The following is a 57,671-nucleotide window of genomic DNA, read 5'->3' on the forward strand; positions in this document are numbered from 1 at the left end:
CCCTCCCGGTAAAGGGCGGGCCTGGGAGGAGTTCGGATTGCGAACCCCCTCGGATGTCCCCCCGGACTCCAGCCCGCGCGAGCATTTGGAAGAAACACCCGGGGCTGCATGCGGGAAGAAACCCAAGTCCTGTTCCCCTCCCGGTAAAGGGCGGGCCTGGGAGGAGTTCGGATTGCGAACCCCCTCGGATTTACCACCGGGCCCTAGCCCGCACGATGATATGGAAATAAATGGAAGCCAAATTTGCCCTCCTACCCGTCGCGGATTATCGGCATTTAGGCAATCGCCATCTACCGCCCGTGGCAGGTAACGGGCCGGCTCATGAACCTTCCCCCCGCTCCGAGCTTTCCCGTAGCGGAAGCTCCAGGTAGCTGAGGCCGTCCCCGTAGACCACCCGCAGGCCCTTACCCGTCACGGGGAGGACGAAAGTGGGGTTGCTCCCGGACAGGGTGAGCCGGAAGCGGTGGCCGCGGGGCAGGAGGTAGTCGGCGGCCACCAGCTCGATGACCTTCTCCGTCTCCCTTCCCGGTTCCACGTCCTCCAGGGTCAACGTCCCGTAGGTGATGAGGCGGGGCAGCCCTCCGTCCTCCGGGGGGACGTCGTAGAGCAGGGCGTTCACCTGCGCCTTGCGATCCCGGGGCACCAACCGGAGGCGCAGCCTGGGAATCCCCAGGAGCTCGAAGTCCCGCTTGGCCGGCGAGGTGGTGAAGGAGAAGAAGCCGTCACCCGCCTCCCTCCGCGGACCGGGCACGGGCAGGCCCATGGCCTGGGGCCGGATGATGGAGGGACCGGAGTTGGCGGGAGTGAGGAGGCGAGGCCGCAACACGGCCTCCTCTCGCCTGCCCTTGGGCTTGGAGGTCAGCTTGAACTGCCCCTCGTCCCGGCCCAGGTATATGGTGTGGGTGCGAATCCCGCGGGGGGGCCATTCCTCCTCCGCCTCCACCCGCTTCTTCCAGGGACGGTAGAGCCGCACGGGGGGCTCGTCGAGTATGCCGTTCTCCTCTTCCTTGAGCCAGTAATCGAACCACCGGCGGGTGAGCTCCCAGATCTCCTTCCCCGCCCAGCGGGGACCCACTGCCGAATCCAGACCGTGAATCCCATTGGAGATGTAGAGCATCTTGGGGGCCTTGAGCCGGAGGTAGAAATCCATCATCTGATTGGGCTCGAAGAGGTCGTCGTTCCAGGAGCCCACGATGAGCATGGGCTTCTCGCACTCCTCGGCAAGGTGCAGGCAGGACCTCCTGCGCATGTTCTCCTCGAATTCCCGGCGGTCCCCACGGCCCAGGAGAAGGGTGGTCGTCCAGCGGTAAAGGGGGTTCCGGGGATTGAGCCTTGTGGCCCAGGTGGCGGTGAGGACCAGGAAAAATCCCCAGAAGAACTTCACCGAACCCCCGGGGGCGAGGCTCGCGGACAGGTCCGTCCATCCGGCCATGGGGACCACGGTTCTCACCCGCGGGTCCCGCAGGGCTATGAGGAAGGAATGCCCTCCGCCGTAGGATATCCCGGTAACGCCTAGCGCTCCCTCCTTGAGGGGCAAGCCGCTCCTCTCTGTGAGCCAGTTTATGGCGTCCTCCAGATCGTTGAGCTCGTGGTCGGGGTCCGCGCAATAAACCTCGCCTCCCGACGAGCCCCATCCCCGGCAGTCATAGGCTAGGACCACGTATCCGGAGGAGGCGAAATAGGGCGCGTAGAGGTGGCACTGCCAGCGGTTGAGCATCCAGGAATGCACCATGACCAGCGCGGGGAAAGGCCCCTCGCCCCGGGGCACGTAGAGGGCCGCGGAGAGCTTGGTACCGTCCCTGGCGGTCAACTTGAACTGTTCCACCCGGAATCCCTTGCGTTCCCCTTCCGCCTGGGCCATTCGCTGCATCAGGGCGGGTAGGGCGGGAAGGGAGGCGATGATGGAGGCGCGCAGCATCCACCTCACCCTCCCTTTAGCCGCCAGGCTGGATTTTCCGCTATCCCTTTTCCTTTCCTTCTCCCCGCGGTACTTTAACCTCGACTGTTTCTCGGCCATGAGGAAGACCCCCTATCGTCCGATCAACGCCCGTTTCCCGCAACATGATACCAGATACCCTTACCCGGTTTGCACGGTTCCGGAAATCCGCGCATTCCTCGCCCCGCACGGCAACCGACCACGGGCGGCTTCAGGGCTTGGCGCCGTTCGGGATCAGCGCGGAAGGCCTCCTTTCGGCCGGCATGACGGCGAAGGCACGATGTGAGATGTGGCGCGATTTTTTCTTGTGCCGCAAGCAGGGAAACCGAGATGTGGCCATTTCCCGTGGGGGTTCTCTCGAGCCTATCTCATCACGTCCGATCCGGGTCGGTTCCACCGGCGGAGGTGCTCCGGTTCAGGCGGCGGTTTTCCGTGGTTCCGCCCGTTTCCGACGGCCCGGGGAAATTGGGTGATGTTATGCTTTGAGAAAGAGGGCCTTTCGACGGGCACAGCTAGCGGCCGGCTGCGGAAACGGGAGGACGGGAGATGGACGGATGGATGGGCCGGATGCTGGAAGTGGACCTGGAAAAGGGTTCCTTCCGGGAGAGGGAGCTGGACCCGGAGCTCCTCACCCGGTGGCTGGGCGGTAGGGGACTGGGGGTGAAGCTGCTCTACGACCGGGCCCTGGGCGTGGAGCCCCTTCATCCCTCCAACCCGCTGATATTCGCCGTGGGGCCACTCACGGGCACACCGGTGCCTACGGCAGGGAGGTTCTCCTTGGTTTCCAGGTCGCCCCTCACCGGCACGGTGTTCGACTGCAACTCCGGCGGGCGCTGGGGAGTGGGCTTGAAGAGATGCGGCCTGGACGTCCTCCTGGTGACGGGCCGGTCCCCGGAGCCGGTGTACCTCGAGGTCAGCGAGGCGGGAGCTCGCCTTCATCCCGCGGACGACCTCTGGGGAAGGACGGTTTCCGAGGTCATGACCCGCCTGGGCGCCGCGCACCCGGGGGCCGGGGTGGCGGCCATTGGCCCGGCGGGCGAGAACGGTTGCCTCCTGGCCTCCATAATGAACGACGGCTCCCGGGCGCTGGGGCGGGGAGGTCTGGGGGCGGTCATGGGCTCCAAGAATCTCAAGGCCGTGGTGGTCCAGGGCCGGAGCCGGGTGAGCGTGAGCCGGCCCGGGAAGCTGTCCTTCGTCCTCGGCGAGTCCCGGAGGTGGATCAAGGGAAACCCGGTGACCGCGGTAGGCCTTCCCCGTTTCGGCACCGCCGTCCTGGTGAACCTGATGAACGAGCTGGGGGTATTTCCTTCCAATAATTTCCAGCATTCCCGCTTCCCGGGGGCGGAGTCCATCTCCGGGGAGGTGCTGGAGGAGAGGCACCTGGAGAAAAGGCGGGCCTGCTGGGGATGTCCCATAGGCTGCGGCAGGGTCACCCGAGCGGGGGGCCTAAGGGGCGAGGGGCCGGAGTACGAAACCCTCTGGTCCCTGGGGGCGCAGTGCGGGGTGGACGACCTGGAGAAGGTGGTGCTGGCCAATTACCTGTGCAACGACCTGGGCCTGGACACCATCTCCGCGGGTTCGGTAATCGGGTGCTGCATGGAGCTGTCCGAGAGGGGCCTGGTGGAAGGGGGACCGCGCTTCGGGGACGCGGACGCGGTGCTCGGGCTGCTCGAGGACATGGCCCTGGGACGGGGCCTGGGACGGGAGCTGGCCCGGGGATCCCGCCGCTTCGCCGAGGCACGGGGAGCGGTTGAATACGCCATGCAGGTGAAGGGGCTGGAGCTTCCGGCCTACGATCCCCGGGGCCTGCAGGGCCAGGGGCTCTCCTTCGCCACCTCCAACCGGGGAGGATGTCACCTGAGGGCCTACCTGGTAGGTCCGGAGGTGTTGGGCATACCCAAGATGGTGGACCGGAAATCCACCACGGACAAGCCCGGCCTGACCATTTTCGCCCAGAACCTCAACGCGGGCGTGGATTCCCTGGTACTATGCCGTTTCCTTCAGTTCGCCCTGAGCGACGAGTACTTCGCCCGCATGCTCGAGGCGGTGACCGGCATTCCCTACAAGGCCATGGACTTGCACCGCATAGGGGAGCGCATATGGAACCTGGAGAGGTTGTACAACCTGCGGTGCGGGATGGACCCGGCGGAGGACACCCTGCCGCCGCGCCTTCTCCGCGAACCGGTGGCCGAGGGACCGGCGGCCGGGAGGGTGGTGCTCCTCAGGGAGATGCTCCCCCTCTATTACCGCGCCCGCGGCTGGGACGAGAGGGGTATCCCTGACCCGCGGAAGCTGGCCGCCCTCGGCCTTCCGGAGTAGCCCGAATGCGGCCCGCATTTTCGCTCTTCCGCTTCCCGCGGATGCTATTATGAAAAAGCGAGATGGCGTTCCGGTTTGCGTGAGAGGGCTTACCATGCTGGAGCAGTTCAGTTTCTTCGGGCGCGAATTGTTCCTGCAGGGGGTGAATTCCTCGCACAGCGGGAACATGAGCGTCCGCGTGGGGGACAGGATTTTCATCACCCGGCGCGGTTCCATGCTCTCCCACCTCAGGGAGGGAGACCTGGTGGAAACCGGTATGCACGACGACGACTGCCACATCACCCTGGCCTCCACGGAGATCAAGATACATAGGGCCATATACCGGGAAACCTCGGCCCTGGCCGTGGTGCATGCTCACCCTCCCTGCGCCATCGCCCTGTCGCTCCTGGAGGACGAAATACACCCGGTGGACACGGAGGGCATTTATTATTTCAAGGCCGTTCCCGTGGTGGGAGCGGACCTTACCGTGGGCTCGGACGAGGTAGCCGAGAAGCTCCCTCCCCTGCTCCAGAACTACAAGATCGTCATGGTCAGGGGACACGGCAGCTTCGCCGTGGGGCAGATGCTGGAAGAAGCGTTCCAGTGGACTTCCAGCCTGGAGGCTTCGTGCCGGGCTCTTCTGTTCTACCGCCTGCTGTCTCCGCAGGCGAGGCGGGAAGGGGAAAGCCGATGGTGACCGGTACCCGGCTTTCCGCCCTCCGCAACCTCCTGCGTACCAAGGGGGATTCGGCCAGCAATATTAAGAAACACGCCGCTGCCAGGGCGGCCAGGATGATGGCCGAGACCCCGCGACTTTCCGCCGCGGAGCTCAGGAGTAACCCGAGGACCAGGAGAAACGCCTTTCCAGAACCCATCCACGCCTTCCTTTCCATGTTCGCCTGCCTCTCCGTCATCGCCTGCCACGAGCCGATGTTAGCACCGGCCGGTGACAGGTCCCTTCCCGGGCAAGGCGGGGAAAAGCGGGAGGGGGGAAGGTCGGGCGTGAGCAAGCTGGAAAGGCTGATGAACCTCATCGCCATGCTCCTCGAAGCCCGCCGCCCCGTCACCCTGGAACAGATCCGCAACAGCATACCGGGTTACCAGCAGGAGAGCGCGGCGTCCTTCAAGCGCATGTTCGAGAGGGACAAGAGCGAGCTCCGGGAGATGGGCATCCCCATAAGAGTGGAACCGCTGGACGCCTTCGGGGAGGAGACGGGTTACCGCATCCCCAAGGAGGAGTATTACCTGCCCGAGGTGAATTTCACGCCCGAGGAGAAAGTGGCCCTGCTCCTGGTACACCGTTTCGCCTCCGGCGGGCTGATACCCCTCTCCCGCGAGGCCTCGTCCGCCCTCCTAAAGCTGAGCCCGGACCTTGGAGGCGCGGGGCCTCTGCGGGAGGCGCGCCCGGCTCCCGTCCGTTTCGACCACCCGGCGGAATCGGTGGAGAAGCTGAGCGCGCTGTGGGAGGCCTCGGTGAGGAGGAAGACGGTGCGCTTCGCCTACCGCTCCCTGGGCTCCTCGAAGCCCCGGGAGCGGCGCCTGGATCCCTACGGGATGTACTTCGACCGCGGGGCCTGGTACGTGGTGGGTTACTGCCACCTGCGGGGCGAGAGGAGGTCCTTCCGCGTTTCGCGGGTGGAGTCCGAGGTGGTGCTGGAACACCCCGATCATCCCGGGCCGGATTTCGAGAAACCGCCGGATTTCAAGCTGAGCGATTATTCACGGGTGCTCCCCTGGGAGTTCGAGGAGGGATCGCCGCAGGAGGCGGAGGTGCGCCTGTCGCCCCGCATCGCCTGGTGGGTGGAGCGCGACCTGGGCGACATCTATCCCTTCCGCTACCTTGAGGACGGCAGCGGGGTCATCAGGGTCACGGTGCGCAACGAGGATGCCTTCTGCAACTGGGTCCTCTCCTTCGCCGAGGACGCCGAGGTGATCTCACCCCGTAACCTGCGTGAGAGGATACGGAACCGGCTGCTGGACATGTTGCGCGGGCTGGAAGGAGGGCAGGATGGCCGGTCCTGAAGCCAGGCTGCGCCGCATGCTGGCCCTCATCCCCTACGTCCTGAAGCACCAGGGCGCCACCTTCCGGGAGCTCTGCGAGGTCTTCGGGGTGACTCGGGAACAGCTCATAAGGGACCTCGAGCTCATCTTCATGTGCGGGCAGCCCGACTACACCCCCGCGGACCTCATCGAGGTGAGCATGGACGGGGACCGCGTGTACATCGGCATGGCCGATTACTTCGCCCGTCCGGTGCGCTTCACGCCCTCGGAGCTGGCCGGGCTTTACCTGGCCTGCAGCGCCCTGGCCAGGCTGGCCGGACCCTCGGCCACCTCGGCCCTGCATTCCGCCATGCGCAGGATACAGCAGGCCATGGGGATGGAGGGGCTTTCCCCCGAGGATGTGGAGCGGAGCCTTGAGGTGGCATCGCCGGATTCCCGGGAGGAGGTGCTGTCCCAGCTCCTCGAGGCCTGTGACGAGCGGCGGGTGGTGGAGATGGAATATTATTCCTACGGCAGGGGGGAGCTCACCCGCCGCCAGGTGCACCCCCTGTCCATGGAGTTCGGAATGGGGCACTGGTACCTCCACGCCTGGGACGGCATGAGCGGGGAGATGCGCGTCTTCCGGGTGGATCGGATAAAGGACCTCCGGGTAACGGAGGAGAGGTTTGCTCCTTACCGGGAGACGGAGCTGGACAGAAGGGGTTCTTCCGCCGCCCCGGATTCGGGAGAGATCACCGTGAGGCTGCGCTTTTCACCCGCTCTGGCTCCCTGGGCCAGGGAACAGGCGCTTTTCAGTGAATTCCAGGAGGACGGGGAGGCCGTGGTGTGCACGCTGAGGACGGGCAGCCTCTCCTGGCTGGAGAGGGAGCTCCTGCGCTGGGGGACGGAAGTGGAAGTGCTCCATCCGCCGGAACTCCGGGAGGGGCTGCGCCGCCGGGTGGAAAAGATGCTGGCCCTCTACGGCAGGCACGGCCGTAATAAGGGAAAAGCTGGAAACCGCTCCTCCCGCAAGAGATAAGCCATCCTCCAGGGGCGGACCTTGCTTTCCGCCGGCGGAAAACGAGTGGGTTCAGCGGGCGTGGCGGGAGAGATAGGCCTGGCGGAAGCGGTCGAGGCTCATGTTGTCCAGATCGTTCTTGATCTCGTTCAGGCGGCGCCGGGCCCTGTCCAGCTCCTTGTACCGCTCTCCGTAGACCAGCCTCTGGCGCCGGAAGTCCCAGACCTCGACCAGGAAGCCCTCCCCGAAGGCGGCGTCTATAAAGCCCTTGCTTATGCGGACCTTAAGGGAGCTATTGGCCGCCTCGCTGCCATTGCCCCTGAACGGCGGTTCGCGCCTGTGCAACCTTCACCTTCCTTTCATCTCGAGTCCCGGAGGTTTCTCGAGACCACAAAGGATATTTTAACACCTGGCGCAAGCCTAAGTGAACAGAGAATCTGAATATGTACGATATCGACCAAAGGCCTGGAGGCCTTCGCACGGGGATTAGTTTATAATGTTTGGGTCGATATCCCCGTTTTTCAGGATGTGGAGCAGGAGACGGAGAAAGGTATGCGCCGCGACGAAGCAGGGGTGATGCACGGGCTCGACCGCCGCCGGTATTTTTATCCCCTTGTGCCCATAGCGGCCCTTTGCCTCATGGCCGCCGTCCTCGCCGCGGGATGCGGGAGAAGGGGCGAGAGCTTAAGCGCCTCCGAATACAAGAAACGCATTTCCGAGATCCACGACGGGGTGGCCTGGGACCTCAGCTACGTCCTCGAATCCCTGGTCGAGGTTTCCGGTGACGAATATTACCAGCTCCAGGAGGTCGGGGATCTCTTCGAGCGGGCCAAGGAAATATTTTCCGGCGCCTACCGGGCCCTGGATTCCCTGGATCCCCCGGAGGAAGCCCTCGAGCTCCACCTGGACCTGATGCATTTCTACGCCGACGGGGAGCGGGAGACCAGCACGGTTGTCAATTCCCTGGGCCTCTTTCAGATCGTGCTTCCCATGCTGGTGGATGTGGATAACCTCGCCCTTCCCTCCCTGCCGGAACAGCCGCAGCCCGAGGAGATAAGGGGGGCGGCCGAGGAGGACGCCAGGACCATGCACATGTACCTGGGCGAACTGGAGGGCATCACCCCCCCGGAGGAGATGCGCGAATACCTGGACAAGTTACGTGCGTTATTCCGCGGGATAAGGGACATGGTTTCCGGGGTGCTGCAGGCCGCCCCCTCCAAGGAGATGGAGTCCCTGGCGGATTTCCGCCAGCGGTTCGCTCCGTTGGCTGGAGAAGCGGTTGCTTTGCAGGGCACCGTCCAGGCCTACCTGGCGGGAGTGGGAGGGCGGATAGACGGGCTCATCGAACGCGGCGGGGAACTGGCCGCCCGGATCAAAATTCTGTGAGGACGTGGAGAGCAGGGATGCTCGCGGCAGAAAGGAGAGGTAGGAGAGGAGAGGGAGGAGAGATGAAGCCCGGTGATGCAGTGGAAGTGCTTTTCAACCCCAGGAGCATGGCGGTGGTGGGAGCCTCGAGCAACCCCGCCAAGTGGGGGCATATCATCCCCTCCAACATCCTCCGCGATGCCTATCGCGGCAAACTCTACCTGGTCAATCCCAGGGGAGGGCAGATCCACGGCCTGCCGGTCCACCGCAGCCTTTCCGAGATAGGCGAACCGGTCGACCTGGCCATGATCACCATACCGGCGGAGAGCGTGCGTGAAGTACTGGACGACTGCGCCTCGGCGGGGGTAAAGGCGGCCATCGTCATCTCCGGGGGCTTCAGTGAGTCCTCCCCGGAGGGGAGGCGCATGGAAAGGGAACTGGTAGAGGCGGCGAACTCCCGCGGCATCCGCATCGTGGGCCCCAACACCATGGGCATCTACTCCGCCCCCTGGAGCCTCACCGCCCTCATGCCCCCGGTGCGTCCGCGCCCGGGCCACATCGCCTTCGCCGCCCAGAGCGGTAACCTGGGCACCCAGATGCTGGGCTGGGGGTCCTACCGGGGGATCGGATTCTCGCGTTTCGTGTGCGTGGGTAACGAGTGCGACCTGGATTTCGCCGATTATCTGGAATATTTTGCCAAGGATGACCTGACCCGCGTCATCCTCCTCTACGTGGAGGGCTTCAAGCGCCCGCGGCGCATACTCGAGCTGGCCCGGGAGATAACCCCCCACAAGCCCATCGTCATCTACAAGGCGGGGGGCACGGAGGCGGGCAGGAGGGCGGCGGCCTCCCACAGCGCGGCTATGGCCGGTTCCCGGGAGATCTACGAGGGAATGATAAGGCAAGCGGGCATGATCCGGGCGGAGACCACGGAGGAGATGCTGGATTTCTCGGACGCCCTGGTGAAGCTGCCCGTCCCCCGGGGAAGACGGCTGGCCATCCTCTCCTGGGGAGGGGGATGGGGGGTGGTGGAGGCCGATCTCTGCGAGCGCCAGGGACTGCGGGTGGTCCCCCTGCCCCCCGAGGTGAAGGAGGAGCTTTCCGGCATCCTCCCCTCCTATTGGAGCAAGGGGAACCCGGTGGACCTGGTGGGTATCGTCAACCTGGAGGACCACGCCCGCTGCCTGGAGATCCTGGCCTCCCATCCCGCCTTCGACCTCCTCATCTCCCTGGGCACGGTGAACGCCGCCGCCGCCTTCGGGATGGCGGAGAGGCCGGAGGAGGTGCCCCCCGAGGAGAGGGAGGTGTTCGCCGTCCGGCGCCGGTACGTGCGCGAGGGCAGCAACCGCTTCGCGGAGAAGGTGGTGGAGCTCATGGAACGGCACGGCAAGCCCATCGTCACCGTGGGCATGCCCCAGAGGGACGCCGAGACGGCGGAGGTGGCCGATCTTCCACGGGACCGCCTGTGCGTCTACACCAACCCGGAGCGCGCCGCCCGGGTGGCGGCCATGCTGGCGGAGCGGGGCGAGTTCCTGAGGGCCAGGGGATGAAACCGACCTGCCGGGAGCGGGGATGAACATGAGTATCGGGCCGGCGGTGGTCCTGGGGCTGGCGCAGGGGGTCACCGAGTTCTGGCCCATATCCAGTTCCGCGCACCTCGCCCTCCTCATCCACCTCTTCGGGTGGGGCGAGCCGGACCTCTCCTTCATGGTGGCCCTGCACCTGGGGACCTGGCTGGCGGTGGTGTGGTATTACCGCCGTCGCCTCGCGTCCATCGCCTCCGCCTGCTGGAGGGAGGCCCGCGGAAGGGAGCACGGCGGCCAGGAAGCCCGACTGGGCCGGCTTCTCCTGCTGGCCACCCTGCCCGGCCTGGTCCTGGGGGCGGTGTTCGCCGAGTCATCCAAGATCATGGAGGGTATGCCCCTGCTCATGGCGGTCGCCCTGGCCGTTTTCGGTCTCGTGCTCTGGGGAGCGGACAGGTGGGGAGGGGAGAAGAAGGACTGGCGGTCCGCGGGATGGAGGGAGTCCCTGGCCGTGGGTGTGGCCCAGGGGCTGGCACTGATGCCCGGGGTATCGCGCTCGGGCATCACTATTTCCACGGCCCGCGCCGTGGGTATCGACAGGAGGGAGGCGGCGGACTTCGCCTTTCTCCTTTCCATCCCCATCATCGGGGCGGCGGCGGTCTACGAGGGGTTCAAGCTGGTGAAGGAGGGCATCCCGGCCGGCTCCGTATGGTCCATGGCGGCGGGCTGTGCCGCGGCGGCCGTCTCGGGATATATGGCCATGGGCCTTCTGCTATCGCGCCTGAAGACCCACACCTTCAAGGCCTACGCCATCTACCGCCTCGCCCTGGCGGCGGTCCTGGTAGTGGCGCTGGTCATCCTCGGGTAGCACTCCGCGGGGATAACGCTGATTACCGGTTGCCCTCCGCAGGTGTCCGACGATCGGTGTTTACATGAAGCCCGGGAATGGAGGGGTTCTCCTCAGGGGTTGCCTTCCTTCCCGCTTTCCCTGACCCTTCGCTTCAACCAATCCGCCCAGGCCTGAAGCCCCTCCCCGGTACGGCAACTGACCTCGAATATCTCCATGGCGGGGTTCATGCGGCGGATGGTCTCCCGGAGCTCCCCGGTGTCGAAGTCGCTCAGTCCCAGGAGGTCTATCTTGTTGACCAGGAGGACGTGGGACTGGCTGAACATGAGCGGATACTTGAGGGGCTTGTCGTGCCCCTCGGCCACGGAGAGGATCATCGCCCGCAGCCCCTCCCCCAGGTTGAACTCCGCCGGACACACCAGGTTGCCCACGTTCTCGATGATCAGAAGGTCCAGGGAAAAGAGGTCCAGGTGGCCGAGGGCTTCCCGTATCATGGCCGCGTCCAGGTGACAGGCCCCCCCGGTGTTGATCTGGACCACGGGGACGCCGTAGGACTTTATCTTCTCCGCGTCCACGCTGGAGGCTATGTCTCCCTCGATGACCCCGATGCTCAATTCCCCGGAGAGGAGCTCGAGGGTCCTGGAGACCAGGGAGGTCTTCCCGGCTCCCGGGGAAGCCATGAGGTTCACGGCCAGCACGCCGTGCTCCCGGAAAAGGGCCTCGTTCTCGCGGGCTATCCTCTCGTTGGCGTCGAAGACGCCCTCAAGGATCTGGATATCCATTGACCGTCCTTTCCATTTCCCGTTCCTCTGTTGCCGGAAAGCCCAGGTCCTTTCCGGTCCGTGCGGACTGCGGCCTCATCCACGCTTTCCGGCGCCTATTCTATCTCTATGGACTCCACCATGAACTCCCTGCCCGAGATTATATCCGAGGCCAGCTCACCGCAGCGCGGGCAGGTCAGGTCGTACTCCTGGATGCGGAACTCCTCCCGGCATTTATTGCAGTAGGCCACCACCGGCACCTTGGTGAAGTTCAACTCCGCTCCCTGGGCGATGGTGTCCCTGGTGACCAGGTCCCAGTAGAAGCTGACGTAATGGTCCACTATGCCCGTCAGTTCCCCCAGCTTGATGTTCACCTTGATTACCCGCCGGGCGCCGTTCATCTCCGCGTGGCGGAGAACGATGCCGGCGATGCTCTCCGTGACCCCCAGCTCGTGCATGAATCCAGCTCCTTCCCTCCGCCCTTTCGCCGCTGCGCCGCCGGCAGGCCGCGGCCTCCAGGCAACCCATGTCCGGGCGCCTCCGCCCGTGCCCTTTCATGTTACACCTTCGACGTGGGCACCATGTTGAGCCCGGTCAGCGGGGAGGAGAGACCGCATTCACTTCCCGCTTCGCCCGCGGGGCCGGGCACCGGCAGGTTAGGGCTTTCGATTGCGCCCTTACCCTTTTGATGGTAAAAATATTAAGGTTATCGTACGACTACAGAGTCACATTAGGATTCGCAGTCCGGACGAGGAAGCAGATGGAACAGGGTAAGGAGCAGGCCTGGCGGTTCCGCCCGTTGCGGGAACCGCTGCACCCCCTGGGCTTGGAGACCTCCGATTCCCCCCATCCATCTCTTGGATCAAACCGGGAGGTACGAGGATGAGCCACGCCAACGACCGACTCTTCGACCACAAGCTGGCCCGGGAATGGAAGCTGAAGAAATCCCGCGCCGAGAAGGACAAGCGCATGACCCTCCAGGAGGCCATCGCCACCCTGGTGGAGGACGGCGACTCCATCGTGGAGACCGGCTTCGCCTACGTGCGGGGGCCCATGGCCGCCTATTGGGAGATCGGGCGCCAGCGGAAGAAGAACCTGGTGGGCATCTTCACCCCGGGCGGCATGAACACCGCCTGGCACGAGTTCGGCGGCCTGGAGGGGGCCCACGTGGCCTACGTGGGGGTGGAGATGCGAGGGTTGATATCCCCCTTCCGCCGCGGCGTGGAGGCGGGGACCCTCAAGGTCTACTCCGAGTGGAGCCACGGCGCCCTTTCCCTGGCCCTGCGCGCCGCCGAGCAGGGGGTCAACTACGTGGCCTGCAAGTCCATGCTGGGCACGGACCTCATGCGCACCAACCCCTACGTGAAGGAGGCCAGGGACCCCTGGACCGGCGAGCCGGTGTGCCTGGTTCCGGCCATGTACCCCGACGTGGCCATCTTCCACGTCCACCACGCGGATAAGTACGGGAACAGCCGCATCTGGGGTCCATCGGTCAACGACACGGCCATCGCCATCGCCGCCCGCAAGGTCATCGTGACCTGCGAGCGCATCGTGTCCACCGAGGACATACGTTCCAATCCTTACCAGGTGATCATCCCCCACTACTGCGTGGACGCCGTGTGCGAGGTTCCCTACGGGGCCTACCCGGGAGACATGCCCGGCATGTACTACTTCGACCGCCGCCTGCAGGAGCGGGTGGTGCGCGTGGAGTGGAAGACCAGGGAATCCACCAAGGAGTGGTACGAGAAGTACATCCTGGGGACCAAGGACCATTACGAGATGATCCAGCTCATCGCCGAGGAGGAGGGCATGAACGTCCTCGAGTACATGAAGCGCCTGGAGCAGCTCTCCTGCGACGCCAGCTACTTCGGCCTGGGATACTGGGGAGTCGGCGGCGAGAGGGACTGGAGGTACGAGGAAGTGGCCAAGCGGGCCATCTAAGGAGGGTTGGAAGATGAGCGACATTCAGTATACTCCCAGGGAACTGCTGGCCTGCGTGGCGGCCAGGCTTATCAAAGACGGGGAGAGCGTCTTCGTGGGCACCGGCCTCCCCCTGGTGGGGGCGCTGCTGGCCAAGAAGATGCACGCCCCCAACATGATGGCCATCTACGAGTGTGGGGCGGTTGACCCCGAGCCCCGGGTGCTCCCCTGGTCGGTGTCCTGCTCCTGGACCACCTACAAGGCGCCTATCATCCTCTCCATGTCCTCGGTCTTCGGGCACAGCCGGGCGGGATACGCCGACGTGGGCTTTCTGGGCGGGGCCCAGATCGACATGTACGGGAACATCAACGCCACCTGCATCGGCGACTACTATCATCCCAAGGTGCGTCTCACCGGCTCGGGAGGTGCCAACGACATCGCTTCCCTCTGCGAGAGGGTCATCTTCATGGGCTTGCACCTCCCGGAACGCCTCCCGGAGAGGGTGGACTACATCACCACGCCGGGCTACCTTGACGGTCCGGGGGCGCGGGAACGCGCCGGCCTGGTGGGCGGGGGACCCTGGAGGGTCATCACCCACCTGGGGGTCATGGGCTTCGACGAGGAGACCTGCCGCATGAAGCTCATCTCCTACCACCCGGGGGTCACGCCGGAGGTCATCCAGCAGTTCACCGGCTTCGAGCTCATCATCCCCGATGACGTGACCGAGACTCCCAAGCCCACGGAGGAGGAGCTGCGCATCCTGCGCGAGGAAGTGGATCCCAACCAGCTGTTCTGCTTCTGATGCGGGAAAGCTTTTCCGGGTGAAGGTTGGTTTCCCCGGAAGGGTACTGGAATCAAGACCTGCTGGCCGGGCGCACAAGGTGTGCCCGGCCTTTTATTTCCGGTCATGGGACGCTTTCCACAGCACCTGGCCGGTGGCTCGGTCCACGGCGACCAGGCGGCGCGGGGGAAGGAGGAAGTCGCTGAGGTCCACTCCCCTGGAGGCCAAGGTCGCCCAGTCTCCCTGCAGGAGCAGGAGCAGCTGCTCGTAGTTCAGTTCCTGCAGGGCGGCCACCGCCTCCGCTGGGTTCCCCTGGGCGGCCATCTCCCTCAGGAAGGCCTGGAATTCCTCCTCGGAAGCGGCCCTGGGCCGCGCTTCCCCGGCTTCCGCCGACTCCCGGGCCTCCGTTTCCACTCCCCCGGAGACCTCCGCCTCCCGGGCCGCGCCCTCCGTGCCGGGTACCGGAGCCCTTACTTCCCTGCCCTGGGGGATGAGGTAGGCATACAGCTCCTGGAGAAGTGACTGGCTCAGCTTGAGGCTCTCCTGGCCGCCCCGGGCAGCCAGGTGGAGGGCGGCGGGGACCTGGGGGTCGGGGAAGAGCAGGTAGTCCTCGGGTCCGCTCAGGGAGAACAGCCAGGCTTCCCTTCCCTGCACCCTGGCCAATTCCGCCCGGCAGGGAAGGAGCGACCTTCCCACCTCTCCCAGGATGGCGGCGAGGGCTCGCCGGAGCTCTTCGGGATCCAGCCCGGCCTGTTCCGCCTGGCGGGCAAGGTCGGCGACCAGCTGTTCCTGGAGGCGCGGCAGGTAGGGTGACTGCGTGTCCCCTTGGATGGGATACCAGTAGGCGGAGTAGAAGGCCATGCGCGGCCCGATGTCCTCACCGTAGGCCTGGAGCTCCCCAGAGGTATATTCCCGCCCCGACAGGACCAGCGCGGGTCGCACCACCAGGTCCTCCACGCTGCTCGGGTATATATCCTGCAGGGACAGGGACGAGGTTTCCATGCCCACTTCGGATACCAGGCCACGCGACGGCTCCCCTCCCCCCGTGGATTCCACCACCGTGGTCGCTGCTTCCCTCCGGGAGAGGAGAGTCCAGGTAAACGAGGCGCCGATGACCGCCACCAGGCCCGCGGCAACAGCGGCCCAACGCAGAACGGGCCTCGAGGGCCGGGCGGCGGATGAGGCGGACATCGCCTCCCTCAGGCGGACGTGAAGCCGGATAGTTTCCACCCGGGTAGGCTTCACCTGCGGCATCCGGGAGAGTTCCCGCACCACTTCGCCGAGGATGCGGAACCTGCGGGTGCAGGCCGGACATTCTCTCAGGTGGTTCCGCACCCCGGCGGCCGCCTCATCCCCCAATTCCCCTTCCAGGAGGGGGCTCATCAGTTTCCTGGCCTGCCTGCATCTCATGTCCCCGAAACCTCTCCTTTCGCCAACTGTTAGATGGCCTCAATTCCGGCCCTGTTCCCGGCGTTTTCCAATCCCCTCACCCTTTATTCGTCCCTGTACACGGCGTTGGAAAACGGATCAGCGGCTCTGCTCCCAGTAGTCCTCGAGTTCCGCGGCCAGCCGGTTCCGGGCCCGGTTGAGACGCGATTTGACGGTTCCCAGGTTGATGCCCAGTATCTCGGCCACCTCCTTGTAATCGTACCCACTGATATCGTGCAGGTAGAGGACCTCGCGGAATTTGAAGGGCAGCCGGGCGATGGCCTCCTGCACCCGCCGCCGTATCTCCTCCCTTTCCATGCTGGACTCCGGTGAGTCCGCACCGTCGTCGGGGAGGCGCTGCTCCATCTCCGGCATCTCGTCGTCCTGGGAATCCGCCAGGGAGACGTGGCGGCGGCTGCGGCGGGCGTGGTCGTGGCAGGCGTTCATGGCCACCCGGTAGAGCCAGGTGGAGAACTTTGCCTCCCCTCGGAAGGAGTGCAGCTTGCGAAGAAGGAGGAGGAAGACCTCCTGGCACACGTCGGCGGCGTCGGCGCGGTTGCCCAGCATGCGGTAGGCGAGGTTCATGACCGTGGACTGGTAGCGGTTGACGAGTTCCTCGAAGGCCGACTGATCGCCGTCCAGGAAGGAACTGACCAGCTCCTCGTCGGAGCGACGGTCCCGCTGTCCTTCCTCTTCCCCGCGTCCGGTCATGACGGCGATCCTCTTTTCCGCGCCTTATCCGGCGCCAAATTCGGTGTAATTTTAGCATAGGGGAGGCGCGGGACCTTCGTGTTATAATGCCCTACAATCGACGCCAGAAGCGGGAGGGAGAGGGGATGGGAGGCCCTCTTCCGTGAGATTGGGAACGCGGTGGACGCCGCCTGAAGGAGGTCCTGGTGGGGTTCGGGCACAAGAGAGAACTTCTTTCGGGAAACGAGGCCGTGGCCCGGGGGGCTTACGCCGCCGGGGTCCGCGTGGCCTGCGCCTACCCCGGGACGCCCAGCACGGAGATCCTGGAGGAGTTGTCCCGCTTTCCGGAGGTCTACTGCGAGTGGTCCCCGAACGAGAAGGTGGCCCTGGAGGTGGGCATCGGCGCCTGCCTGGGCGGCGCGCGCACCCTGGTGGCCATGAAACACGTGGGCCTCAACGTGGCTGCCGACCCCTGGATGACCCTGCCCTACATCGGGGTCAATGCCGGGCTGGTGCTGGTGGTGGCCGACGACCCGGGAATGCATTCCTCCCAGAACGAGCAGGACAGCCGCTACTATGCCCGCATGGCGGGGGTCCCGCTCCTCGAGCCCTCGGACAGCATGGAGGCCTACCACATGGTGGGAGCGGCCTTCGAGCTCTCGGAGCGCCACGACACGCCGGTCCTTTTACGCCTGGAGACCCGCGTCAGCCACTCGCGGACGGTGGTGGAATACGACGGGGAGAGGCTGGAGGTGGACCTGCCCTACCGAAAGGACGCTGCCAAGAGAGTGATGATACCCGGCCACGCCCGCCTGCGACACCCGGTGCTCCTGCGCCGCCTGGAGGAGCTGGCGAGGGAAGCGGAAACCTTCCCCTTCAACCGGGTGGAGATGCGGTCCGACCGGGTGGGAATAGTTACCTCGGGCGTGTGCTACCAGTACGTCCGGGAGGCCTTCCCCGAGGCCTCCGTGCTCAAGCTGGGGTTCGTCTACCCTCTGCCGGAGAGGACGGTGCGCGACTTCGCCTCCCATTTCCGCCGCCTTTACGTGGTAGAGGAGCTGGAGCCCTTCCTGGAGGACTCCCTCAAGGCCATGGGCCTGGACGTGATGGGCAAGGCCAGGATTCCCCGGGAGGGCGAACTGGATCCTGACCGGGTGGGGAGAAGCCTGGCCGAGATCATAGAGGTGGACACGGGCCTCAAGGACGGGGGTTGGGACCGCGCGGAGCTGATCTCCGCGCCTCTTCCCTCCGGGCTTCCCGCGCGACCACCGGTGATGTGCCCCGGTTGCCCTCACCGCGGTCTCTTCTACGTCCTCTCCCGCCTGAAGCTGGTGGTCTCCAGCGACATAGGCTGTTACACCCTGAGCGTGCTTCCTCCCATCGAGGGCATTGACTGCCAGGTGTGCATGGGCGCCGGGGTGGGCATGGCCCTGGGACTGGAGAAAGCTTTCGCCGGGAGCCGGGTCAACGCGGATTTACGTGGCAAGGTGGTGGGTGCCCTGGGCGATTCCACCTTCATTCACGGGGGCATCACCGGCCTCATCGACATGGTCTACAACCGCACCCCGTGCACCATAATCATCCTGGACAACCGGACCACGGCCATGACCGGTTTCCAGGATCACCCAGGCACGGGCAGGACCCTCATGGGGGAACGGACCCACGCCTTGGACCTGGAGGCCCTCTGCCACGCGGTGGGAGTGGACTCGGTGCGCGTGGTGGACCCCTGGGACCTGGAGGTCACGGAAAAGACCCTGCGCGAGGAGGTGGGCTCCGGACGCACCTCGGTGATCATCTCCCGCCGCGCCTGCACCCTAATGGACCGCTCCCCGCACGCCGTTTTCAGGGTGGTGGACGAGGAATGCACCGGCTGCCGCCGCTGCCTCCGGCTGGGATGCCCGGCCCTGGTAATGCGGGGGGACAAGGCCTGGGTGGAAGAGGGCCTTTGCGCCGGCTGCTCCATGTGCGCGCAGCTTTGCCGCCCCGGGGCCCTGCGGGAGGTGAAGGGCGGTGACTGACGTGGTACTGGCCGGGGTGGGGGGCCAGGGAAACGTGCTCTCAGCGCGCATTCTGGCCGAGACGGCCATGCGCGCGGGATACCGGGTGAAGACCTCCGAGGTGCACGGGATGGCCCAGAGGGGCGGAAGCGTCATCTGCATGGTGCGCTGGGGGGAAAAGGTATATTCCCCCCTCATCCCCAGGGGCCGGGCGGATTTCCTGCTGGCCTTCGAGCTCCTCGAGGGGCTGCGCTTCCTCGAGTACCTGCGTCCTGAGGGGACGGCGGTGGTCAACGATTACCGCCTCGACCCCCTTCCCGTGTTGAGGGGAGATGCCACGTATCCCGACGAGGCCCTGGACCTCATCCGGGAGGCGGCCGGAAAGTGCCTGGTGCTGCGGGCTCGCGACCTGGCCGTGGAGGCGGGAAGCGCCCGGGCGGTGGGCGCGGTGATGCTGGGGGCGCTCTCCACGTTCCTTGAGTTTCCGGTGCGGGCCTGGGAGCATTCCCTGAGGGAAAGGGTCCCCCCCAAGGCCCTGGAGGTTAACCTGCGGGCTTTCGACCTGGGAAGGAGGGTGGCCGAGGGAAGGTCCTGGAAATGAGGTGGCCGGCGGTGGGAGGCGGGCGGGAGTTGGGCAAGGGAAGCCGCAGGAGTAGGAGGGTCATGATCGAGGATGGCGGCAGGCCCACTCGCCCGGAGGCCTCCCGCGAGGACGGAAGGGAGTAGGGGCATGGGAAGGAGGCTGGAGACCTGCGCCTGGTCGGAGGGGAACACCTTCCACCACTGCCAGTTCGAGGACCTGGACAGGCTCGTGGAATTCAAGCGCCGGGCGGGGAAGACGGTAAGCGTGTGCCTGCCCAGCCTGAACGAGGCCTCCACCATCGGGCCCATACTGGAGACCATCGTGGAGGAGCTCATGACCCGCGTCCCGCTGGTGGACCAGCTCTGCGTGGTGGACGGAGGAAGCAGGGACGGCACCCCGGAGCTGGCCCGGGAGGCGGGGGCGGAGGTCTATCGGCAGGAAGAGATACTCCCCGGCATGTACGCCCCCCAGGGGAAGGGAGATGCCCTCTGGAGAAGCCTGTACTGTATGCGGGGGGACATCATCATCTGGATGGACTCCGACATACGCAACTTTCATCCCCGCTTCGTCTACGGCATCCTTGGACCCCTGCTGACCAGGCCGGACATACGTTTTGTCAAGGGGTTCTACCAGCGGCCCTTCCGGGCGGAGCACCGGCTGTTGCCCACCGGCGGAGGGAGGGTGACCGAGCTGGTGGCCCGCCCGCTCCTGAGCCTCTTCTACCCGGAGCTCACCGCCCTTATCCAACCCCTTTCCGGTGAATACGGAGGAGACAGGTCCCTCCTGGAGAGCATCCCCTTCTTCTCCGGTTACGGGGTGGAGATAGGCATGCTCATCGACATCTATTCCCGCTACGGCATGGAGGTCATCGGGCAGGTGGACCTGGAGGAGAGACATCACCGCAACCAGACCCTCCCCGCCCTGGGGAGGATGGCCTTCCAGGTCATGCAGGCGGTTCTGGTGCGCCTCCAGGAGGAGGGGAGGCTCTCCTTTTCGGAGGGTTTCCGCGCGGAGATCACCCAGGTGGATTACCGGGACGGCGAATACATTCTGGACACCAGGCGGCTGCCGGTGGAGGAGAGGCCCCCCATCTCCCAGCTCCAGGAATACCGGGCCCTGTTCGGAGGTTGAGGGCAGGTGGAGGAAGGCGGAACCCGGGGAGAAGGCTTCCTGGAGCGCGCCCTCAGGGAGTACGGGCCGGAGGCGCGGTGGCCGGCCATCAAGGAAAAGCTGGGGCGGATACGGGTGGTTTACACCGACCTGGACGGGACCATGATGGGGCCGGGAGGGTGTTTCTTCCGAAACCTGGAGGGCGAGTACACCCTGCGGCCGGCGCGGGCCCTTGTGGAGGCCCTGCGCAGGGGAGTGGACGTGGTCCCGGTTTCCGGGAGAAGCGCCCGCCAGCTGCGGGAGGACGCTCGCCTTCTGGGTCTCCGTAACTATATCGCCGAGCTGGGGGTGGAGCTGGTATACGACCTTGGCGAGGAGGTGGTCTTGAATACGGGCGGCCTGGTGGGGAAATGCGGGGACCTCTACCGAGCCATCATGGAGAGCGGGGCCGTGGATTTCCTCCTCCACGCCCACCCGGGAAGGTTAGAGTTTCACACCCCGTGGTCCAGTTACCGGGACTGCACCCCCATCTTCCGCGGCCTGGTGGACCTGGAGGAGGTAAACCGCGTCCTGGAGGAGAGGTATCCGGGGCTGGAACTGGTGGACAACGGGGTCATCCCCAGGGCTTATCCCGGCCTGGAGGTGCCCGAGGTGAGGGCCTATCACCTGGTACCCAGGGGCGTGAGTAAGGAGAAGGCGGTGGCCGAGGACATGAGGAGGCGCGGGTTCGAGCGCCGGGAGGCCGTCGCCGTGGGGGACTCCGAGGCCGACCTTGCCCAGAGTGAGGTGGTGGGGGCCTTTTTCCTGGTCCGCAACGGGCTTCTGGGCAATCCCCACCTCGAATCCCGCATCGCCTCCACCCCCAACGTGGTGGTCACCGAAGGCTTCCTCAACGAAGGCTGGGCCGAGGCTCTGGAGCTGGCTGTACTGAAAGACTGAGCGAGCCTTTCCCGTCGCGCTTGGAATCATCAACCTTTCCCTCCGCGGACTTGACGGTCGGATGCGGAATTCCCCCCCGTTCAATCACCCGCCGCGGTCCGGGTACGCCGTCGGCACCCGAGGGGCGAGCCGCTCACCACCGCCAGGCGACCGCTGGCCGACTTACATCTTCCGTTCGGAATCGTCGACTGGACGCGGAGCCCCTCCCCGTTTGACAACCCGCCGCGGTCCGGACCACCCCCTTGGCTCCGCGGGCCGCACCGCTCACCACCGCCAGGCGACCGCTGGCCGACTTACATCTTCCGTTCGAGGAAGTACTTTAGGAGGAAGGGGGAGGAGACGATAAATTAAAAGATTAATAAGAACTCGAGAAGCCACCTATCCCTCCCCGGGGGGATATGCGGCTCTGGGCGTGCCTTCCAGTATGGGAAGAGGCACGACTGCGAGACGGCCATGGGCGCAAAGGCAGGACATCGAGGAGTGCGGCCTTGGATCTGAAGCGCAAGCTCATCCTCTTTGTAAGGATCATCCGCATAACCGTTTACCTGTACATCCTCATCCAGCTGTTCATCACCCACCATTACTTCGAGCAGTCCAGGGTTATCCCCGTGGTGGCCGGCTTGGGGGTTTTTTACGTTATCATCGACCAGATCGTTTTACGCGTCCCCGAGAAGAGATTCCGCTTGGCCTGCCTAAGCCTCCTGCCCATCGAGATGTTCCTCATCTCCCTTCTCCTCTATTACACCCGCTCCGCCCCCGTCGTGGAGTTCGATTTCCTGTACGCCCTGCCGGTGGTGAACATTGCCCTGTGGTTCGGCATCCGGGAGGGCATTGCCTTCGGTCTCCTGGGCAGCCTGCTCTACGTCCTTACCGCAGGCCTGTCCGGGCGCATATCCGGGGCGGAGTCGGTGGTGATGATCCTCAGCCGCTGCGGCTTCAATCTCCTTAGCGCCTTTATCACGGGCTACATGTCGGAGTTCGCGGAGAGGGAGAGCCGGGAAAAGGCGCGGAGGATGGTGGAACTCACCGCCCTTTCCGGCTTCGCCACCCTCTTCGACTCCACGCTGAGCGAGGAGAGGGTTTACGAGAACCTCTGCGAGGCCATCTCGCGGAGCATCAACCCGGACGTGGTGCTGGTCTTCCGGCTGGATCCGGAGGGGGAGCGGTTGAGCGTGGTGGCCTCGGAGGGGGTGAGCTCCGGCGAGGCGGCCATCGTCCTGCCCCGGGACTACGGGCTGGTGGGAAAGGTGCTGGAGAACCGGAAGCCCATGATGGTCAGGGACACGGACCTGGAATGGGGTTACCGTCAGTTCCTCGAGACCCACCGCATACGCTCCGCTCTCTACACCCCCCTGAAGTGGCGAGAAGAAATATACGGGGTGGTCTTCGCCGGCAACCACCTCAAGGACAGCTTCACCGACAACGACCTCAACCTGATGTCCGCCCTATCCGTCCAGGCCGCGGTGGCGGTGCACAACGCCCGGCTCTACGCAGACCTTCAGAACCGCATCGGGGAGCTGCACGCCATCTTCGAGATCGACAAGGCCATCACCTCGGCCATTGACCTGGAGACCGTCCTGCAGCAGATCGTCCAGATGAGCCTGGTCCTCCTCAACGCCAAGACCAGCTCCATCATGCTCCTGGACGAGGAGAGCCAGGAGCTGGTCGTCGCCGCCGCCCACGGGTTATCCGATGAGTACCTGAGCAAGGGCCCCATCAAGGTGGGGGAGAGCGTGGCCGGAAGGGTCATCCAGGAGGGAAGGCCTATCGCGGTACGAGATATAAGAACCGATTCCCTGCACGCCTATCCGGAACACGCCCGTCGGGAAGGGCTGTGCTCGCTGCTCTCCGTGCCCTTAAGCCTGAAGGACCGGGTCATAGGGGTGCTCAACCTGTATACCGACGAGCCCCGCAATTTCACCCCCCACGAGATAAACCTCTTCACCAGCCTGGCCAGCCAGGCGGCCATAGCCATCGAGAACGCCCGTCTCTTCGAGAGCCTGGAAGAGATCTACATCGAGGTGATAACCGCCCTGGCCAACGCCATCGACGCCCGGGACGCCTATACCCACGGCCATTCCAACCGGGTCATGGAATACTCGGTGGCCCTGGCGGAGGGGATGGGGCTCTCGCCGGAGGAGGTGGACGTCATCCGGCACGCCTCCATCCTGCACGACGTGGGCAAGATAGGCATCCGGGAGAAGATCCTGAAAAAACCTGGGCTCCTCACCGAGGAGGAGAGGAGGGAGATGGAATACCACCCCTTCATCGGCACCCGCATCCTGCAGTCGGTGAAACTGCTCGAGCCGGTGATGCCCCTGGTTTACCATCATCACGAGCGGTATGACGGAACGGGGTATCCCGACGGGCTGAAGGGCGAGGAGATTCCCCTGGGTTCCCGTATCATAGCCGTGGCCGACGCCTTCGAGTCCATGACTTCCGACCGCCCCTACCGCAAAGCCCTCCCCTTGGAGGAAGCCCTGGCCGAGCTGAGGCGGGGAGCGGGAAGGCAGTTCGATCCCCGCGTGGTGGAGGTTTTCCTCAGGCTGGTGGAGGAAGGAAGGATCAGCGTCAGGTGGTCGGACGGCCGGGTGATTTCCCTCAGCGAGCACATGGGCAAGGCGGGCATGAGCTGATCTCCCGCTCCCGCCTTCAGCCTTTCCATGCCCCTGAGTATCCCGCTGACAGAAGCTGGCAGTACGAAGAGGCCTCACTCCCTCTTTCCAATCTTTTCCATGCCCCAGCGCTCTCGTGGTTGTGCTCCAGGTTTACAGGCGTCACCCCTATAGTGACCCCGGCGGGTCCGCCCGGTGCGGGTCGGCATGCGAACGCCCGGCGGCGTGCGAACGCGTGTCCCTTACCGGAGGTGCCTTACCTTTATCTCCTTGTGGATCCATGCATCGTTAACCCCTGACGGCCTCCAGTCACGGCGCGGCAGGTATCTACCATTTCTTTCCATATCCTGCCGGGCTCTGCATGCTTCCCGCCGTCGCGCGGGGGTGGACGTGGACATCCTCCGCGGGTGCGGCGGGCGGGGCACGTTACGCGCAGGATGGGGCGAGCCCTTGACGGGAAGGCTCGCCCTGAGGGGACGGGTCAAGATTGGTGCGGCGGGGGCCGACTGTAGATATACGGGAAAGAGATGCGTTCCCTGTGTTGACCGGTGTGCGTAGCGGAAGGATGTTGTCATCGGGCATGGCGGTGAAAGCTCGAAGGGCCGTACGTGCAGGCCATGGACCTTTCAATTTGGGAAGCGAGAGGTGTGGTTGGGGGGAAATCGGGTTGGCGGGGGGGAACAATGAAGCGCGAAGGGAAGTGCCCGGAGGCTTCGGGAAAGGGAAGCGGTAACGCAGCCGGTGGAGCGCGGGATATGAACGAGGTCAATGGGGAGAAGGACGTGGGCCGGAATGAAGATGACCGGGAGGGGGCTTCCGGCGCGGACATCCTGGTGGTGGACGACGAGCCGGACGTGGCCCGGATCATGGCCATAAACCTGGAATTCGAGGGCTACCGGGTGCGGGTGGCCCACGACGGCGTGGAAGCCCTGCGGGCGGTGGAGGAGAGGAAGCCGGATTGCATCCTCCTGGACATCATGATGCCGGGGATGGACGGCTTCGAGGTCCTGAGGCGCCTCAAGAAGGACCCGGGCACCTCAGACATACCGGTCATCGTGGTCACCGCCAGGGACACGGACATGGACCGTCTGAAGGGTTTCGGCGGTGGGGCGGTGGAATACCTGGCCAAGCCCTTCGACCTCGGAGAGTTGAAAGGCCATGTATCGCGCGTGCTCTCCCTCAGGGACAGGGATGCGGAGGAGCGGGCCAGGCAGGAAAGAGTGCGCCGTCTCCAGCTTTCCACCCTGCGCGACATCACCGAGAAGCTCATCTCCACCCTGGAGCTGGAGGAGGTCCTGGAGACCATCGTGGAGAGACTTCAGGACCTCTTCGAGCTGGACGTATGCGCCATCTCCCTCCTAGATGCCATCGGCCGGCGTCTCCGTCCGGCCTCCGTGCGCTCCCGCTTGCCCCTGGGGGATAGGGAGTGGTCCAGATTCTCCCTGCCCTACGACCGGCTCCGCGAGTGGACGGACCCTGAAGGCGCTTACGGCTCCGGCATCCAGCCCCTCCCCCCCTCCTTCTTGGCCGGGGAGGTGGTGGCCGGGGTCCTGGCCGGATTGCGTTCCCTCTTCCTGCTCCCCCTCAGGGCCAGGGGAAGGTTCATCGGGGTCATCTTCCTGGGCAAGGTCAAGGAGATGGAGCTAAGCCCGCAGGAGGCCGAGCTCCTGGCCGCAGTGGGAAACCAGGCGGCCATCGCCATCGAGAACGCGCGCCTCTACGACGAGCTTCGCTACGACGAGCAGGTGCACCGCCAGCTCCTGCAGCGGGTGATCAACGCCCAGGAGGACGAGAGGAGGAGGCTGGCCATTGAGCTCCACGACGGGGTCATCCAGAACCTGGTCAGCGCGGTGTTCCGAATGCAGTTCGGGGAAGCGCGCCTGGAGAGCGACCCGGAGGGAGCCCGCCGTGCCCTGCGGGAGTCCCAGGAGATCATCAACCAAGGCATCGCCGAGATGCGGCGCATCATCTCCGGCCTGCGCCCCACCATGCTGGACGACATGGGGCTGGTCCCCGCCCTGCAGAAATATATCCGGCGCGTGCAGGAGGAAGCTCCCTGGGAGTTGAAGATAGAGTTAAAGGAAGGGGATATACCCCAGCTCACCATGGAGGCGGAGACGGCCCTCTTCCGCATATGCCAGGAGGCCCTGCACAACGTGGTCAAGCATTCCCGGTGTCGCCGGGCGGGGGTGGAGCTGGGTGTCGAGGGAGACAAGCTTGTTCTGCGCGTGGAGGACGACGGGGTGGGCTTCGAGTTCCCGCTTTCCCAGAGGAAATCCTCGCGAGGGTTCGGCCTGGCGGGGATGCGGGAAAGGGCCGAGTCGCTGGGGGGTACCCTGCAGGTGCGGAGTGCACCCGGGGAGGGAACGCTCCTCGTGGCCAGCTTCCCCCTCTACGCGGTGAGCAAGGAGGATGGGAATGGTTCGCAGGACTTTGAAGGTCCTGGTGGTGGACGACCATCGCCTGGTCCGTGAGGGACTCATAAGCCTTCTGCGGTTAAACCCTGATATTAATGTAGTCGGGGAGGCCTCGGGAGGAGACGAGGCGGTGGCCAAGGCCCGGAACCTCAAGCCCGACGTGGTCCTCATGGACATCAGCATGCCGGGTATGAACGGCATCACCGCCACCCGGCTTATAAAGAAAGACCTTCCGGAGACTAAGGTCATCATGCTCACCATGCTGGACCAGGAGGGGTACGTTTACGAGGCAGTCAAGGCGGGTGCCACCGGCTACCTCCTCAAGAACACCGGCCTGGAGGAGCTCGTGAAGGCCATCAAGGAGGTGTACAAGGGGGGTGCCACCCTGCACCCCGAGGCCCAGGCCCAGCTGCTCAAGGAATACGTCTACCTGGCCCAGAGCAACCGGGAGACCTACGGGCTGAGCGACAGGGAACTGGAGATTCTGCAGCTTCTGGGAGACGGGCTCTCCAACAAGGAGATTGCGGAGAAGCTTTTCATCAGCATCCAGACGGTGAAGACTCACATCACCCACATCTTCGAGAAGCTGGGGGTTAAGGACAGAACTGAGGCGGTGGCCACCGCCCTCCGCCGCGGCCTCATCTCCTAATAACCGTAGCGCCCGCCGTGAACCCTGACCTCCCCCGGGCAAAGGAGGCGGGACATTTGTCTGGTATTCTTCAGATACCTCGTCATGCCATCGGCGCATCCACCGCCTCTTCGCTCCAGGGCCATTGGTGATGACCTTGCTTCACCCACCTTCATCCCCGCTTGATTCTCGTTGCCCTGCTTCGATAGCCGGCGTGGTATGATTCTTTTATGAGTATCTGGGATAAGATCAAGCGATGGTTGCTGGGAAAACGCTTCCTTTGCGACACCTGCGCCTACGATTATCCCACCGCCTGCTCGCGTCCGGAGCGTCCCAATGCCACGTCCTGCCCCGATTACCGGAGGAGGTTCTAGGCGGCCTCGGGACCGCGGGATAAGAGGCCGTTGAGGTAGTAGTGTATAGCAGGATGGACCTGTGTCCGGACAGGGACGGAAACCAAATCTGTCTGAGGGGAGTGACACCATTTATAGGCTGGTGAGGTGGCGGGGGGCCAGGTAGACGTCGGCCTTCTCCAGGGCCATATCCACGGCGGCCAGCATCTTCTCGCGGTCCTCGGGCAGGTGTCCGTAGATGGGCACGTAGTTGGAGACGTGGTCGGAGAGGAACCAGGCGTCCTCCACCTCCAGGCGGTTTAATAGCACCTGGAGCTCCCGCATCACCGTCTCCCCGGAGGCCTCCCGGAAGCGCCCCTCCTGGGCCTCCTTATAAAGCGGGGTTCCGGGGAGGAGGTACAGGGTGCGGGGCCGGATGTACTGGGGCTGCATGGCGTTGAGGACCCGGGCGGTGTTCTCGGCATGCTGCCTCCATCGGTCCTCGCCCCCCAGGCCCAGGAGGATGTACACGGATAATTCTATCCCCGCTTCCCGGACCCTCCGGGCAGCCTCGATCATCTCCCTCGAGGTCACCCCCTTGTGCACCGCGGCCAGGATTTCGTCATCCCCGCTCTCCAGGCCGAAGTAGATGATGTCCAGGCCCGCCTCCCTCAGCTTGCGCAGGGCCTGCACGGATTTGCCCTTCAAGAAGCGCCCTCCGCCATAGGAGGATATACGCTCCACCTCCGGGAAAAGCCTACGGATATAGCGGATGATGTCCGCCAGCTTATCGGAGTTCATGGCCACCGTGTTGCCGTCGGCTAGGAAGACCGAGCCCACGTGGCGGTAGAAGAGGCGGGCCCTCCGCAGATCGGCCTTGACCTCCTCGGGGTCGCGCACCCTATATTTCTTCATCTTGTACATCCCGCAGAAGGTGCAGCGGTTGTGCGGGCAGCCCAGGGTAACCTGCACGATGAGGCTGTTCGCCTCGCAGGGTGGACGGAAGAGAGGTTCCTCGTATCGCATCACTTGGTGCATACATTTATTATAGCCGGGGACGTCGGCACTGGATGACGGCTGCTCTTCGAGGCTCCGCAGCAGCCCTTCTTCCATGGCCTGAGGGGTGCGTTTCCGGCACCGTGGGTCGTTTTCTGCCGGTTAAGCGGTTTTCACTCCGCGGTTACCTCCACCCGGAAGGTTCCGTCTTCACCGGCATGCCAGTCCACCCGTGCTCTGGTACCCCGAAGGCTTTCGAACAGTCCCTGGGCCAGGCCCGCCACCACCAGGGGAAGGCAGGCGTTCTCCATGTCCAGAATCATGCCGTCAGCCCCCAGCTTCAACTCCTGAAGGCCTCCCAGGCCGCGCAGGGCCAGCATGGTTCTCAATTCCTCTCCGGGGTCCTCTCCCGCAATGGAATACAGCCCCTCCCTGGTCAGTCTCCTCTGGGCCTCCACCACCGCCTCGGATATGGTCTCCCCCAGCTCGCGTTCCAGCTCCCCAAAGATGGCCTCCAGGACGGAGGGGGCGAAGAAAACCATCCGGCGCCCCGTCTCACGGTGCAGGATAAGCCCCTCCTCCAGGCGCCATTCGTAATCCTCCAGCAGCGTGGGGGCACCACACTTGGAACAGGCCTCCAGGTGAATGTTCCCCTCCGGGTAGGCGTACTTTCTCATGGTCAGCCTATCCCTGAGCTCCTCCGGGTGGGGAGAGGGGAAGGCGCGGATCTCGTAGGTTTCCGGCCCCGTTTCCTCGTAGGAGAGCCCCATTTCCCTGCCCACCAGGGCCTCGAAGGCGGCCACCGGGTCCACGCAGCCCAGGGTGATGGAATAGGGCCGGTGGACCCGAACAAGCAGGTAATCCTGGTCATCGCCCTTCAGGCGCGAATCGAGGACCTCGAACCTGCCGTAGCCGAGGACATGGCCTATACCCACCATCCCCTGCACCACTGGGCCTACGTCCAGCTTCCCGCTCCGGATCTGTTCCTTGAGGGCCTCGGGGATGACGCGGTCCATGTAGGCCTTGGCCGCCCGGCGTCGGGTGTCCATGACGATGCGCTGGATGGGGAATCCCAGGATCCCCTCCACCTCCCGCAGGAGGAATTCCAGGTTCTCGCTCTCGATGAAGACGAGGATGTGCCGGGTGTCCCTGCGTTGCACGATGAAGCCGCTGGGATGCCAGAGATGCTCCGAGGTGATATAGGCGGGCACCCCGCATTGCGGACAGGTTTCCATACCGTTCATGGAGGCCCCCTTTGCCGAGAACTCCCGTCCCCACGGGCCCTGCCGGACCGGATTCGTAAATTTTTTCGGAAGAAAACCCCGGGAACTGAAGTCACCGGTTGATTCATGCAGGAACCCGTCCGGTTCGCGCTTCAGTTGCCGCAAGGTCATAACCCCCGAAAAAGATGCCTTGAAACTGCGCATGGCGGTGTTTTTTAGGAATTGTCGTTCCGGCCCTCAGCCCCGGCCTGTTCCGCCTCGACCGTACAGGTAAAGGGCGGAGGCAGGGATTCGGCGGATCATCCGCGGGAAGCACGTAACTTCTCTATCTCCTCCACCGAGGCGTCGTGCAGGGCAACGCGGTAGGCGAAGAGCCCCATGCCCGTCGCCAGGAGCTTCTCGCGGACCGGCCCCTGCAGCTCCTCCAGGGTCACCCACCTGGTCTCCCTTATCTCGTCCTCGTCCAGCTGGCCCAGCTGCCCACCCTCCCAGAGGGCGGTGAAGACCAGGCTTCTCCAGTCCTCCACCACGGGCCCGCAGGTGAAACGGGCGTGGATATGGAGGATGAAGCGGTCCAGGCTAATATCCAGTCCGGTCTCCTCGCGCGCTTCCCGGCGGGCGGCCTCCTCCAGGGGCTCGCCAGGATTTGCCGCTCCGGAGGGTGCCCGGTAGGCGCCCTCGGGGAACATGTGCTTGGCGATGGCCGCAAATTCCCGATACCCGCGGTCACGGAAGATGAAGAGGGTGAGGTCGTGGTTGCGGTCATGTTTTTTGGAGCCCTGAAGCATGTTCATCTCAGGAGGCCTTATCTCGAAGGAAAGGTGGAGGTGGCGGGGTTTCCCGTACTTCCTCTCCATCTCCCGGATCATCTCGTGGGTCACGTAAGCCATGGCAACATCTTAAACCCTGGGAGAGCGGCAAGAAAGGGAACGGGGCCCTGGGGAAAGGCGGATGGAGGGGGAGGGCGCGGAGGCAAGGGGCGCTCCCTTCAAAGGTCCCGCCACCGGTTATATAATCCATTCCATGAGAAGGATATACATGGATCACGCTGCCACCACGCCGCTCCACCCCGCGGTAACCGAGGCCATGCTGCCCTTCCTTCGGGATCGCTTCGGCAATCCCTCCAGCGTGTACGCGGAGGGGCGGGAGGCCCGCAAGGCGGTGGAGGAAGCGCGGTCCAAGGTGGCCGGGGCCCTGGGAGCGGACCCCTCGGAGATCGTCTTCACCAGTGGGGGGACGGAGGCCGACAACCTGGCCATAATCGGGGTGGCGCGCGCCCTGCGGGAGAAGGGAGATCACGTCGTCACCACCACGGTGGAGCACCATGCCGTGCTCGAGCCCTGCCATTTCCTGGAAAGGGAGGGCTTCCGGGTCACCTATCTCCCCGTGGACGGGATGGGCCTGGTGGACCCCGACGAGGTGCGCCGGGCGATCACGCCGGGGACCGTACTGGTCTCGGTGATGCATGCCAACAACGAGGTGGGTACCATCCAGCCCGTGGAGGAGATAGCCGCCCTTTGCCGGGAGGCCGGCGTGTATTTCCACTGCGACGCCGTGCAGACGGTGGGCGCCCTGGAAGTGAACGTGGACCGACTGGGGGTGGACTTGCTCTCGGTGTCCGCGCACAAGTTATACGGGCCTAAGGGAGTGGGCTGCCTCTACGTGAGGCAGGGGACGGAGATCGAGAGCCTTCTGCTGGGAGGGGGACAGGAGAAGAGGATGCGTTCGGGCACGGAGAACGTGGCCGGTATCGTGGGCTTCGGGGTGGCCATGGAGCTGGCAGCCGCGGAGTGGCGCCGGCGCTCCGAGCACGTAAAGCCCTTGCGCGACCGCCTCATAGAGGGAATCCTGGAGAGCATTCCCCGCGTCCGCCTTAACGGCCACCCGGAGAGGCGCCTCCCCAACAACGCCAATTTCATATTCGATTTCATCGAGGGGGAAGCCATCTGCCTGCGGCTGGATTTCCTGGGCATCGCCGCCTCCACGGGTTCCGCTTGCAGCTCGGAGCGGGGGGAGGCCTCCCACGTCCTGCTGGCCCTGGGGATTCCGCCGGAGCGGGCCCACGGCAGCCTGCGCCTCACCCTGGGAAGGGACAACACGGAGGAGGACGTGGAGTACCTCCTGGAAAACCTTCCCAAGGTGGTCGAGGACCTGCGGGCCATGTCCCCTCTGGCCTGAGGCGGAAAGTCCCACTGGGCGCCGGCTCCACTCGTCCAATCGCTTCGGTCTTATCCAAGGCAGGGCCGCGGAGACGTTCCTTCCAACCTCAGCGTCGGCCCCTCCTGTCCAGCCGCTTCAGGCGGTAGAGGGCTTCCCGGCTTTCCGGGTTCAGGGCCAGGGCGCGGCGGTAATCCTCCCGCGCCGAGGCGAAATCCCCCTCGTCGTAATGGAGGTCTCCCCTGAAGATGTAGGTGACCGCGGAACGCGGCTCCAGGGCTATGGCCCGGTTGAAGTCCTGCCTGGCCTTCTCCCGTTCTCCTTTGCAGTGATAAAGCTTGCCCCGGTTTAAATAGCAGAGGAAGAGGTTGGGATCGAACTCGAGCACCTTGGTGTATTCTTCGATGGCCGCGTCTATCCTCCCCTCGGCCGCGTGGATGGAGGCCATGCTCAACCGGGTGATGGCCAGGCCGGCGTTGAAGAGCTCTATGTCGAAGAGGTCGTAGTCCTCGTCCATCTTGCGTCTCCCGCCTCATTCGTGCTCCGCTGATTCCAGTATAAATACCCCTCCGGGGCAAGAAAAGCGGCCGCGTGGCATCGTAACGCCGGAGTCCCGGCGAGCCCCGGCGGGAGGACCCCGCGGCAGAAAATGGTAGAAAAGAAGGCGGCGCGTCCCGTTGTGCCGGGTTACAGCCTCGTTCCATCCACGTTTCCCGGGTTTTGTCTTCCCTCAGGGGGGACTGATGAGCGTAACCAGGGCATGTTATAATTTCCTCGCTTCGGAGGGACAGAGCACGGTGAAAGGCTTGCTCGGGAAAACGGATCGAAGGGGGTGATGTTCCGGAAAGCGTTCATGGCCCACCGACCTTGCGGCGTCTTACATGCTAGCCCATGGAAGCAGGGAAGGAGGAAAAGGGATGGATGAACGTCAGAGGCTGGAGTACAACCTCATGCGCCGCATGAACATTGGGGACATCCCCAAGCGCACCGCGGCCCGGTGTCCGGACAGGGTAGCCCTGGTGTACCAGGACCGCAAGATCACCTTCCGGGAGCTCAACGAGAACTGCTGCCGTATGGCCCACGTCTTCGAGCAGCTGGGAGCCCGTAAGGGGGACCGCATCACCTTCATGACCCACAACTGCCCGCAGTACATCTATTCCTGGCTGGGAGCCTGCAAGCTGGGGTGCATAATCAATCCTCTCAACTTCATGCTCAAGCCCCACGAAATCGAGTACATCGTCAATGACGCCGAGTCCCGGCTATTCTTCGCGGAGGACATCTTGATGCCCCAGGTCCAGGCGGCGGCGCCAAACCTGAAAACGGTGGAAAAATACGGTGTCATACACATCAATGCTCCCGACACGGAGATACCCGAGGGCTGGGTAAGCCTGGACCGGCTCTTCGAGGAGATGGAGGACACCTCCGAGCCGCTGGTGGAGACGGACGACGAGGACATGTGCTCCCTCATGTACACCAGCGGCACGGAGTCCCTGCCCAAAGGGGTCATGAACACCCACCGGAACTTCTTCCACACCCTCATGAGCGGGCTGATCGACCTGAACATCAAGAAGGACGACGTGGCGCTGCTCTCCATCCCCCTCTACCACGTGGCCGGGAAGTACCTGCTCCTCGAGTTCATCAACGTGGGGGCCAAGCTGGTCCTGGAATATGCGCCCAACCCGGTGGAGATCCTCGAGCTCACCCAGCGGGAGAAGGTCACCTACTGGGTCTATCCCCCCACCCTTTACCAGGTCCTTCCTTCCATGCCCGATTTCGACAAGTACGACCTCTCCTCGCTCAAGAAGTTCATCTCCTTCGGGGCGGTCATGCCCGTACCCCTGCTGCGGCAGTGGAAGGAGATGTTCCCCGACTCGGAGTGGAGGAACTACTACGGGCAGACGGAGTCCACTCCCCTGGGTTCCACCCTCCAGCCCGAGGACTTCGAGGCCAAGATCGACTCCATCGGCACCCCCCATACGGGAGTGGAGATCAAGATTTTCGATGATAATGACAATGAGGTCCCCGTGGGCGAGGTGGGGGAGATAGTCATGCGCAGCCCTTCGGTGATGAAGGGGTACTACAAGATGGAGGAGAAGACCGCCGAGACCTTGCGGGGAGGATGGCTGCATACCGGCGACCTGGGCCGCTTCGACGAGGACGGCTTCCTCTACTTCGTGGACCGCAAGAAGGACATGATCAAGTCCGGTGGGGAGAACGTGTCCTCCAAGGAGGTGGAGGATACCATCATCGCCCATGAGAAGGTCATGCAGGTGGCGGTCATCGGCCTTCCCGACGAGTATTGGATGGAGGCGGTCACCGCGGTGGTGGTCCCCTATCCCGGGGTGGAGGTCACCGAGGAGGAGATCATCTCCTACTGCAAGGATAGGCTGGCTGGATACAAGGTCCCCAAGCGGGTCTTCATCATGGCCATGGAGGATCTCCCGGTGCTCCCCAGCGGCAAGATCCTCAAGCGGGAGCTACGCCGCATGCTCGCGGAGAAGAAGGAATAAGAGCCTTCCTTTCTCCGGTGTACGTGATGGTGGAAGCGGCCGGGACCGCGCGTCCCGGCCTTTCAACGTCAATATCGGGGTTTGAAACCCCTCTCGTTCACGCGCCCGCGGTCCTTCACGCGACGCTTCCGGGAGCGGGAACTTGGCCTTGATGGCTGTGCTATAATAATTAAACGGGAAGGGCGGGTCTAGCTCAGTTGGCAGAGCGCGAGCTTCCCAAGCTCGAGGCCGCGGGTTCGATCCCCGTGACCCGCTCCAGGAAGCAAGCCGGAGGTGAAAGCCTCCGGCTTTACGTACTTCTCCCTTCGGTCGAAAAACTTCCGGTCCTTGGGCGCCTGACGACCAGTATCCTGTCGGGAGATTCGCGAAGCCGGCGGAGGAAGTGCGACCTTCGTGAAGTCTGTCCTTTAACCTTGGGGAGGGAACGGGTGCCTGACAGGGGCCTGGGTTCATGTTTTTTCCCGGGAGGGCATGTAAAATCTGGTTGGGCGGATTATCCCGGACGGAGGATATGGACGGTGCGGGGATGAGGCTGAAGATTCCGGAGATCTTGAGGACCGATCCGCTGGTAGTGGGTATAGTGGCCACCGATAAAGGGTCGCGGACGCTGGCGGAGGAATTTCTGCCCCATATCCTGACCAGGCTTAAGGATGATTTCCCCGAGTTTACGTGGAAGCTGGAGCTCGGCTCGAATCTTGCGGTTGCCGGTGAGCTTCTGAGCCCCGTAAAGATATTCGACCTCGCCTACCTGGAGATGCTGGAGAGGCGATGGGATTTCTGCGTGGTGGTTACCGGCGGCAGGTTGAACCCCCGGGAGAGCTCGTCGGCTTGGTTGAAGGTCTCCGTCAACCACTCCTCGGCCGTCATCTCCCTTCACGGACTCCAGCCGTTTTTGGGTGATCGAGAAGCGGCCAAGGTCCTGTTCATCAACCTCTTCCTGGAGGCATTGGCCAGGCTGAACGGGGTGCGGAGAGCGGATGTCACGGCCCTGCTGGGCGAGGAAAAGGTGATCGGCTACACTGCGGGGGAAAAGGAGGAGATGTCCAGGCATCTCAGGGAACTGGCCGGGGCGGTTCCCTGGGAGAAGCTGGGGGAGATATCCAGGCTGGCCTGGTACCTGAGGGTCATGTTCAGGCATCCCGTATGGGTAGCCCGGGCGGTGATATCCCTTCGTCCATGGGCCATGGTCTACCGTTCCACCCGGCTGCTTTTCGCCTCCCTAGCCGCCACCATCCTTTCCCTGGCCACCATGGAGTTCTGGGACCTGGGGGTGGGTCAGAGCATCTGGAGGACGGCCCTGCTGGCCACCGGCTTGATCCTTCTGGCCACCCTTTTCGTGGTTTGGAAACATCGCCTGCTGGTCCAGGAGGAAGGGGGAAGAGGCAGCGTTCATGCCGCGGTGTTCGACGTTTCCACCATCCTCAGCATCCTCCTGGGCTTCACTCTCCTTTTCGTCGCCCTGTTCGCGGTGAACGTCTTCCTCTCCATGGCCATCTTCCCACGGCCCCTGGTGAGCAGGTGGTTGGCCCTGGACACGGAAAAGGTGCCCTTGTCCGTTTATTTCCGGGTGTCCCTCTTCAGCAGCTGCCTGGCGCTGGCCGTGGGCGCCCTGGGTGCCGGCCTGGAGGACAGCGAGTATTTTCGTTTCATGCTTTACGGCAGCCGGAAAGGTTGACCCTGGGCTTTTTCGCCGGGATCCGGCATTTAAATTCATGACGGGCGAACCGACGCTTTGCCTCCGTTACGGGACTTCAACGGGACTTCAGGCAAGGGCTCCGCTCTCGTGGGGCAAGTCCCCGCACGCCCACCATGTCCCTTGGCTTTATCGTGGTCCTCAGATCATGGAGGCCGGGGCGTAGGTGAAGATGAGGCGCATGCCCACTATGCCCCTCAGCTTTACCGTCGTCAGGGACGGGCCCCGAAGACGCGGTGCAGGATACCCTTCCGCCACAGGAAGCGGAAAAGGGCGTGGTAGAGCTGGGGGGAAATCCTTTTCAGCACGTACTGGGGGCCGGAATGGGACCAGGGGACGAGCATGATGCCGATGTCCTTCTCCAGGGCCTTGAGCCCGGCCGCGGCCACCACGGAGGGATCCACGCCCCGGGTAGCGTAGAACTTCTCGATCTCCGGCTTGGAGCTCCTCCCCTGGGAGTTGTAGAGGTATATCCTCCCGTTGCGGATGATGTTGGTGTTGATGAAGCCGGGGCAGAGGAGGCTAACCTTGATGCCGTGCTCGTAGAGCTCCATGCGCAGGGTCTCCCCCAGGCCCACCACCCCGTACTTGCTGGTCTGGTAGGCGGCCATGCCCGGGATGGAGACCAGGCCGGCGTCGCTGGCGGTGATGAGTATGGAGCCGCTCCGGCGCTCGATCATGTGGGGAACGAAGGCGTGCAGGGTATAGATGCACCCCCACAGGTTGATGCCCAGCACCCATTCCCAGTCCTCGAGGGAAGTCTCCACGAAGCGTCCTCCCAGGCCCACGCCGGCGTTGCTGCACAGGATGTCCACGTGGCCCCACTCGGAGAGAAAATGGTTGGCAAACTTTTCCACCTCCTCCCAGCGGGAGTGGTCCACGCGGTAGCCGCGGGCCTGGACACCCTTGGCCTTGAGCTCCTCCACCACCTGCCCGATGCGCTCGGGCACGATGTCGGTTATGGTAACCCGGCATCCCGCGTCGGCCAGGGCATGGGCCAGCGCCCTCCCGATTCCCGAGCCCCCTCCCGTGACTATGGCGGTCTTTCCCTCGAAGAATCCCATCTCCAACCTCCTGTAGCGCTTAAGGCCGACCATTTCACCGGCTTTCCTTCACCAGACTCCAGCCGGACGTTCCCCTTGTCCGTACCGCAACGTGCAGGGCCGGTGCCTAACCGGCTTCCTCACCTTCTCGCGAGGCGACCTTTCGCTTCACCGCCCTTATTTTACCTTCATGCCCTTCTCCGCCCCATGCTTCTGCCCCCGCGCCGGGGCTTGGTTGACTTTTCGCGCCGTACCGTGAACCTTCCTGCCTTCCCGGGCCCTGACGCCACGGACTTTACAACCTGGCGGCCAGGACGGCAAACCTCTCCTCCGCTTCCAGCCTGACGGGATTGTCCTTGAGGGAGGCCTCCCCGGCCAGCTCCCGCAGGTCCTCCTCCCCCAGGCCGAAAGTTCCCAGCCGGGGCAGGCGCATCTCCTCCGTCCATTCCTCGAGTGTCTCCAGGAGGAGACGGCATCCTTCACCCGTATCCTTGGCTCGCTTTCCCGTGAGCACCCTTCCCGCTTTAGCGTACTTTTCGAGGAAAACCGTTCCCCCGCCGGGATCCCTGGAAAGAGCCTCCAGGTTGGCCCGGGTGACCGCAGCGAGGAGGGTGCCGCAGATGACGCCGTGGGGGATGGGAAACCTCCCCCCGATGGCGGAAGCGAAGCCGTGTACCAGGCCCACACCGGAGGAGGAGATGGTCATCCCCGAGACCAGCGCGGCGTAGGACATGTCCGTGCGCGCCTCGAGGTTGGAGCCGTCGTGGTAAGCGGCGAGGAGGCCCTCCCTTACCTTTTCCATGCCGCTGAGGGCCAGGGCGTCGGTCAGGGGCCCGGAACGGGGGGAGAGGTAGGACTCCAGGAGCTGGGTGAGGGCGTCCATGCCGCAGGCGGCGGTGATCTCTGGGGGGCAGGTCAGGGTGAGCTCGGGATCCACGACTGCCAGGTCGGGAAAGAAAAAGGGATGGCGGAGGGACCTCTTGAAACCCTCCTTACCCACTCGGCTGATAACCGCGTTGTTGGTGGCCTCGCTTCCCGTGCCCGCTGTGGTGGGCACGGCTATGAAGGGCAACCGGATCCCGGGATGCGGTTCCTTTCCCACTCCCTCCAGGTAGTCCTCCACGGGGGCGCCGAGAGGGAGCATGGCCGCCACCGCCTTTCCGGCGTCCAGAACGCTCCCTCCCCCCACGGCAATCACCAGGTCAATGCCCAACCCGCGGTGGGAGAGGACCGCCCCGTCCACCAGCTCCGGGGAGGGCTCGCCCCCAACCTCCAGGCGGTGCATCTCGAGGGACCTTCCCCGGAGTTCCCGGCTCAGCGCCTCCAGGCGGCCGGAACGGAGCAAGGAGGATTTTCCGGTGACCAGGAGTGCGCGCCGGCCCAGGGAGGCCGCCTCCTCTCCCAGCCGACTGAAGGCGCCAGGTCCGAATATGATACGGGGCGACCTGCCGAATTCCCACCCAGTTATCAATCCCGCCACCTCCGACGAAGTCCTTTTTGGCACCCTTGCCTCGTCGCGTAAGCGTATCTATTGCGCGCCAGTATCATGGCGGCATGAGTATTATCTCCCTTCGCCTCCTTAGATTCTAATATGCTTCGAGACGGATTACCCCGCATGAGCGGGGGCGACTCTCCATCCCTCGCCCGGGAGATATATGTTTTCGAATCGGTCTTCACCCTCCCGCCGTGACCGCATGGGCGGGGCATTATGCTATAATCCCTTCGGAATTCTGAAGGTCGATTATGGCTTCCCGCAGCCGTGAGGGAAGGAGGAACCAGAAGATGAGGCCCAAGGTCGCAGCAGCGCTCTCAGCCATAACCCTTGCCGCCGTGCTTGTCCTCTCCACGGCGGGATGTTCGGTGGGCGCCAAGACGGTGGAATACCGGGATCCTTCCGTGCCCATCGTGGTGGAGAAAGGGGAGGAGTTCACCATCGTGCTGGAGTCCAATCCCTCCACCGGTTACGGCTGGAGACTGGGAAGGGAACTGGACGCGAAGATCGTGACCCTGGAAAAGGTGGAATTCAAGGAGCAGGAGACGGAGCGGCTTGGACAGCCCGGGGAGGAGAAGTGGACCTTTAAGGCCGCCGGACTTGGCCGCACGGAGATCGTGTTGACCTACGCGCGGCCCTGGGGGGCACCCCCTAAAGTTGAGACCTTGGAGAAAGAGGCTTCCAAGGGGTCTCCGGGCGCCGAGGAGGAAGGTGCGAAGGAATCGGTGGAAGGCGAAGAAGCCACCGCCCCGGAGTCGAGCGCCCATCCCGGGGAGGAGGAAGAAGTCGAAACGCAGGGCGAAACGGGGGAGGCCACGGCGCACCAGGAGTTGAGCCTTTCCACGTCCGAGGAGGCGGAAGAGAAGGCTGGTGAGCTCGAGGAGGAGAAGCTGGTCTTCTCGGTCTGGGTTAAGGAGAAGGGCGCCGGTGACAAGGAACCCAAGAAGTACAAGGAGCCGGCGGAGACCGTGGAGGTCAAGGAGGGCTACCGATTCTCCATCGTCCTGGAATCCGATCCCACCGCCGGCATGCACTGGGAGCTGGCGGAGCCCCTGGACGAGGAGCTGCTGGCCCTGGTGAGCACCACCTTCGAGGCCAAGGGCGGTGGAGAAAGCGCTGAGGGTGGGGAGAAAGTCGGCGCTCCAGGTGAGGAGACCTGGACCTTCGAGGCCCTCCGGCCCGGGGAAACGGAGATAGCCTTCGTCTTCCGGGAAGGGGAGAAGTCCGGAAAATCCATGGTCTTCAAGGTGGAGATAAAGGAGGCCGGGAGTGAGGAATCGTCCGCCCACTGAACTTCTCCGGTCCTCCGGAACGGTAAAAGTTGACAGAAGGCCCGCGCGTAGCGGGCCTTTTATTATTGTTGAATATCATGGGCGAGGGTCAATCTCTTGGAGGGATGGATAGCATTTCCTGAGGCCGATGCGTTTAAAGGCGTCCCGGAGGTGGAATAAGATTGATGTGGATTTCTTCGGGATTCCGAACGTCGATGCCTGGAAACACCATACCAGCCGGTATATATGGATATAGTCCGGTCTAGGCTTCGCGCGCGGGGGAGGTGAGGTTCTTGTCCGAAAGGCTTACCAGAAGACTCTTGGCGGTGACCGCCTGCCTGTTCCTGGCAATGAGCATGGTGGTGTTGCTGGAACCGGGTGAGAGGTCGCGGGCGGCGAACGGTGTATCTCTGACCTTCACCATCCTGCATACCAACGATGAGCATTCCGAGCTCATTCCCTATGGTCCGGCGATCGACTACCCGACTCATCCCACCACCGGCGGTTTCGACCGCGTGGCCCACGAGATAGCCCGCATCAAGGGGGAGAAGGCCGCCGCGGGGGAGCCGGTACTCACCCTGAGCGCGGGCGACTTCTCGCAGGGGACCCTTTTCGCCTGGCTGGAGACGACGGCCGCGGCGGAGCTCTCCCTCATGCAGATGGTAGGCTACGACGCCGTGGCCCTGGGCAACCACGAGATGGAACTGGGACCGGCTTACCGGGCGGCGGCCCTCAACGCGGCCAAGGCCAACGGCGTCACCCTTCCCATCCTGTGTGCCAACATCGATTTCGATGAGACAGATCCGGACGATGACGCCCTGGAGGCCCTCTTCTCCGAGACGGACAAGCAGGGCACCGAGCTGGCCATCCAGCGCTATACCGTAAAAACGCTTCCCAATGGGTTGAAGGTGGGAATCTTCGGCCTCCTGGGGGTGGAGGCAGAGGCGGTGGCCCCGGCCGCCGCGCCGGTGAAGTTCGGCAACGTGGCGGGAAATCCGGAGGACCCGGTGAGCTTCATCAACCGCGTGCTGGTGGCCCAGGAGATGGTGAACACCCTACGCGCCCAGGGCTGCCAGGTGGTCATCGCCTTGTCCCATTCCGGAACCCGCGAGGAGACCGAGCTCCCCAAGTGGGTAACCGGCATCGACGTCATCGTGGGCGGCCACAGCCACGACCTCAACTACCCGCCCATCACCGTGGGCAACACCATCATCGTTCAAGCGGGGTCTTACACCTCCCACCTGGGGGTGCTGGAGCTGGAGTATGACGGGAGTAAGGTCTCGGTACGCTCCGCACAGGCTATCGAGATGAACGACGACGTGCCCGTCCACCCCGAGGTGGAGGCGGCCATTAGCGCCTACAAGGCGGGCCTCAACAGCGCCTTGGGCTTCGACATAATGGCTCCCTACGCGGAGACGGACCGTGACGGCGACGGTGGATTCTACGTAAACGACGGTCCTCCCTTCGTGGAGACCAACCTGGGAGACCTGATCACCGATTCCTACCTCCGCACGGCCGCCGCATTGAACCCCGCGGAGCCCCCGGTCATGGCCTTCGAGGCCAATGGAGTCATCCGGGCCAACATCCCGCCGGGAGGGGAGGGGCGCTTTTCCTTCTACGACCTCTACCGTACCCTGCCCCTGGGGGGTTCCCCCTACGATCTCACCAAGATGGGCTATCCCCTGGTCAGCTTCTACCTCTACGGCCAGGAGATATGGGGCATCCTCAACTCCACCCTGGACATGGGGGACAACCAGTTCTTCGTCCAGCTCTCCGGGGGGAGCTACAAGTATAGGCCCGCGGGCCTGGCATTCGACCCGGCGGACCCCGCCAGCGGGAAGGTGGACTACCTCCTCGTGGACGGGAATCCTCTCGACCCGGCCGGGCTGTACAAGGTGGCCACCAACTTCTACACCGCCTCCTTCCTGGGCCTTTTCGGGATCAAGCCCCGCAACAGCTCTGGAGACCCGGTGGATATCGCCGAAACCCGGGTGGATAAGGACCCCGGCACCCCCGGCATCCAGGAGGTAAAGTGCTGGGAGGCCCTGGCGGGATACGTGGGGGGCATGCCTGACCTGGACGGCGACGGCCTGAGGAACGTGAGTCTCGATTACCGTTACCGGCAGGCGAGGATCACCACGCCCGACTGGTACCTGGCCGAAGGAGCCACCGCCGGAGGCATGGAGACCTACGTCCTGGTCCAGAACCCCGGCGACGAGGACGTGCACGTGCGCATCAGGTTCCAGACCGACTCGGGCGAGGTGGCCCCCTCCGACCTGCAGGACGTGGTCATTCCCGCGAAGTCCCGGCGCACCTTCCCGGTGAACATGTGGGTGAACGAATACGACGTATCCACGGTGGTGGAGCCCGTATCCCCGCGGGGCGCGGAGGTGGTCTGCGAGCGGGCCATGTACGGCGACGGCTGGAGCTGGGCCCACGACTCCATCGGGGTCACCGGCCCCTTCGAGCCGGCCCCGGAGTGGTACTTCGCCGAGGGTTCCACCGGTGGGGATATGGAGACCTGGCTCCTGGTGCAGAACCCTTACGGCTCCACCATCCATGTGAACATCACTTTCCAGACCGGATCGGGGGAGGTGGCGCCGGATGACCTAAAGAAAGTTCCCATCCCCGCCCGATCCCGGCGCACCTTCTTCGTAAACAGCTGGGTGGACGACTACAACGTGTCCATAAGGGTGGAGGCCCTGGAAGGAAGCGTCATCTGCGAGCGGGCTATGTACGGGGGCGGAAGGAGCTGGGCCACGGAGTCCAAGGGCACCAGCGTCCTCTCCGACGACTGGTACCTGGCCGAGGGTTGTACCGCCGGGGGGATGGAGACCTACATCCTGGTCCAGAACCCTGGCGACGCCCCGGTCCACGTGAACATCGCCTTCCAGACCAGCGGGGGCGAAGTGGCTCCCCCCGAGCTGCAGGGCGTGGAGATACCGGCGCGCACCCGGCGCACCTTCCTCGCCAACCGCTACGTAGAAAGCTACGACGTCTCCACCCTGGTGCATTGTCTCGACGGTGGAGTGGTGGCGGAACGGGCCATGTACGGAAACGGGTGGCGGTGGGGTCACGCTTCCATTGGGACGGCTGGACTCTCCAACGACTGGTACCTGGCCGAGGGTTCCACCGCCAGGGGCATGGAGACCTACATCCTGGTCCAGAACCCCGGCGACGCCCCGGTCCACGTGAACATCGCCTTCCAGACCAGCGGGGGCGAAGTGGCTCCCCCCGAGCTGCAGGGCGTGGAGATACCGGCGCGCACCCGGCGCACCTTCCCGGCGAACATGTGGGTCAACAGTTACGACGTTTCCACCCGGGTTCAGTGCCCAGACGGGGCGGTGGTGGTGGAGCGCTCCATGTACGGCGGCGGCTGGGAATGGGGGCACTGCTCCCTAGGCCATTACACCAGCAGCACCCTTTGATGCGGAAAGCATCGGCCATATAGAACGAATCGAGGGGCGGGCGGATTCCCGGAAGCGCCGGCGGGCGAAAGGGAAGGAAGCCCACCCCTTCACCTTCCCGTGGATACACGTCTTTTACGGGGAAGGTCGCTCGGAATTAGTGTTCCTGCTGGAGAGTTGGGGCCAGGTACGACAGGGCCTGGCGGAGGGTAATACCGTGGAACGCTCACGGTCTCACCGGGCCCGGAAAAGGGAAAGGGCGCCCGCGGGGGGCGCCCTTTGCGGTCAGCGTTTTCGCCTAGGCGGCGGTGCGGCGGGAGAGCATGATCCCGCCGCCCACCAGCAGGAGGGCGAAGATTATGGAAAGAACTATGGCCGTCACCCAGCTGGCCTTGGAGCCCGCCTTGTAGTTGTAGGTGGGCTTGGTCTGGTAGATGAAGCGCACCTGGTTGGTGGCGTCCTCGGCCCTTCCCAGCAGGTGGTCGAACTCCGCGCCCCGCTTGGCGATGGCCTCCAGCTCCGCCTCCGTGGTGTTGAGCATGACCAGGTTCTTGTACAGGCCGTCCACCATCTGCTGGGTGCCGCTCCCCACCTGGGTGAGTCCCTCCTTGAGGGCGTTGGTGCCGTAGAGGAGGGTGTCCGGGGCGTCGGAGCTCCCGATGCCCACGATGGCGTCGGCCAGCCCCGCCGAGAGGAGCTGCAGGCCCTCCAAGAGTCCCGGGTTGTTGGGGTCACCGGTGGACATACCGGCCTTCAGTTGTTGCAGGCCCATCTGCATGGCGGCCATGGCGTAGAGCAGGGTGTCGTCCACGGCGGCGTCCCCGATGCCCGCCTTCATCTGGTTGAGGCCGTCCTCCACCGCCTTCACCGCGTAGAGCAGGGTATCCGTGGTGGTGGCGCTGCCGATCCCCTGCAGGATCTGCATCAGGCCGCCCTGCACGGCCACCGCGGCGTAGAGGAGGGTATCAGTGGTGGTCGTGGTCCCGATCCCGGCCAGGATCCCCTCCAACCCCGCCTGCATGGCGGCCATGGCGTAGAGCAGGGTGTCCGGTGTGGTGTCGCTGCCGATGCCCGCCTGGACCTGCTGCAGCCCCTGCTTGATGCCCGGGTTGAGGGGATCCGCGTTGTCCAGCCCCAGCATTATCTGCTGGATGCCCGGGATGAGCTGGGTGTCCATCATGGTCTTGGAGTACTGCAGGGCGGCGATGACCCCGTCGGGATATGGGTCCGCCAGGCCTTTGTAGATGGCCTGCAGCCCGGTGGCTATATCATTAAGGCCGGAAGCGTAGCCGTTCATCATGGCCTGTTGTGTTAACCAGATGTTCGGATCGACACCGTCGGTTATGGGCTTGGCGACATTGAGGGTGTAGTCGTAAAGGGTGGTTAGCCCTCCCCCGGGGCTGAGGGCGTCCCGAACCCCCTGCACTCCTGGAATCAGTTGATCGTTCAGGTTGGTGGCCATGGTGTTCAGTCCCTCGATGATGGTCCCGGATTGACCCACCCCGCCCAGGCCGGCGCTCATGAGCTGCACCCCGACGAGGACCTGATTGAGGCCGTCGAGAAGGGTATTGGGGATGCCCACGTCCCCGATGCCCGCCAGCATGTCCAGGACCCCGCCCAGGATGCCGTTCAACCCCGCCTCCACCTGGATTGCCGCGTAAAGCAGGGTGTCCGGGGTGGTCGCGGAGCCGATGCCCGCCTTGATCTGCTCCAGCCCGGCCTGCATCTCGGCCATGGCGTAGCGCAGGGTATCTGGGACGGTGGGGTCACCGATTCCCGCGGCCATGTCGCTCAACCCCGCGTTCATTTGGGCCATGGCGTAAAGCAGGGTGTCGGCCACGTCGGGCGCGCCGATGCCCTGGGCCATCTGCTGCAGCCCCGCGGTCACCTGGGCGTCGGCGTAGAGCAGGGTATCGGGAGTGGTCTTGGAGCCGATGCCCGCCGCCGCCTCCTTCACCCCGGGTATCATCTGGGTATCGATGTTGGCCTTGGCGTAGGGCAGTCCCTCCTGGGCGTCGACCATCTTCTTCAGTCCCTCGTCGATGGCCGTGATACCGAAGAGCAGGGTGTCCTCCTTGGTCGGGTCCCCGACGCCCTCGTTGACCTGCTTGACCCCCTCGTAGAGCTGCTCCAGGCCGGCCTTGAAGAGGGCCGTGGGGTCCGCCTGGTTGGTCTCCGGGAAGACGAAGGCCACCGCCAGGGTGAGGGGCGGCATCTGGAAGTTCTTCACGTCGGCCTTGACCCAGATAGTATGGCTCTCCTCCGTGGCTGGCGGGAAGAGGGGGATGCTCCACCCCACGTTGTAGAAATCGGGCATGGGCACCACCAGTCCCGTGGGATCGGCCTCCAGGTTGTAGAAGATGCGGTTGTCGAAGTACCAGTCGTAGGGCTGGATGACCAGGGGGAGGTAGGTCTCCACCTCGGTCTCCTTGAGCTCCCCGGTATCCGGGTCCTTGTACTCCACGCGGGTTCTCTCCTTGCTGGTATTCTTGAAGGTAACCTCCATCTCGAAGCGCCCGCTCTTACCGGTTATCTCGTCCAGGTTGGTCACCGGCACCCCGTCGAACCGGTACTTGAAGCGCACCTCCAGGGGGATGCGGGCCCTGGCCTCCTCGACCATGGCCTCGGAGAACTTGGTGGCGGCGATGTAACTGGCGTTGTCCTCGGACTTCAGGCCCTCCCAGACCAGGTAGTCGCCCTCCACCTTGGGCTTGGTGAATCCCTTCACCCCCTGCCAACCGGTGTCCTCGTCGAAGGCCTTCTTCTCCCGCACGTCGAAGGTGCCGTCACCGTTCAAGGACAGGATCTTGAAGACCTGTACCTCCTCGATCTCCCCGGACCAGTCCAGGGTACAGAAAACGAATTCCGAGTCCACCACGTCCTTTTTCTCCGTGGTCTCGGTGGTGGCCCCGGCGGGTATGGCCGTGGTCAGGGCGACCACCATGCCCAGTGAAAGCAGGAGCACCAGGATTTTCTTCACACGCCTCATTCCCGCTACCTCCTACTCGCCCACGGACCCGGACGTCTCCACCGCCTCCTTGCGGCGCGGCGAGAGGAGCACGGCGTCCAGCACCGCGGCCAGGAGCATCCCGAAGAGGATGGAGAGGATGGTCCCGAAGAGGGTGGTCAAGGCCCTGGGTATGGCCTCCACGGGTTTTTCCATCAACAGGTAGTCGAACCTGGAAACCGCTCCCAGGAACACTCCCCAGCCCACCAGGTACATGGGGAGCATCTCCCGCATCTTGGGGATGGACAACAGGCCGGCGATGAGGATGAAAATGGCCCCGGCGATGGCCACCGAGAGCCCGTAATATAGCGGGAAGACCAGCATGTAGAGGACGAAGCTCAGAAGCCCCGCCAGTACTCCCAGAACGGACCCCAGGGTCATCCAGGGTAAGGAGCTCATGAGGGCTGGCCCGTAGGCCATGCACACCCCGAAGGAAATTAAGGCCGCCCAGTAGGCCTTGGCTCCCAGCCAGTCGAAGAGCCAGATCCAGAAGAAGGCCACCACGGCCAGGACCACGGCCAGAATGGCGTTGCGCCTGATGTTTTCCATACCTACCCCCCCTCAGATACGCGCCAAACCGCCGACTTACCCTTAAAAAGGATTCCAGAAAGAATATGGTTACCAGCTGCGGTGGGAAGGAAGATCCTTGGGCCGCAGGTGGGGCATCACCTCCTTCATCCGAACCGCTCCCCGCTTTACACCATTATTAATCGAACTTTACATGTTAAGCAACACAAAAGGGCCGGAAATGTATCCTTTCCGTTACTTTGCCGGCTCTTCAAACAAAATTTTCCACCCCAGGGCCTCGTTCACCTTCATTCGGTTCGTCCTGGCTATCGTTCAACACGACTTTAATCGTCATCTTGCTGGGTTGCCTTGATATACGCTCCGTTCCCTTCGCGTGACTGCATTTCCCCCGACCCTGAGCCTTACCAGGTCTTGACAGCCCGGTTTCCCATGTGACCCTGGTCCCGAAACTCCGATCTCCTTGAAGGCCCCCCGGTTCAGGGATTCTTCCCCTTCATCATCCGCCGCAGGGCCAGGAGGTTGGCCAGAGGCTCGGCGGGGAGCTCCCTGGCCCCGCCCAGGAGCTGCGAGTGGAGGGTCACGGCGGCGCAGAACTCGAGGGTCTCCAGGCGGTGGTAGGCCTGTTCCACGTCGCTTCCCCAGCACAGCGCCCCGTGGTTCTCGAGCAGCACGGCGTCGTAGTCCTCCAGGTAGGGGACCACCGCCTCGGCCAGCTCCGGGCTTCCCGGGGGACGGAAGGGCACCAAGGGAACCTCGCCCAGGAAGATCACCGCCTCCGGGATGAGATGGAGATCCAGGGGCTTGCCGGCCACCGCGAAGGCCGTGGCCAAGGGAGGATGGGCGTGCACCACCCCCCCAATCTCCTCTCTTTCCCGGTACAGGCGGAGGTGCATGGGGGTCTCGGTGGTGGGATGCCCTTCGCCGCGGAGGACCTTCCCCTCCAGGTCCACGGCCAGGATCTGCTCCGGCCGCATGAAGCCCTTGCTCACCAGGGTGGGGGTGATGAGGACCGTCTCTCCGTCCAGGCGGGCGGATATATTCCCGGAATTGGCGGAGGCCATCCCCCTTTGCCAGACCCTGCGCCCTATCTCGCATATGAGCTCCCGCAGGTATGTTTCATCTCCCATATTCAATTCCTCCCTATCCGTTTACCCCTCGCGTGCTGGGTTCATCGGGGAGCCTAGTCTCCGCGCTCGCCTCCACTGCCGTTTACCCTCGCGTGCCGGATTCATCGTCTCCCCGGGTGTGCGCCCGGCCTGACTTGTTCCTTTCCCCGGATCGGAGGTGACGGTTTCCCCCTTTCGGGCACTCTGAAGGTCTCCCTCGACCACCGGCATTCCCGGCTACGCTCTCGAGGAACCTTTTTATCCCTCCATACTTTTAGGCATAATTTCGCGAAAAGCTCTATCCCCAGGGTCTCGGAAGATCTTCTTCCCAGGCGTTGCCGCCTACGTTCCCGATGGGAAGCTCTTTCCTCCCTCCGTCTCCTTCAGCGTACTTCCGCGACCAGGGCCGTACCAGGGCTTCAGAATATCTTCTTCTCCCACCAGCGTTCCCTCCCCCCATCCCGGTTCCGATAGGTGCGCACGTTTATCTTCTGCCTGGGGGCGGGAGTGGCGGGGGGTTCTTCCTCCAGTGGAGGGTCCTCCATTTCCCTGACCCTTTCCTCGTGGTGCAGGACCAGCGCGGCCACCACCTTGATGGGGGAGTCCTTCAGGCGCTCCAGCATCTCCTCCCATCCCTGCCGGGGGTTGCCCATGGCCTGGTAGACTTCCAGGAGGTGGTCGGCGAAGACGAAGGCCAGGGGCTTCAATTCCGTCTCGTAGAGCTCCCGGTCCTCTGGAGTGAACTCCTCGAAGGGCACGTCCATGAGGTTCAGGAGGTGCTGGGGAGCTTCCAGTCCCTTCTCCTCGAACTTGCGCTCCAGCTTTCTGGTGAAAAAGCTTCGAATGATTTTTCGCGGGGTTGCGGTCCTGGGGGAATGTTCCGAGACTCCTTCCACCTCTCTCACCTCGGTGCCTGTTCTTGCCTCCTACAGCGAAGCTCGCTCTTAATTATATCGGAAGGATGCACGTCACCTTGAACTAATCTATAATACGCTTGCACTGGGCTCGATCATGGGAGGGGCGGTTTGAAGGACATCCTGCCGGATCACATCGGCATCATCATGGACGGCAACGGGCGCTGGGCCAAGATGCGGGGCCTTCCCCGCATTGAGGGGCATCGGCAGGGCGAGGAATCCATTATGGAAGCGGTGAGGTTCTGCGCCGCTCGGGGCATAAAGGCACTTTCCCTGTTTGCCTTCTCCACCGAGAACTGGGAGCGCCCCCCGGAGGAGGTGCACTTCCTGGTGAACATGAGCCGGGAGGTCCTGCGCAAGAGGCTGGAGGAGTTCATGGAGCTGGGGGTGCGCCTGAGGCACCTGGGAAGGAGGGATCGCATACCGGATAAGATACTGGCCTGGTTCGACCTGGCGGCGGCGGCGACCGCCGAAAACCGTGGCTTGAACCTGAACATCAACTTCAATTACGGAGGCAGGAGGGAGATCCTGGACGCTTCCCTGCGGGCCGCGGAGGCGGTAAAGAGGGGGGATCTAGCTGCTGAGGGAATTGACGAGGAGGCCCTGAGGGAGTTCTTCTACGCCCCCGACCTTCCGGACATGGACCTGCTCATACGCACGGCGGGAGAGATGCGGATAAGCAACTTCATGCTCTGGCACCTGTCCAAGGCCGAGATAGTTGTGACTCCGGTACTGTGGCCGGACTTCGGAAGGAAGGACTTGGAAAACGCCCTGGAGGAATACCGGCGCCGGAAACTTACGGAAGAAGGCGACTTCGATTCCTCGGCCCGGGCTGGGCACTGAACCGTTGAACGCCTGGTCGGAAAAGTTTTCCCTTCGCGAGGAAATTTTCAATTCCTTGGGCCAAGTACCCCGAAATGCGGGTCTGTACGGATATTGCCAATATATTCCATACAATTTCCATGATGCGAATTTCGTTGAATAGTGGTACTTTTCGAGCATGCACCGCAGCGGTCCCACGGTTGATCCATGGTTTCACAGGGTTCAAGAAACCACCGGCAGCTGGCGAGAAATAGGTTTATCGAAGGGAAGGAAAATCCATCCCGGAGAAGAAAATTGGGAAGAGATTAATTCGTGGAAAGGAGTGAGGAGATGGCTACCAAACCAGCAAAGAAAGCCGCGGCCAAGAAGACGGCGGCCAAGAAGACCGCGGCCAAGAAGACCGCGGCCAAGAAGACCGCGGCCAAGAAGACCGCGGCCAAGAAGACCGCGGCGAAGAAGTAGCCGCAATCTTTTTTCTCGCGGGGCAGCTCCCCGGCCTGTCTTTTACCGGCAATCGCTGAGGGGACCGGGAAGGTAGCGGGGAGCTCGTCTTTTTGACCGCTTTAGCCCACAGTGTCTATACTCATAGACATGGGGAGCAAGACGGTTCTGGTGATCGAGGACGACCGCTCCATCGCCAGGCTTATCGAGATAGTGCTCAGCGGCAAAGGCTTCAACACCCACGTCTGTCTCGATGCCTCCAGCGCGCTGGAGATCTCCACCCGCGTCCGTCCCGACCTGGTAATCCTTGACATCCACATGCCGCGGCGGAGCGGCTTCAACGTCTTGAAACGCCTGCGGCAGGAGGATGCAACCCACGACACGCCGATAGTGGTCTTCTCCGTTCTCACTCGCAGGAAGAGCATCGAACAGTTGGCCAGGATGGGGGCCAGCGACTTCGTCTGCAAGAGCGAAGGCGTGGACGCCCTGGTGGACAAGGTCATGGCCATCCTGTCCTGAAGATGGTCGGAAGAAGGTGAGGGAAATGGAGGTTCTCGAGGCCATAAGAAAGAGAAGAAGTATACGCAGGTTCGAGGACCGGCCGGTACCCGAGGAGCACGTCAGGGAGATACTGGAAGCGGCCAGGTTGGCCCCCTCGGCGAGTAACCTCCAGACCTGGAAGTTCAAGGTGGTTACCGATCCCGGGGTCCGCAAGTTACTGCGCGAGGCGGCCTTCGATCAGAAGTTCGTGGAGCGGGCCCCGGTGGTCATCGTAGCCTGCGCCGATCTCTCCGCTTTCGGCGAACGTTCCAAGAGGACGCTGGAGCTTCTGCGTTCGGGAGCGGTGAGGCCGAGCCTGGAGATGCTTCTGCGCTTCCTGCGCCGGGACAAGGATGCGGATGTGGAGGAGAGGAACCTCATCAGCGCCTGCATCAACGTGAGCATTGCCGTCCAGAACATGGTGCTGGCGGCGACCTCCCTCGGGCTGGGCACGTGCTGGGTGCGGGCCTTCGTTCCCGAGAGGGTGGCGGAGATACTTTCCCTTCCCCCCGAATGCCCGCCCCTCATCCTCCTGCCCCTGGGCTACCCGCGCGAGGACCCCGAGCCGCGCAGCCGCAAGTCCCTGGAGGAAATTCTCCTCTGAGCCGTGGGACGGAGGGGTTGTATCCCACACGTGTATGGCGCTGAGTTCCCTTGCGGAGGTTCTCCCCTGAGCTTTGGGTAGAGCGGGCGCCTTAATCCTCTGGCGTTGGGATGCCGACGTTTCCTTCCCGGCTGGCGAACCAGTCGGCCAGGCGGCAAAGGGTGCAAGGATCCTGGGTGGCGGGCTCGCCGCAGCGGGAACAGGGACCTGTGGGGGTGATGGAATCCGGATCCCGCGCGGGGAGGATCTCCCCAAGGGAAAGGGCGAGCTGCAGCTTGCTGGAAGGAATTACCTTCTCCATGTGCTCGAAGACCCCCTTGAGGGCATGGCCGTGGGGGCTCCAGGTGGGGCATTTCTCCTCGAAGACTGGAAGCCCGCGCAGCCGGCAGTAGACCAGGTTCAGCCTTTCCGGCATGTAGTACAGGGGCTTTATCTTGCGCATCAGCCCATTCTCCGGCGGGAGCACCGGCGGGGGAAGCAGGTATTTACGGGACAGGAGGTTCTTGAAGGCGAAGAGGAGGATATCCTCCAGGGTATGGGCGGTGGCCACCGCGTGTGCCCCCAGCCTGGCCGCCTCGCGGTTGAAGAGGGCTCGCTTGATGGCCCCGCACACGGCACAGGGATGCCATCCCTTGACGCGCTGCACCCGCAGCCCCATGTCCCCGATGCGGACCACCCGGAGTTCTACCTGCGCCAGGGCGCACTGCTCCTCCACCACTTTCAGGTTCCGCTCAGAAAAGTCTCCCATGTTGAGGTGGAAGTGGAGCGCCGCCAGGTCGAACCCCATGACCACCCCCAGGCGCTTGAGGGCGTAGAGCATGGCCACCGAGTCCTTCCCGCCCGAGAGGGCTACCGCCACTTTCTCTCCTTCCCGCACCATGTCGTGCTTCTCCAGGGCACGCCTGATACGCCTCTCGAAGAAGCGCAGGTAGCACGGCGAACAGAGCTTGAGGTTGAACTCGGTGAGGCGCAACACGCGGGTCCGCGCACCGCATATGCGGCAGCGTCCCTCAACCTCCGGTACGGGAAGCTTTTCCCTGTACTCCATGGGAACAATTTAACAGAAGCGGGACGGTTGTTGAACTACGGGTAGAACAGCTCAGCGGCGACCGTCTTTCTCGTTACCTCCGCTTGAGCATGGACGGAACCGGGCGCTTTCCTTGACTCGTAGCGGTTGCGATCCGCCCCGCCCCGAGTTTCTTCGGAAGCGTTCGGCAGGAATAAGCGCGAGCGGTGAAACCCCATTCCCGCCCACGCGCTGGAGCGGGCGTGCAGGTAAGCGTCCGGCAGGAATAAGCGATGGGTGGTAAAAGGGAAAAGATCGAGCTACGCTTCCTTCGTGTATCGTTTCAAGTCCTTCCGCTTGCGGTTGGTTCGGAGACGGGGTTGGCGTCCCGTCCCCCCGCCCCGGGGACCAGGGGAAGGCGGGTGACCAGGGTCAGCCACCCACCCGAGGCCCTTATCACGCTGAAGACTCCTCCGTGGGCGGCGATAATGCGGCGGGCAATGGCCAAGTCCAGGTCGTCCTCGCTGGCATCCCACTGGGCCATGGGATGGAGCCCGGAGTCCTCTCCCAGAAAGGTTGCCTGCCGGTTCCGGACGTTGACCGTGTACACCAGCTCCTCCCCCTCTGCCTTCAGGGAAACGCGCACCTCCGAGCCGCTCCCGAAGCGGCGGGAGATGAAGTCGAACATGCCGTTTATCACCCGGCCCATCCTCTTCACGTCCACCATCGCCGCGGGAAGGTCGGGCGGAAAGCCGCGCATGACCTCCCGCGGGTCGCACACCGGCTCCAGGATGGGCAACCCGGCCTCGACCAGCTTTTCCAGGGGGTAGGGCTCGCGCTGCAGGACCGCCTTCCCCGATTCCAGGCGCGAAACGTCCAGGAGGTCCTCCACCAGCCGGCCGAGATTCTCCGCCTCCCGGCGGATTATGGACACGTATTCCCTTTCCGTCTCCCTATCCAGCGGCTTGGAGACCAGCATCTCGCTGAAGCCCTGCAAGGAGGTGAGGGGGGTGCGCATCTCGAAGCTCACCGCGGAGACGAAGCCCGAGGCCGCCCGGTTCATTTCCGCGAGCTTGCGCAGTTCCTCCATGGAACGGTACCTCTCCCGGTACTGCCGCCGGGCCTCCGCGCTCAGGCGGTCGAAGAGGAAGGAGACGAAGAACAGGAAGAAGACCTGGGAGCAGATGAGCTGGGTCTCCCCGGTCGACGGGCGGTTGAAAGCCATAGTGGCTGCCAGGTGGGCGACCGCGGAGAAAGTCATCAGGGCGGCGGACAGGCCCGGCGTGGAGAGCAACCCGCACCCGAAGGCGGTTATCAGGAGAAGGAGGGGAAAGAGGGGGCTTCGCGCTCCCCCGCTAAGGGAGATGGACCCCGCCACCAGGGCCAGGTCCACCACCAGGAGGAGGAAGATCAGGGGCACCAGGAAGCGGGAGAGGGCGCTTTCCCGGTAGGGCAGGATGAGGGTAACCGTGTTGACCAGCAGCACTCCCAGCAGGGGGAGAAGCGCCGAGAAGGGATTCATCTCCACCCCGTGGGGCAGGAAGAGAAGCGCGGCGACCACCGGGACGGTCACCCAGATGAAGTTGCCCAGGGTCCGGGAAATGTTACCCCTGAACATCCAACCTCACTCCCCGGTTTCCGTGATCCTCCACGCCGGGGAAGCGATACCGCGTTCCCGCTCTCGCCACCATACCCTCGAGGTGGAGGAGGTTGCACTTCCGGAGATACGAAACCTCCCGCCTCACCGGCTTTCACCCCCTCGGACGGGGAGGTACACGGTGAAGGCGCTTCCCTTTCCGGGCTCGCTCCGGGCGGTTATCTTCCCTCCGTGCAGCTCCACCAGGTGTTTGACGATGGCCAGACCCAGGCCGGTGCCGCTGATGCTCGTAGCCTCGTCCCTCTCCACCCGGCTAAACCTCTCGAATATGCGGGGAAGCTCCTCGGGGGGAATCCCAATTCCCTCGTCCCGCACGGATATGGTCACGTACTTTCCTTCCAGCCCCGTTTCCACCTCCACCTTACCGCCCCCGGGCGAGTACTTGATGGCGTTGCTGAGCAGGTTCTGCACCACCTGGCGGAGGCGCTCCGGATCGGCGTAGACAGTGGGAATGTCCCGTGAGCCCAGGTACTCCAGGTGGTGGATATCCGTCTGGGATCGGAAGAAATCCATCTCCCCGGTGATCAAGTCGGGGACATTCACCGGTTCCCGGTTGAGCTCCAGGCCTGCCTCGATACGGGAAAGGCTGAGCAGGTTGGTTACCAGGCGGGAGAGACGTTCCGACTCCGAGAGGATGATACGGTAGTATTCACGCTTCTTCTCCGGGGGTGTACCCGGGGAGGCCGCCATTTCGCCGAAACCCTGTATAGAGGTGAGGGGCGTACGTATCTCGTGGGCCACCATGGACACGTACTCCGATTTGGCCTTCTCCAGGCGACGGATGAAATCTCCCAGGTTGGCGACCTCCCGGCGCGACTCCTCCAAGCGCCGCAGCCCCAGGGCTATCCGGTTGGAGAGGAAACAGGCCAGGTAGAGGTAGAGAAGGTTGAGGAAGAGGGGCTGCAGGCCCTGCGCCGCAAAGGGTCGGGAGGTGAGGGAGGCGGCCAGGTACATGGCGGCCAGGATGGAGGTGCTGGCCACCGCGGTTGCCGTTTCGAAGAAGGTCCCGGCTATCACCGGTCCGGGCAGCAGGGCGTAATAGAGGGGGCTTAACAGCCCGTCACTGAAGAAGACGGCGGCGGACACCATGGCGTAGTAGATGGTCAGCCCCAGGAAGAAGGGCGGTACGCGGGGGAGGATCTTCCCCTGCCTGCTCGGGTAAAGGAGGATGAGGTGATGGGCGAGCACCAAGACCGAGAGGGCGGCGAGGATCACGTAAAGCATGGAATGGTCCATCTTCTGGGCGTGAGGCAGGTGGATGATGAGCGCCGCCGCCAGGATGCCCGCCACCGCGAAGGCGGTAAGCTGTCCGGCCAGTTTTCTGCGGAAGTCCATGTCCATGGCTCGCCCCGAAGGTCCATGCCGGGAGGACCCTTCCCAGCCATCCCTGTCAGATAAGCAATTCCCCGCCGGGAGCCGGCACATGGATACGGTTTCCCGGGAGAGATTTATCACGCTTCCATCTCATTCTATCCCCCGTCCACCGTTTCCTGTCCCCGGCCGCCTTTTTCTGTCCGGGAGATCGCGGAAACACCATCTTTCGCGTGCGCTGCGTCCATCCGCCGGCCGATTCCCTCTCCATCCGGGACGCCACGTCCAGGCGAAGATCTTTCAGGTCCGTCATCATTAATGTCAACAAACATCATCACCATGATTCGACTCACGGGTCCACGGGGTTGACAGCTCCAACAATCCTGTTGCTGTGGATGGCACCAAACATCATCACGATGATTCGACTCCCCGTCCCGGCCGGTTGAGCTTCCTGGACCACGGAGGAGGAAGGGCCGTGTCCCGCTCGGGAAGGCGGGGAGGGCGGGAAGGCCACCCACGGAAAGAAGGGCGGGATCTCCCGCCCCCGGCTGCGGCGTGGTACCGAGGGTCAGTATTCCATGATCTGGGAAAGGGGTATGTCCGCCAGGTGGGTGGTGGTGAAGTAGGTGCTGCCGTCCCTGGTCCACCCCGGGTCCTGCGCGTAGCCGAAGGGGTTCACGTGGTAGGTGTAGGTTTTGCTGGGAAGGCTGTTGTCCCACGTCTCCAGCAGCCCGTTGACCTCGATGTAGGCGGTGTTGGGATCGATGGCCGCGCCGTTGGTGTCGAAGGTGAAAAACAGGCGCACACTTCCACCCAGATGGTCGGGGTAGCGGGCCCCGAGGTCGTTATACGTGTGGTTTCCCCTCCTCCAGAGGTAGGAGCTGGAGCTGGATCCCTTCCCGTAGAGGATGTAGGAGCGGCCCCCGCCGTGCAAGATGAGCTGCAGGGGCATGTAATCCAGGGAGCGGTCGTTGGTCAGCCACTCCACGGTCATATACAGATGCACGTAATTGGCGCCGCTCCAGGCGGAGTTGTATGCACCCGGCGAATGGACGTCGATGATGGCGCTCTGTGGGTCGACGTCCGCGGAGGGGACAACGTCGCGGAATATGTAACGGTAATCCCCCCAGGTGACGTGGGGCTTTTCGGGTTCCTGGACCGCCTGTTCCTCTTCCGCCGTACCGGCCTGGGCCTCCTCTCCCCCCTTCTCCCCCTGCGCCCAGGACCAGCCCATGAGCATGGATAGGAGGAAGAAGCAGAGCAAGACAATGAGTATCTTCCTCTTCATTCCCGGACCCCTTTCACGTCCTTCTCCTTTCCGAAAAAAGGAAATAACATTCCAATCTTTCCAATTTTATCATATCGGCATGCGCCCCCGCCGCCTTGACCCGTCGGGTAATGCGATAGGAATCGCGTTCTCAACCTCGAATCCCGCCGAGCTTTTTCTATTTTATACCAGCAGCGCAGCACTTAAACACCATGCCTTGTTTCCGCGTGCTTCTCGCAACTTCGCCCGGCGTCGCCGCCCGGACCCGCCACTTCCGAGCACCGTGCGGTGGTCGCAAGGGATTTAATGTCCCGACATATCCGTGGTCTTGACCGAGTTTGCGGTCGGGCTCGAGGGTGACGCGGTTCAGCGACCGGGGATGCCGCTCTCCAGCTCTTCCTCCATGGCGTCCACCACGCTGGTGTAGGCCACGATGCTGCGGTGGACGCGGTCCATGGCCCCGGAGAACTTCTCCGCCAGGAGAGGGTCCTCGGTGATCTCTTTCATCTGGCGCAGGACGTCCAGGACCTGCTTCATGGAGCGCACGAAATCCCCCGCCGAGTACTGGGGATAGGCGGAGGAGATGTAGGAGAGGTCCTCCCCCGCGGCCCAGTCGTAGACCACGGGGATGAAGCCGGGGTCCAGGAGCCGCAGGAGGTCCAGGCCCTCTCGCCTCTCCAGGGCCTTTATCCGTCCCTCCAGGCTGCGGGCCGCGGCCACCGCTTCCTCCAGGGCGGGGGTGGGAATGGAGGGGGCCTGGGCCGGTTCCCGGTAAGGTCTCCCTCCCCTGCGGCGGGGCGTGGGGCCCTCCCGGGTCTCGAAGACGAAGACGGAGGCCAGGGCCGCGGTCTCCGCCTCGTCCAGGGGGTAAAACAGGCCTTCCTCCAGGCACTCCACCAGGGTGAGGTCGCACTCGTTGTAGATGCGGGAGAGGACGATGCCCTTAGGGGTGGGCTTCTCCCCCTCCAGGTAGCCGAGGCGCTCCAGCACCCGCATGACGTTGGCCAGCCGTCGGGAGGACACGTCGCTGCGCGCCTCCATCTGCCTCTGCACGCGGTCCATCTCCGCCTGCAGGTTGCGGATGTTCCGGCAGGTCTCCAGGCAGGCCTCGCGCCTCTCGCAGGCATGGCAGGGATTCACCTCCAGCTCCTCCCGCAGCGAGGCCAACTCCTCGCGGTGGGGGAGGTGGAATTCCTCCTCCCACTCCTGGGGCGGCGGGACCCGGAAGCCGGCCAGGGCCTGCCGCAGCCTTTTCTCCTCTGCCTTGCTTCGGGCGGGGAGGAAGGGCTTGCCCAGGTGGCCGATGACCTGGGGTGGATATGGAAAATGCTGGTAGGATACCTTGAGGACCCGGCCCCGGTCGTCCAGGGTCGTCAGGCGCGGGTCGCCGTGCTTGTCCTCGGAGATGGAGAGCACCACCGCCGCCCGCCGGGAACCCCTGCGGTGGAGCACCAGCACGTCCCCGGGGACCAGCTCCTCCAGCTCCCGGTTGACGAGTTCCCGCCTCC

48 protein-coding genes and 1 tRNA gene (1 of these 49 cut by a window edge) are annotated in these 57,671 nt (G+C 63.9%); 28 read left to right on the forward strand and 21 right to left on the reverse strand.

Annotation, left to right across the window (positions count from 1 at the left end; genetic code table 11):
* Positions 1-319 precede the first annotated feature (319 nt).
* The gene (locus tag QME84_06060) at positions 320-2,017 is read right to left on the reverse strand and encodes a CocE/NonD family hydrolase (protein MDI6873830.1); all 1,698 of its coding nucleotides are present in this window, start codon (positions 2,015-2,017) and stop codon (positions 320-322) included.
* A 465-nt stretch (positions 2,018-2,482) separates the two neighbouring features.
* Between QME84_06060 and QME84_06065 the strand changes: the two genes are divergently transcribed.
* The 4 genes from QME84_06065 to QME84_06080 all read left to right on the forward strand — a co-directional run bounded on the left by QME84_06065 (position 2,483) and on the right by QME84_06080 (position 7,253).
* Positions 2,483-4,255: an aldehyde ferredoxin oxidoreductase family protein gene (locus tag QME84_06065; GenBank protein MDI6873831.1), complete on the forward strand. Its 1,773-nt coding sequence runs from the start codon at positions 2,483-2,485 to the stop codon at positions 4,253-4,255.
* A 94-nt stretch (positions 4,256-4,349) separates the two neighbouring features.
* The gene (locus tag QME84_06070; GenBank protein ID MDI6873832.1) at positions 4,350-4,931 is read left to right on the forward strand and encodes an aldolase; all 582 of its coding nucleotides are present in this window, start codon (positions 4,350-4,352) and stop codon (positions 4,929-4,931) included.
* Positions 4,925-6,256: a YafY family protein gene (locus QME84_06075; GenBank protein MDI6873833.1), complete on the forward strand. Its 1,332-nt coding sequence runs from the start codon at positions 4,925-4,927 to the stop codon at positions 6,254-6,256. Before QME84_06070 ends, QME84_06075 begins: the two co-directional genes overlap by 7 nt.
* Positions 6,243-7,253, forward strand: a complete 1,011-nt coding sequence (locus QME84_06080) for a WYL domain-containing protein (protein MDI6873834.1) — start codon at positions 6,243-6,245, stop codon at positions 7,251-7,253. Before QME84_06075 ends, QME84_06080 begins: the two co-directional genes overlap by 14 nt.
* A gap of 51 nt (positions 7,254-7,304) precedes the next feature.
* Here QME84_06080 and QME84_06085 read toward each other — a convergent pair whose 3' ends face one another.
* Complete coding sequence (locus QME84_06085; GenBank protein ID MDI6873835.1) at positions 7,305-7,577, reverse strand: hypothetical protein; 273 nt, start codon at positions 7,575-7,577, stop codon at positions 7,305-7,307.
* Positions 7,578-7,784: 207 nt separating this feature from the next.
* On the opposite strand from QME84_06085, the gene QME84_06090 reads away from it, so the two are divergent.
* The 3 genes from QME84_06090 (at position 7,785) to QME84_06100 (ending at position 10,988) form a co-directional block, all read left to right on the forward strand.
* On the forward strand, positions 7,785-8,618 hold the full coding sequence (locus QME84_06090) for a hypothetical protein (GenBank protein ID MDI6873836.1): 834 nt from the start codon (positions 7,785-7,787) through the stop codon (positions 8,616-8,618).
* A 62-nt stretch (positions 8,619-8,680) separates the two neighbouring features.
* Positions 8,681-10,147: a CoA-binding protein gene (locus QME84_06095; protein MDI6873837.1), complete on the forward strand. Its 1,467-nt coding sequence runs from the start codon at positions 8,681-8,683 to the stop codon at positions 10,145-10,147.
* Between the two features lie 28 nt (positions 10,148-10,175).
* Positions 10,176-10,988, forward strand: a complete 813-nt coding sequence (locus tag QME84_06100; protein ID MDI6873838.1) for an undecaprenyl-diphosphate phosphatase — start codon at positions 10,176-10,178, stop codon at positions 10,986-10,988.
* A 92-nt stretch (positions 10,989-11,080) separates the two neighbouring features.
* Here QME84_06100 and hypB read toward each other — a convergent pair whose 3' ends face one another.
* Positions 11,081-11,749, reverse strand: a complete 669-nt coding sequence (gene hypB / locus QME84_06105) for a hydrogenase nickel incorporation protein HypB (GenBank protein MDI6873839.1) — start codon at positions 11,747-11,749, stop codon at positions 11,081-11,083.
* A 95-nt stretch (positions 11,750-11,844) separates the two neighbouring features.
* Complete coding sequence (gene hypA / locus QME84_06110; GenBank protein MDI6873840.1) at positions 11,845-12,186, reverse strand: hydrogenase maturation nickel metallochaperone HypA; 342 nt, start codon at positions 12,184-12,186, stop codon at positions 11,845-11,847.
* A 424-nt stretch (positions 12,187-12,610) separates the two neighbouring features.
* On the opposite strand from hypA, the gene QME84_06115 reads away from it, so the two are divergent.
* Entirely contained in the window at positions 12,611-13,669 is a 1,059-nt protein-coding gene (locus QME84_06115; GenBank protein MDI6873841.1) for a CoA-transferase, read from the forward strand.
* A 13-nt stretch (positions 13,670-13,682) separates the two neighbouring features.
* Positions 13,683-14,450, forward strand: a complete 768-nt coding sequence (locus QME84_06120; GenBank protein ID MDI6873842.1) for a CoA-transferase — start codon at positions 13,683-13,685, stop codon at positions 14,448-14,450.
* Positions 14,451-14,543: 93 nt separating this feature from the next.
* Here the strand turns inward: QME84_06120 and QME84_06125 are convergent, their stop codons facing one another.
* A complete protein-coding gene (locus QME84_06125) occupies positions 14,544-15,839 on the reverse strand; it encodes a zf-HC2 domain-containing protein (protein ID MDI6873843.1) in 1,296 nt (431 codons plus the stop codon).
* 117 nt (positions 15,840-15,956) lie between these two features.
* Entirely contained in the window at positions 15,957-16,568 is a 612-nt protein-coding gene (locus QME84_06130; protein ID MDI6873844.1) for a sigma-70 family RNA polymerase sigma factor, read from the reverse strand.
* Between the two features lie 185 nt (positions 16,569-16,753).
* Here QME84_06130 and iorA point away from each other — a divergent pair, with 185 nt between their 5' ends.
* From iorA to QME84_06175, 9 genes are all read left to right on the forward strand, one after another.
* Positions 16,754-18,565 carry an indolepyruvate ferredoxin oxidoreductase subunit alpha gene (gene iorA / locus QME84_06135; GenBank protein MDI6873845.1) on the forward strand — a complete coding sequence of 604 codons (1,812 nt, stop codon included), beginning with the start codon at positions 16,754-16,756 and terminating at the stop codon, positions 18,563-18,565.
* The gene (locus QME84_06140; GenBank protein ID MDI6873846.1) at positions 18,558-19,145 is read left to right on the forward strand and encodes an indolepyruvate oxidoreductase subunit beta; all 588 of its coding nucleotides are present in this window, start codon (positions 18,558-18,560) and stop codon (positions 19,143-19,145) included. Before iorA ends, QME84_06140 begins: the two co-directional genes overlap by 8 nt.
* The gene (locus QME84_06145; GenBank protein MDI6873847.1) at positions 19,142-19,270 is read left to right on the forward strand and encodes a hypothetical protein; all 129 of its coding nucleotides are present in this window, start codon (positions 19,142-19,144) and stop codon (positions 19,268-19,270) included. The genes QME84_06140 and QME84_06145 overlap by 4 nt, the downstream gene beginning before the upstream one ends.
* A 4-nt stretch (positions 19,271-19,274) precedes the next feature.
* A complete protein-coding gene (locus QME84_06150) occupies positions 19,275-20,258 on the forward strand; it encodes a glucosyl-3-phosphoglycerate synthase (protein ID MDI6873848.1) in 984 nt (327 codons plus the stop codon).
* A 6-nt stretch (positions 20,259-20,264) separates the two neighbouring features.
* Positions 20,265-21,176, forward strand: a complete 912-nt coding sequence (locus QME84_06155) for an HAD family phosphatase (GenBank protein ID MDI6873849.1) — start codon at positions 20,265-20,267, stop codon at positions 21,174-21,176.
* Positions 21,177-21,664: 488 nt separating this feature from the next.
* Positions 21,665-23,812, forward strand: a complete 2,148-nt coding sequence (locus QME84_06160; GenBank protein ID MDI6873850.1) for a GAF domain-containing protein — start codon at positions 21,665-21,667, stop codon at positions 23,810-23,812.
* Positions 23,813-24,546: 734 nt separating this feature from the next.
* A complete protein-coding gene (locus QME84_06165) occupies positions 24,547-26,265 on the forward strand; it encodes a response regulator (GenBank protein MDI6873851.1) in 1,719 nt (572 codons plus the stop codon).
* Complete coding sequence (locus QME84_06170; protein MDI6873852.1) at positions 26,210-26,857, forward strand: response regulator transcription factor; 648 nt, start codon at positions 26,210-26,212, stop codon at positions 26,855-26,857. Before QME84_06165 ends, QME84_06170 begins: the two co-directional genes overlap by 56 nt.
* 209 nt (positions 26,858-27,066) lie before the next feature.
* Positions 27,067-27,210: a hypothetical protein gene (locus tag QME84_06175; GenBank protein MDI6873853.1), complete on the forward strand. Its 144-nt coding sequence runs from the start codon at positions 27,067-27,069 to the stop codon at positions 27,208-27,210.
* A gap of 111 nt (positions 27,211-27,321) precedes the next feature.
* Here QME84_06175 and QME84_06180 read toward each other — a convergent pair whose 3' ends face one another.
* The 3 genes from QME84_06180 to QME84_06190 form a co-directional block, all read right to left on the reverse strand.
* Positions 27,322-28,281: a radical SAM protein gene (locus tag QME84_06180; GenBank protein ID MDI6873854.1), complete on the reverse strand. Its 960-nt coding sequence runs from the start codon at positions 28,279-28,281 to the stop codon at positions 27,322-27,324.
* Between the two features lie 56 nt (positions 28,282-28,337).
* Positions 28,338-29,408: a hypothetical protein gene (locus tag QME84_06185; GenBank protein MDI6873855.1), complete on the reverse strand. Its 1,071-nt coding sequence runs from the start codon at positions 29,406-29,408 to the stop codon at positions 28,338-28,340.
* A 278-nt stretch (positions 29,409-29,686) separates the two neighbouring features.
* A complete protein-coding gene (locus QME84_06190; GenBank protein ID MDI6873856.1) occupies positions 29,687-30,277 on the reverse strand; it encodes an NUDIX hydrolase in 591 nt (196 codons plus the stop codon).
* Between the two features lie 133 nt (positions 30,278-30,410).
* Here QME84_06190 and nifS point away from each other — a divergent pair, with 133 nt between their 5' ends.
* Positions 30,411-31,565 carry a cysteine desulfurase NifS gene (gene nifS, locus QME84_06195; protein MDI6873857.1) on the forward strand — a complete coding sequence of 385 codons (1,155 nt, stop codon included), beginning with the start codon at positions 30,411-30,413 and terminating at the stop codon, positions 31,563-31,565.
* Positions 31,566-31,653: 88 nt separating this feature from the next.
* Here nifS and QME84_06200 read toward each other — a convergent pair whose 3' ends face one another.
* Positions 31,654-32,061 (reverse strand): tetratricopeptide repeat protein, encoded by a 408-nt coding sequence (locus tag QME84_06200; GenBank protein MDI6873858.1) that lies wholly within the window; start codon positions 32,059-32,061, stop codon positions 31,654-31,656.
* Between the two features lie 400 nt (positions 32,062-32,461).
* Between QME84_06200 and QME84_06205 the strand changes: the two genes are divergently transcribed.
* From QME84_06205 to QME84_06215, 3 genes are all read left to right on the forward strand, one after another.
* The gene (locus QME84_06205) at positions 32,462-34,054 is read left to right on the forward strand and encodes a long-chain-fatty-acid--CoA ligase (protein ID MDI6873859.1); all 1,593 of its coding nucleotides are present in this window, start codon (positions 32,462-32,464) and stop codon (positions 34,052-34,054) included.
* A 182-nt stretch (positions 34,055-34,236) separates the two neighbouring features.
* Positions 34,237-34,312: transfer RNA gene (locus QME84_06210), tRNA-Gly, on the forward strand.
* 268 nt (positions 34,313-34,580) lie between these two features.
* Positions 34,581-35,729 (forward strand): hypothetical protein, encoded by a 1,149-nt coding sequence (locus QME84_06215; protein MDI6873860.1) that lies wholly within the window; start codon positions 34,581-34,583, stop codon positions 35,727-35,729.
* Positions 35,730-35,959: 230 nt separating this feature from the next.
* Here the strand turns inward: QME84_06215 and QME84_06220 are convergent, their stop codons facing one another.
* Both QME84_06220 and QME84_06225 read right to left on the reverse strand, forming a co-directional pair.
* Positions 35,960-36,844, reverse strand: a complete 885-nt coding sequence (locus QME84_06220) for an SDR family NAD(P)-dependent oxidoreductase (GenBank protein ID MDI6873861.1) — start codon at positions 36,842-36,844, stop codon at positions 35,960-35,962.
* Between the two features lie 241 nt (positions 36,845-37,085).
* Positions 37,086-38,270, reverse strand: coding sequence for an iron-containing alcohol dehydrogenase (locus QME84_06225; protein ID MDI6873862.1), 1,185 nt, complete (start codon positions 38,268-38,270; stop codon positions 37,086-37,088).
* A gap of 302 nt (positions 38,271-38,572) precedes the next feature.
* Between QME84_06225 and QME84_06230 the strand changes: the two genes are divergently transcribed.
* Both QME84_06230 and QME84_06235 read left to right on the forward strand, forming a co-directional pair.
* Positions 38,573-39,574 (forward strand): protease inhibitor I42 family protein, encoded by a 1,002-nt coding sequence (locus QME84_06230; GenBank protein ID MDI6873863.1) that lies wholly within the window; start codon positions 38,573-38,575, stop codon positions 39,572-39,574.
* A 272-nt stretch (positions 39,575-39,846) separates the two neighbouring features.
* Positions 39,847-42,981, forward strand: a complete 3,135-nt coding sequence (locus tag QME84_06235; protein ID MDI6873864.1) for a DUF5719 family protein — start codon at positions 39,847-39,849, stop codon at positions 42,979-42,981.
* Between the two features lie 277 nt (positions 42,982-43,258).
* Here QME84_06235 and QME84_06240 read toward each other — a convergent pair whose 3' ends face one another.
* The 4 genes from QME84_06240 to QME84_06255 form a co-directional block, all read right to left on the reverse strand.
* Positions 43,259-45,949, reverse strand: coding sequence for a hypothetical protein (locus QME84_06240; GenBank protein ID MDI6873865.1), 2,691 nt, complete (start codon positions 45,947-45,949; stop codon positions 43,259-43,261).
* Between the two features lie 12 nt (positions 45,950-45,961).
* Positions 45,962-46,516 carry a hypothetical protein gene (locus QME84_06245; protein ID MDI6873866.1) on the reverse strand — a complete coding sequence of 185 codons (555 nt, stop codon included), beginning with the start codon at positions 46,514-46,516 and terminating at the stop codon, positions 45,962-45,964.
* Between the two features lie 455 nt (positions 46,517-46,971).
* Positions 46,972-47,622 (reverse strand): class II aldolase/adducin family protein, encoded by a 651-nt coding sequence (locus QME84_06250; protein MDI6873867.1) that lies wholly within the window; start codon positions 47,620-47,622, stop codon positions 46,972-46,974.
* A gap of 398 nt (positions 47,623-48,020) precedes the next feature.
* Positions 48,021-48,497 carry a hypothetical protein gene (locus QME84_06255; protein MDI6873868.1) on the reverse strand — a complete coding sequence of 159 codons (477 nt, stop codon included), beginning with the start codon at positions 48,495-48,497 and terminating at the stop codon, positions 48,021-48,023.
* Between the two features lie 129 nt (positions 48,498-48,626).
* Between QME84_06255 and uppS the strand changes: the two genes are divergently transcribed.
* From uppS to QME84_06275, 4 genes are all read left to right on the forward strand, one after another.
* Positions 48,627-49,358: a polyprenyl diphosphate synthase gene (uppS, locus tag QME84_06260; GenBank protein ID MDI6873869.1), complete on the forward strand. Its 732-nt coding sequence runs from the start codon at positions 48,627-48,629 to the stop codon at positions 49,356-49,358.
* Between the two features lie 291 nt (positions 49,359-49,649).
* Complete coding sequence (locus tag QME84_06265) at positions 49,650-49,799, forward strand: hypothetical protein (GenBank protein MDI6873870.1); 150 nt, start codon at positions 49,650-49,652, stop codon at positions 49,797-49,799.
* Between the two features lie 150 nt (positions 49,800-49,949).
* A complete protein-coding gene (locus tag QME84_06270; GenBank protein ID MDI6873871.1) occupies positions 49,950-50,297 on the forward strand; it encodes a response regulator in 348 nt (115 codons plus the stop codon).
* Between the two features lie 25 nt (positions 50,298-50,322).
* Positions 50,323-50,922, forward strand: a complete 600-nt coding sequence (locus tag QME84_06275; GenBank protein ID MDI6873872.1) for a nitroreductase family protein — start codon at positions 50,323-50,325, stop codon at positions 50,920-50,922.
* 91 nt (positions 50,923-51,013) lie between these two features.
* Here the strand turns inward: QME84_06275 and QME84_06280 are convergent, their stop codons facing one another.
* The 5 genes from QME84_06280 to QME84_06300 form a co-directional block, all read right to left on the reverse strand.
* Positions 51,014-51,970: an ATP-binding protein gene (locus QME84_06280; protein MDI6873873.1), complete on the reverse strand. Its 957-nt coding sequence runs from the start codon at positions 51,968-51,970 to the stop codon at positions 51,014-51,016.
* 301 nt (positions 51,971-52,271) lie between these two features.
* Positions 52,272-53,546, reverse strand: coding sequence for a histidine kinase dimerization/phospho-acceptor domain-containing protein (locus QME84_06285; GenBank protein ID MDI6873874.1), 1,275 nt, complete (start codon positions 53,544-53,546; stop codon positions 52,272-52,274).
* A 123-nt stretch (positions 53,547-53,669) separates the two neighbouring features.
* A complete protein-coding gene (locus QME84_06290) occupies positions 53,670-54,926 on the reverse strand; it encodes an ATP-binding protein (protein MDI6873875.1) in 1,257 nt (418 codons plus the stop codon).
* A gap of 538 nt (positions 54,927-55,464) precedes the next feature.
* Entirely contained in the window at positions 55,465-56,184 is a 720-nt protein-coding gene (locus tag QME84_06295) for a hypothetical protein (GenBank protein ID MDI6873876.1), read from the reverse strand.
* 345 nt (positions 56,185-56,529) lie between these two features.
* On the reverse strand, positions 56,530-57,671 hold the 3' portion of the coding sequence (locus QME84_06300; GenBank protein ID MDI6873877.1) for a DEAD/DEAH box helicase. The gene runs 1,573 nt beyond the window's last position; 1,142 of the gene's 2,715 nt are visible here — the last part of the coding sequence; the start codon falls outside the window, past its right edge; the stop codon is at positions 56,530-56,532.

The sequence above is a fragment of the Actinomycetota bacterium genome, assembly GCA_030019255.1.
In the GTDB taxonomy this organism is placed as follows: Bacteria; Actinomycetota; Geothermincolia; order Geothermincolales; family RBG-13-55-18; genus Solincola_A.

What these genes read in the sequence shown, in the direction of transcription:
- QME84_06285 (MDI6873874.1), bottom strand. Translation starts at nt 53,546, where the DNA reads ATGTTCAGGGGTAACATTTCCCGGACCCTGGGCAACTTCATCTGGGTG.
- QME84_06275 (MDI6873872.1), top strand. Translation starts at nt 50,323, where the DNA reads ATGGAGGTTCTCGAGGCCATAAGAAAGAGAAGAAGTATACGCAGGTTC.
- QME84_06190 (MDI6873856.1), bottom strand. Translation starts at nt 30,277, where the DNA reads ATGGCTTACGTGACCCACGAGATGATCCGGGAGATGGAGAGGAAGTAC.
- nifS (MDI6873857.1), top strand. Translation starts at nt 30,411, where the DNA reads ATGAGAAGGATATACATGGATCACGCTGCCACCACGCCGCTCCACCCC.
- QME84_06145 (MDI6873847.1), top strand. Translation starts at nt 19,142, where the DNA reads ATGAGGTGGCCGGCGGTGGGAGGCGGGCGGGAGTTGGGCAAGGGAAGC.
- QME84_06115 (MDI6873841.1), top strand. Translation starts at nt 12,611, where the DNA reads ATGAGCCACGCCAACGACCGACTCTTCGACCACAAGCTGGCCCGGGAA.
- QME84_06200 (MDI6873858.1), bottom strand. Translation starts at nt 32,061, where the DNA reads ATGGACGAGGACTACGACCTCTTCGACATAGAGCTCTTCAACGCCGGC.
- QME84_06090 (MDI6873836.1), top strand. Translation starts at nt 7,785, where the DNA reads ATGCGCCGCGACGAAGCAGGGGTGATGCACGGGCTCGACCGCCGCCGG.
- QME84_06205 (MDI6873859.1), top strand. Translation starts at nt 32,462, where the DNA reads ATGGATGAACGTCAGAGGCTGGAGTACAACCTCATGCGCCGCATGAAC.
- QME84_06290 (MDI6873875.1), bottom strand. Translation starts at nt 54,926, where the DNA reads ATGGACATGGACTTCCGCAGAAAACTGGCCGGACAGCTTACCGCCTTC.
- QME84_06060 (MDI6873830.1), bottom strand. Translation starts at nt 2,017, where the DNA reads ATGGCCGAGAAACAGTCGAGGTTAAAGTACCGCGGGGAGAAGGAAAGG.
- QME84_06220 (MDI6873861.1), bottom strand. Translation starts at nt 36,844, where the DNA reads ATGGTCGGCCTTAAGCGCTACAGGAGGTTGGAGATGGGATTCTTCGAG.
- QME84_06185 (MDI6873855.1), bottom strand. Translation starts at nt 29,408, where the DNA reads ATGAACGGTATGGAAACCTGTCCGCAATGCGGGGTGCCCGCCTATATC.
- QME84_06280 (MDI6873873.1), bottom strand. Translation starts at nt 51,970, where the DNA reads ATGGAGTACAGGGAAAAGCTTCCCGTACCGGAGGTTGAGGGACGCTGC.
- QME84_06070 (MDI6873832.1), top strand. Translation starts at nt 4,350, where the DNA reads ATGCTGGAGCAGTTCAGTTTCTTCGGGCGCGAATTGTTCCTGCAGGGG.
- QME84_06080 (MDI6873834.1), top strand. Translation starts at nt 6,243, where the DNA reads ATGGCCGGTCCTGAAGCCAGGCTGCGCCGCATGCTGGCCCTCATCCCC.
- QME84_06295 (MDI6873876.1), bottom strand. Translation starts at nt 56,184, where the DNA reads ATGAAGAGGAAGATACTCATTGTCTTGCTCTGCTTCTTCCTCCTATCC.
- hypB (MDI6873839.1), bottom strand. Translation starts at nt 11,749, where the DNA reads ATGGATATCCAGATCCTTGAGGGCGTCTTCGACGCCAACGAGAGGATA.
- QME84_06250 (MDI6873867.1), bottom strand. Translation starts at nt 47,622, where the DNA reads ATGGGAGATGAAACATACCTGCGGGAGCTCATATGCGAGATAGGGCGC.
- QME84_06165 (MDI6873851.1), top strand. Translation starts at nt 24,547, where the DNA reads ATGAACGAGGTCAATGGGGAGAAGGACGTGGGCCGGAATGAAGATGAC.
- hypA (MDI6873840.1), bottom strand. Translation starts at nt 12,186, where the DNA reads ATGCACGAGCTGGGGGTCACGGAGAGCATCGCCGGCATCGTTCTCCGC.
- QME84_06245 (MDI6873866.1), bottom strand. Translation starts at nt 46,516, where the DNA reads ATGGAAAACATCAGGCGCAACGCCATTCTGGCCGTGGTCCTGGCCGTG.
- QME84_06120 (MDI6873842.1), top strand. Translation starts at nt 13,683, where the DNA reads ATGAGCGACATTCAGTATACTCCCAGGGAACTGCTGGCCTGCGTGGCG.
- QME84_06130 (MDI6873844.1), bottom strand. Translation starts at nt 16,568, where the DNA reads ATGACCGGACGCGGGGAAGAGGAAGGACAGCGGGACCGTCGCTCCGAC.
- QME84_06175 (MDI6873853.1), top strand. Translation starts at nt 27,067, where the DNA reads ATGAGTATCTGGGATAAGATCAAGCGATGGTTGCTGGGAAAACGCTTC.
- QME84_06100 (MDI6873838.1), top strand. Translation starts at nt 10,176, where the DNA reads ATGAGTATCGGGCCGGCGGTGGTCCTGGGGCTGGCGCAGGGGGTCACC.
- QME84_06095 (MDI6873837.1), top strand. Translation starts at nt 8,681, where the DNA reads ATGAAGCCCGGTGATGCAGTGGAAGTGCTTTTCAACCCCAGGAGCATG.
- QME84_06170 (MDI6873852.1), top strand. Translation starts at nt 26,210, where the DNA reads ATGGTTCGCAGGACTTTGAAGGTCCTGGTGGTGGACGACCATCGCCTG.
- QME84_06065 (MDI6873831.1), top strand. Translation starts at nt 2,483, where the DNA reads ATGGACGGATGGATGGGCCGGATGCTGGAAGTGGACCTGGAAAAGGGT.
- QME84_06150 (MDI6873848.1), top strand. Translation starts at nt 19,275, where the DNA reads ATGGGAAGGAGGCTGGAGACCTGCGCCTGGTCGGAGGGGAACACCTTC.
- QME84_06180 (MDI6873854.1), bottom strand. Translation starts at nt 28,281, where the DNA reads ATGGAAGAAGGGCTGCTGCGGAGCCTCGAAGAGCAGCCGTCATCCAGT.
- QME84_06240 (MDI6873865.1), bottom strand. Translation starts at nt 45,949, where the DNA reads ATGAGGCGTGTGAAGAAAATCCTGGTGCTCCTGCTTTCACTGGGCATG.
- QME84_06125 (MDI6873843.1), bottom strand. Translation starts at nt 15,839, where the DNA reads ATGAGATGCAGGCAGGCCAGGAAACTGATGAGCCCCCTCCTGGAAGGG.
- QME84_06215 (MDI6873860.1), top strand. Translation starts at nt 34,581, where the DNA reads ATGAGGCTGAAGATTCCGGAGATCTTGAGGACCGATCCGCTGGTAGTG.
- QME84_06230 (MDI6873863.1), top strand. Translation starts at nt 38,573, where the DNA reads ATGAGGCCCAAGGTCGCAGCAGCGCTCTCAGCCATAACCCTTGCCGCC.
- QME84_06075 (MDI6873833.1), top strand. Translation starts at nt 4,925, where the DNA reads ATGGTGACCGGTACCCGGCTTTCCGCCCTCCGCAACCTCCTGCGTACC.